A 57671-nucleotide genomic window follows, 5' to 3' on the forward strand; every position below is an offset into this window, starting at 1 on the left:
ATCTCGAACTTCGGCGCCTCGGGCGTGTTGTCCGCCTCCACCCCGCCGGCGAACCCGGCGCGCTGGACCGACTTCGAGCGCAGGTAATACAGCGACTTGATGCCCTTCTCCCAGGCCTGGAAGTGGAGCATCATCAGGTCCCACTTGTCGACATCTGCCGGGATGTAGAGGTTCAGCGACTGCGCCTGGTCGATATACGGCGTGCGGTCGGCGGCGAACTCGAGCAGCCAGCGCTGGTCGATCTCGAAGCTGGTCTTGTAGACCGCCTTTTCTTCCGGCGAGAGGAAGTCGAGGTGCTGCACCGAGCCGCCATGCTCCAGGATCGAGTTCCACACGTTGGTGGAGTCCTTGGACTTGGAGGCGAGCAGCTTCTCCAGGTACGGATTCTTCACCACGAAGCTGCCCGAGAGCGTCTTGTGGGTGTAGATGTTCGCCGGGATCGGCTCGATGCACGCGGACGTGCCGCCGCAGATGATGCTGATCGACGCGGTCGGCGCGATCGCCATCTTGCAGCTGAAGCGCTCCATCACGCCCACGTCCGCCGCGTCGGGGCAGGGGCCGCGCTCGTTCGCCAGCAGCATCGAGGCCTCGTTGGCCTTCTGGTTGATGTATTGGAACATCTGCAGGTTCAGCGCCTTGGCCATCGCACTTTCGAAGCCGATGCCGCGCTTCTGCAGGTACGAGTGGAAGCCCATCACGCCCATGCCGACAGACCGCTCGCGCGCGGCCGAGTACTTGGCGCGCGCCATCTCGTCAGGCGCGCGGTCGATGTAGTCCTGCAGCACGTTGTCGAGGAAACGCAGCACGTCCTCGATCACGTGCTTCTCGCCCTTCCACTCGTCCCAGGTTTCCAGATTAAGCGAGGAGAGGCAGCACACCGCGGTGCGATCGTTGCCGAGGTGATCGCGCCCCGTGGGCAGCGTGATTTCCGAGCACAAGTTCGAGGTGCTGACCTTGAGGCCAAGCTCGCGATGGTGGCGCGGCATCATGCGGTTCACGGTGTCGTTGAACACGATGTAGGGCTCGCCGGTGGCAAGCCGCGTCTCGACCAGCTTCTGGAACAGCGCGCGAGCATCGACCTTGCCGCGCACCGAGCCATCCTTGGGGCTGCGTAGCGCGAACTCGGCGCCATCGCGCACGGCGGCCATGAACTCGTCGGTCAGCAGCACGCCGTGGTGCAGGTTCAGCGCCTTGCGGTTGAAGTCGCCCGAGGGTTTGCGGATCTCGAGGAACTCCTCGATCTCGGGGTGCGAGACGTCGAGGTAGCAAGCGGCCGAACCACGGCGCAGCGAACCCTGGCTGATCGCCAGCGTCAGCGAATCCATCACGCGCACGAAGGGGATGATGCCGCTGGTCTTGCCGTTGAGGCCGACCGGCTCGCCGATGCCGCGCACCGCGCCCCAGTATGTGCCGATGCCGCCGCCGCGGCTGGCGAGCCAGACGTTCTCGTTCCAGGTGGCGACGATGCCTTCGAGGCTGTCGTCCACTGAGTTCAGGTAGCACGAGATCGGCAGGCCGCGCCCCGTGCCGCCGTTCGACAGCACCGGCGTCGCCGGCATGAACCACAGCTTCGAGATGTAGTCGTAGAGCCGCTGGGCATGGCCCTCGTCATCGGCATAGGCGTCGGCAACGCGGGCGAAGAGGTCCTGGTACTTCTCGCCCGGCAGCAGGTAGCGGTCGTCCAGCGTGTCCTTGCCGAACTCGGTCAGCAGCGCATCGCGCGACGCGTCGGTCACCACGTTGAAGCGGCGGGCGTGGATGGTCTTGGAGTCGTCCGGCTTCTTCGCCGGCGCCTCGGCTACGAGCGCAGCCGTCGCCTCATCGCTCTTGTCCATGGCAATCACCTTCGTGACCTTGGGCTCGGCAGCCTTGGCAGCCGGCTTCTCGGCAAATGTCAGCTCGGTCTGATCGGCATCCACGGTGTCTATCAGCCCTTCGTTGCCCGTCCTGAAGTCCACGTCGCGTACCCCTTGCTGGCGATCTCGCCATTATCTGCAGTTCGAATCGCGAGGAGCCCAGCGTAGCACCGGCACAAAACAGGAACAACGCTCCTGCCGTGCTGATGCAAAGGCTGCTGCGCCCCTGTTCACGCCAATGTTCTCGCCCAGCAAGTTGCCGTTCCCAGCCGCTTGCTTGAATCTAGGTGTTGAGCCCCCCGGATCAACTGCCCACAACCCATAGTGCCCGATTGAATCTTCGGTGCAAGTGGCGGGCCGCCGAACGGATCGGAGGCGCGGCTGTGCACTCTCGCACCGCGACGCGCCGGAAGTCCTTGGCTGGATTGATACGCAAGAGGGAAATGCCCCGCTCAGCGTGATTCTTTTTCCACATTCCTGAGCGCCAAAACGAATCAGGCTTGCGGCGAGTTGAATCATCCCGTGCGGTTGCAGGCTGCTGTCCTCCCCGTCCCCCGGGGGACAAGTGAGCCATACGTCATCAAGCCCGCGTCCGCGGCAGGCCCAACGCCCGCTCGGCGATCATGGAGCGGTGGATTTCGCTGGTGCCGGCGTAGATCGTGGTGCCATGCGCGTGGCGGTAGGCGGTGTTGACGTAATCCGCTGCACCGTCGCGCTTCGACAGCGACAAGGGCGCGGTGAGGTCGAGCAGGTCGGAGCCGTCCTCCAGGAACTTCTCGGAGGTGAAGACCTTGGCCATCGGGCCGCAGGCGGGCAGGTCCTGCTTCTCCTCGGCGCTCCACAGCGAGCGCAAGACCAGCATCTCGCCGACCATGTGGTGCGCGTGCGCCTTGGCGAGGCGGACTTGCGCAGGGGCATCCTCGATCAGCGGCTTGCCGGCCAGCCGGATTTCACGCGCGAGGTCCTCGGCCATGCGGATCAGCATGCCATGGGCCTTGGTGAAGCCGCCGCCGCCGTGCTCCAGCTCCAGCGCGGCGCTCATCGCGCGCACGCCGCCGTCGACGGGGCCGATGCGCCAGGTGTCCGGTACCTTCACATTATCGTAGAAGGTCACGTTGGTGCGCTCGTCCTGAAAGGTGTGAACCGGTTGCACCTCGATGCCCTCGGCCTTCAAGGGCAGGATGAACATGGTGAGGCCCTTGTGCTTGGCCGCGTCCGGGTTGGTGCGGCACAGCATCAGCACGTAGTCGGCCAAGTTGGCGCCGCTGGTGAACATCTTGGTGCCGTCGATCCGCCAGCCGTTGCCCTCCGGTGTCGCCTTGGTCTGCGCCGAGAACACGTCCGAGCCCGAGCCCGGCTCGGAATAGCCGAGCGAGCAGACTGCCTCGCCGGCGAGGATCTTCGCCAGCACCTCGGCCTTGAGCTCGTCCGTCCCGAACTTGTCGATCATGGCGGCGGCCAGCATCGTCGTGCCCTTGGCATGGCCCGACCAGCCATGCTCCTCCCACACCTCCGACACGGCGTGGCGCGCGTAGGGGCTGGCGCTGCGTCCGCCTTGTTCTGGCGGCAGCTCGGGGAACAGCAGGCCAGCCTCGGCGAGCTTCTTGTGCACCACTGGATGGTGCCCGTCCCACGAGTAATGCGCATGCGCCTTCAGCTCGGGCGTCAGGGTCTCCTGGAAGAACCGGTCGACTTCGGCGGCGAGCGCGCGGGCATCCTCGCCCAGGTCGAAGTCGATCGAGACCGGGCCGACATCGGGCAGCACCGCCGCCTCACCCGCGTAGAGGCGACGTCCCGCTTCCTCCAGCAGGCGCGCGGGATCGCCCCAGATCAACGCCGTGGCCTTGGCGCGCAAGTTGTAGAGGTGGATGTCGTACTCGGTCGTCAGGCCATAGCCGCCGAAGGTGCGCAAGCTCTGGATCGCCGCGGTGCTGGCGGTGCGGGCCGCCCACCATAGCGCCAGCGGCATCACGGCGCTCGCGCGCGGGTCGCCTGTCGCGACCATGTGGATCGCCTTCCAGGCGAAGGCGCGGCCACCCTCGATCTCGGTGATGAAGTTGGCGAGCGGGTGGCTCATCGCCTGGAAGGTGCCGATCGGCACGCCGAACGCCTTGCGCTCGCAGGCATAAGCGGCGGCGAGCCGCACCGCCTCGCGCGCCAAGCCGAGCAGATGGCAGGCGGTGAGCAGCTTCCACTCCTCCAGCGCGGCGGCGAACAGCGCCAGCGCCTCGGGACCGGAGGCGAGCACGGTCTGGGTGGCGCGGCCGAGGTCGACCTCGGCGATGCCGTTGGCGGCCAGCGACTCGTCGACGCGGCGGTGAGCATCGGCAGGCGTGATCAGCACCAGGTCGTCGCCGCGCCGCGCGATCACCAGGTCGGCGCGGTCGCCGCCGTTCAGCCACTGCACCGGCTCTTGCGCGATGTCGCGGAAGGCCAGCGTCGCCACCTGCTCGCCCGCGATCACCGCGTCGATGCCCTCGCCGCTGGTAAGCGCGATCAGGCGGGCGGCTAGGATCGATTCGGCGATCGGGCCGAGAGCCAGCGTGCGGCCGGCTTCCTCCATCACCAGCGCGGCGTCGAGCGTGCCCATGCCCAGCCCGCCAGCCTCCTCGGGCACGCGCATGGCGAAGGTGCCCAGCTCGGCCAAGCCGGTCCACAGCTCCCCGTCGAAGCCCTCGCCCGCCATACTCTGACGTACCCGCGCGATGCTGCTCTCGCTGTCGAGGAAACGCGCGAAGCTATCGCGCAGCATCTGTTGGTCTTCGTTCAACCCGAAGTTCATGGCCCGCCTCTTCCCGCATCGCGGCCTTGCCGACCGCACTTTGTGATACGCAGTGTGTCATGTGCGGCGGCGCACCGTCAATTCGTGGCAACGCGCTCAGGCACGCAACCCGGCCGGGTTGGCCAAGCACCCCGCGCGTGCCACTATGACGGCAACCGCCACGCCGATGCTGCGTTGCGGAAGGATACGGTCTTGCGAACGGCGACGGGGAAGAACTTCAGCCATGATCAACATCATCAGTGCCATCATCAGCGGCCTGATCATCGGCGTGCTCGCGCGCTTCTTCTATCCCGGCTCGGTCAACATGGGCTGGATCGCGACCATCCTGCTCGGCATCGGCGGTTCGCTGGTGGCTGGGCTGGTGACGAGTCGTGGCTCGGGCGACTTCAATCGGGCGGGCTGCCTGGCCTCGATCGTGGGCGCGATCGTGCTGATCTTCCTGGGACGGGTGCTTGGGGTCGGCTGAGCTTCAAGAGGCGTACCCCTCTGCCGTAAGGGCGATTTCGCGCTAGGGCCTAGAGCATCGCTCCGCCATCGACCGGTATCACCGCACCCGTGATCCAGCGCGCGCGATCCGAGCAGAGCATGGCGATGGCGTCGCCGATGTCCTCGGGCTGCGCAACGCGCTTGAGCGCCTGGACTGAAATGGTCGCCTCCCGCCCTTGCTCGGTCTCGGTCCAGGCCGCGACCGGGCCGGTCGCCGTGGTCGCCGGCGCGACGGCGTTGACGCGGATCCAGCGGGGGCCGAGTTCGGCGGCGGCGCGGCGCACCAAGTGCTCGATCGCCGCCTTCATCGCACCATAGGCGGCAACCGCGCCGGTCGCCCGGCTCGCCGTCAGCGAGGAGAGGAACACCACGCTCGCGCCTTCCGCCAGCGTGGGAGTGAGGCTCTGCAGCAGGAAGAACGGAGCGCGCAGGTTCACGGCGGTCAGCTGATCGAACACGTCGGGCGTGCAAGCCGCGATGTCGGAGTTGCCCGGCATGATCGCAGCATTGAGCACCAGCGCGTGAAGGCCCTCGGGGCAGAGCTGGGCGACTTCAGCCGCAAGAGCTGCCGGCGTGGCAGGATCGGCCAGGTCGCCACCCACGACCTGCGCCTCGCCACCGCGCTCTCGGATCGTCCGAGCGACGTCGTCGGCCAGCGCGCGGTTGGCGCCGTAGTGGACGATGACGCGATAGCCATCGGCGGCGAGCGCCTTGGCAGTGGCAGCGCCGATGCCCTGCGAGGAACCGGTGATGAAGGCCGTCTTGGTCATCGCGTCTCTCCCTTTTACATTCCTCCCCTGCAAGAGGAGGTAGCAGTCCAGAGGACTGACGGAGGGGTGTAACCCTCACGGTCGAGCACTCCGCTAGCGGGGACATTCCACCCGCGCCTCCGGCGGCAGTCCCCTCCCCTTACAGGGGAGGATCTTGTCACTCCGATTTCATGGCACCAACACCGTATCCACCGCCTCGGCCGCCGTCTCGGGATAGTCGAGCGTGTAGTGCAGGCCCCGGCTCTCATGCCGCTTCAGCGCCGAGTGCACGATCAGCTCGGCGCTCTGCAGCAGGTTGCGCAGTTCGACGAGGTCGGTCGAGACACGGAAGTGGCGGTAATACTCCTCGATCTCGTGGTTCAGCAGCTTGATACGGTGCTGGGCCCGCTCCAACCGCTTGGTGGTGCGAACGATGCCGACGTAGTTCCACATGAAACGCCGGATCTCGGTCCAGTTCTGCTTGATGACCACTTCCTCGTCGGGCTCCGTGACACGGCTCTCGTCCCAGCCCTTGACCGGTGGGGGCGCATCGAACGCGTCCCAATGATCGAGGATGTGCGCCGCCGCCGCCTCGCCGAAGACGAAGCATTCGAGCAGCGAGTTGGACGCCAGGCGATTGGCGCCGTGCAGCCCGCTCTCGGTGCACTCGCCGGCCGCGTAGAGGCCGGGCAGGTCGGTGCGGCCGTCGAGATCGATGAGGATGCCCCCACAAGTGTAGTGCTGCGCGGGCACCACCGGGATCGGCTGCCTGGTCATGTCGATGCCGAGCCCCAGCAGCTTCTCGTAGATGTTGGGGAAGTGCTCGCGCACGAATTCGGCCGGCTGATGGCTGATATCAAGGTGCACGTAGTCGAGGCCGAAGCGCTTGATCTCGGCATCGATTGCCCGGGCGACGATATCGCGGGGCGCCAGCTCCAGGCGCTCGGGATCGTAGTAGGTCATGAAGCGCTTGCCGGTGCGCGGGTTGATCAAGTGCCCGCCTTCGCCGCGCACCGCCTCGGTGATGAGGAAGCTCTTGACCTCCAGGTTGTAGAGGCAGGTCGGGTGGAACTGCATCATCTCCATGTTGGAGACGCGTGCGCCAGCCCGCCAGGCCATGGCGATGCCATCGCCGGTGGCGCCGCGTGGCGCGGTGCTGAACTGGTAGACGCGGCCCGCGCCTCCCGTCGCCAGGATCGTCGCGCGCGCGGTGTGCGCTTCGACGGTGCCGCTCTCCTGATCGAGCGCATAGACGCCCCAGACCCGGCCCGAGCCTGAGTAGCGCTGCTCATGCTTACCGGTGATCAGGTCGATACAGGCGCGCCCCGGCAGTAGCGTGATGTTCGGGTTGTCCTGCGCCGCCTTGAGCAGCGCTGCCTGTACCGCCCAGCCGGTCGCATCGGCGACATGAACGATGCGCCGGTGCGAGTGCCCGCCCTCGCGCGTCAGGTGCAGCGCATTACCCTCGGTATTGAACGGCACGCCAAGCTCCACCAGCCGCTCGATCGCATGAGGCGCGCGTTCGATCACGAATTCGACAGTTTCCAGCCGGTTGAGCCCGGCGCCTGCGACCATGGTGTCGCGGATATGGTCCTCGAACGTGTCGCCGGCATCGAGCACGGCGGCGATCCCGCCTTGCGCCCAAGCCGTCGAGCCGCCGGTCAGCTCGCCCTTGGCCAGCACCAGCACCTTGAGGGTCTGTGCGAGCGCGAGTGCGGCGGTGAGTCCTGCTGCGCCCGATCCCACGATGATCACGTCGTAAGTCGGCGCTGCGCCCGTGTTCAAGTCATCCATGATGCGTCCATGCCGCCAACATTAAATTCTAGCAATGTTTGGCGGTTAACCATGCATCTTCGTTGCAGAGCTCAGGGCATAAACATATAAGGGCGAAACCGTAGTAAACGGCGTTCCGGGGGGCACGCTTTACGGCTTGCAGACAAGACGTGCCGAACTTGAGGGCCGCCGTTTGGCGGAAGGGATGGTATCATGGTGCTGAAGAGAATTCTGTGCCTTTTCAACAAGCACACACCCAAACGCTCCACGACTCAGTGGGACGGGGTGAATTACGTCGGCGATTGTCGGCACTGCCGGCGCCGCATACGTCGTTTTTCGCGCGGCAACTGGAAAACCGACCAGAGAATCGCTTCGGCGGCGGCACCCATTCAATCGGTGGCGCCGACATCGTCCGTCACGTCTTCTGGGCCTCACTCGTCAAGCTGACGAACACGTCCTCCAGGTCGGCCTCTCGAGTGGTGACGTCCACGATCGAAAATCCCTGCGCCTGAACCGCGGCGAGGACCTGCCCCGCATTGTTGACGTCCTTGTTGTAGGTGATCGCGATCGTGCGCTCGCCGGTCTTCTCGCTCTTGATGAAGGCGGCATCGACCGGCAGCTGGCCCAGATCGCGGTCGAGCGTCAGTTCCACCACCTTCTCGCGCGCCATGCCGACCAGCTCGCGCGTGGGCTTGTTGGCGATGCAGGTGCCGTGGTTGATAATGGCGATGCGGTCGCACAGCTCCTCGGCTTCCTCGAGGTAGTGGGTGGTGAGGACGACGGTGACGCCCTCTTGGTTCATCCGCGTGACCAGATCCCACAACTGGCGGCGCAATTCGACGTCGACGCCCGCGGTCGGCTCGTCGAGCACCAGGACGGGGGGCTGGTGGACCAGCGCCTTGGCGATCAGCAGCCGCCGCTTCATGCCGCCCGAGAGCGCGCGCGCATAGGCGTCGCGCTTGTCGATTAGGTGGACCGCGCGCAGCAGCTCTTCCGAGCGGCGCAGATGCTGGGCGATGCCATAGAGGCCGGCCTGGTTCTCCAGCACCTCGAACGGGGTGAAGAAGGGATCGAACACGATCTCCTGCGGCACGATCCCGATCGAGCGCTTGGCGTTGCGCTGGTTTTGATCGATGTCGAAGCCCCAGATCGAAACGGAGCCGGAGGTCTTGCGCACCATGCCCGACATGATGTTGATCATCGTCGACTTGCCCGCGCCGTTGGGACCGAGCAGGCCGAAGATCTTGCCGGCGGGAATGTCGAGGCTGACGCCCTTGAGCGCCAGCTTGCCCTCACCGCCGCCGGCCGGGGCGTAGCGCTTGACGAGGTCGCGGATCTGGATGGCGGGTTGATCGGTCATGGCTTGCGCATTTGGGCCATGTGGTGGGCGGGGTAAAGGGCCGCGCGCCAAGATCCTCCGCTGCAAGGTAAGGATCTTGAGGCACCCACCATTCCCTCTGGCAAACCCCCGCGCCGCTTGGTATCCGGCCAGCCCATGATCAACCCGCCCGAAACCGTCATCACCGACAAGCGCCGCGTCTACTGCGATGGCGCCACCGATATCCGCGCCGGCGCCGCGTTGGGCCATCCGCGCGTGTACCTGGAGATCGACCAGAAGGGCTATGTCGAGTGCGGCTACTGCGACCGCCGCTTCGTGCTCAAGGGCGAGCATGAACGCGAGCGGATCGAGGTCGAGGTCGGAGACAACAACGAGTTCGGCGCGAGTTCGAGTACGAGTTCCAACCCGTAAGTTCGGCTCGGCTGTGCGCCATCGCTCTGCTGAATGGTTCGCGCAGAGACGCAGAGACGTAGAGAGCATGCATCAGCGGCGAAGTCGCTTTTCCTCTCGTCTGTAGCGGCTGCCGCAACGATTCCTGAACAAGGATAGCCTGCGGCAGCGCGCGACCTCCTCTGCGCCTCTGTGCGAACCCATTATCGGCGAAGCGCAGCGAGCCGATTGGCGCATTGCACGATGCTGCCTATATCCGTGGCATGGCATCCGCACCCGATCCCCGCTCGCTCCTCTACCGCCCCGGCCAGCTCACCCCCGATGAAGCGCAGCGGCTCGCCGCCGAGACGCTGAAGGCCTGTGACGATGGCGAGCTTTACCTGCAATTCATCGCATCCGAGGCGTTCGGCTTCGACGATGGGCGGCTGAAGACCTGCGACTATTCGCGCGACGCCGGGTTCGGTCTGCGCGGCGTATCGGGCGAGATGACCGGCTTCGCCCACGCCAACGACATCAGCGCCGCCGCGATCCGCCGCGCGGGCGAGACGCTCAAGCTGCTCGATCCCGCTAAGGGCGAGCGCCCGGCGCCGCCGCAAGCGACCAACCGCCACCTCTACACCGACGCCTCGCCGCTCGACCTGGTGCCGTTCGCCGAAAAGGTGAAGTTGCTGGAGACGGTAGACGCCGCCGCCCGCGCGCGCGATCCGCGCGTGGCGCAAGTCTCTTGCTCGCTGACCGGCAGCTGGTCGGTGGTGGAGATCGTGCGGCCCGATGGTTTCGTCGCCACCGACATACGCCCGCTGGTGCGCTTCAACGTCTCGATCGTCGCGGAGAGCAACGGCCGGCGGGAAACCGGATCGTTCGGGATCGGCGGACGCTGGCTCTACGACGACTTGTTCGATCCCGCCAACTGGAACCGCGGGATCGACATCGCGCTGAACCAGGCTTTAGTGAACCTCGAAAGCGTCGACGCACCCGCCGGCGAGATGACGGTGCTGTGCGGCCCGGGCTGGCCCGGCGTGCTGCTGCATGAAGCCGTCGGCCATGGGCTCGAGGGCGACTTCAACCGCAAGGGCACCAGCGCGTTCTCGGGCCGGATCGGCGAGCGCGTGGCGGCTTCGGGCGTCACTGTGGTCGACGATGGCTCTATCGCCAATCGCCGCGGCTCGCTCTCGATCGATGACGAGGGCACGCCGACGCAGGAGAACGTCCTGATCGAGGACGGGATCCTCAAGGGATACATGCAGGACCGCCTCAACGCCCGCCTGATGGGCGTGCCCGCCACCGGCAACGGCCGGCGCGAGAGCTATGCCCACGTGCCGATGCCGCGCATGACCAACACCTTCATGCGCGGCGGCGAGGACGATCCGGCCGAGCTGCTCAGCCGCATCAAGAACGGCATCTATGCCAAGAGCTTCGGCGGCGGCCAGGTCGACATCGTTTCGGGCAAGTTCGTGTTCTCGTGCACAGAGGCCTACAAGGTCGAGAACGGCAAGCTGGGCGCCCCGATCAAGGGCGCGACGCTGATCGGCGACGGCCCTTCGGTGCTGACCCGCGTGACCGGCATCGGCAACGACATGGCGCTCGATGAAGGCGTGGGTGTCTGCGGCAAGGGTGGCCAGAGCGTGCCGGCCGGAGTCGGCCAGCCGACCTTGCTGATTGAAGGTCTGACTGTCGGCGGAACTGCTTGATCAGAACCGCTTGATCTGAAGCAACTTGCGGATCCATGCCGGGTGACGAGGCGTTACTTCGTCAAGCACAGGTTCAGCACCTTTGTGGCATGAACATCGCAAGAATGCAGGAAGAGGTCACCATGAAGAACAGGATCACCGCTGCGGTCGCGCTGGCCGCCGCTGTTACAGGAATGCTCGCAACCCCCGTCATGGCCGCCAAACCCAAGCTGACGGGTGAGGCCAAGCTGGCGCAGATGCTCGAAGGCCGCCAGCCGGGCAAGCCGGTCAATTGCCTGCCGCTCGGCTCGGCGCAGGAGTCGCGGATCATCGACAAGACCGCGATCGTCTACCGCTTCGGCAATACGCTCTACGTCAACCGCCCGACCAATGCCGACGCGCTCGACGACGATGACATCATGGTCACGAAGACGTCGCAGAGTTCTCTGTGCCGCCTGGACACCGTGCAACTGCACGATCGCACCAGCCACTTCTACAGCGGCTTCGTCGGCTTGCAGGACTTCGTGCCTTACAAGAAGGTCGCCACCCGGTAACACTGCCGGCGGTGATACAGCCGCCGCCGGGACACCGGCGGCGCACCTGCATGCTTTGCAATCCAGCAATGTAACGGTAGGATCGTCGCCGTTGGTGCGGCGACGTTCTCTTGCGTAGGTCCAAGATCCACGTGGAGAATGCGATGGTTGCGAACCGTGGGTTTCAGTCGACCGGCACCAAGACCCGCCTGCGCCTGATCGAAGCGGCCGCCGAAATCCTGGCTGACGAGGGCTATGTCGCCTTCACCGCCCGCCGCATCGCGGCGCGTGCGGAGCTCAAGCCCCAGCTGGTGCACTACTATTTCCGCTCCATGGAAGAGCTGGTGGTGACGGTGTTCCATCGCTCGTCCGCCATCTACTTCCGCCTCCACGACGAAGCGCTGAGCACGCCGCGCCCGCTTCATGCCTTGTGGGATCTCAACGCGAACCTCCCCGAGGCGAGCCGCATGCTCGAATTCGTCGCGTTGGGTAAGCAGTACCCCCAGCTTCGCGAAGAAATGCGCAAGAGCGGCGAGAGCTTCCGCGACTTGCAGATCGAGGCGATCGAGCGGGTCTATGCGCAGCACGGCATCACCGATCCTGCGATCAGCGCACCAGCGCTGGCGATGCTGATGTCGGCGACGGCGCGCGCAATGGTGTTCGAGAGCCAGGTCGGCATGAACAAGGCGCACGCCGACACCGTTCAGCTGATCAAGACCTTCCTCTCGAGCCTGGAGGGCTGAAACGCCAACGTGGCAGGCAAGCCACATTGCACCGTGGGTTGATCCGCCCGAGACTGGAGGCTTGACCCACTCCGCCTTCTGACTAAGAGAGTGTCAAAATAAGTCGGCGAATGTATACGCCGGCAGGTCGCACATTAAGCGGCTGGACACGCACATCCTCGATCGGGGGAGTGCTTAGGAGGGGAGGAATACATGTTGTCTTCGACAGTGAAGGTGCGCGTCGCCGCTTTGGCAAGTGCCGGCGTGATGGCGTTGGCCGTGCCCGCAGCAGCGTGGGCACAGCAGGATCCCACGTCACAAGCTTCCACGCCGCAGGCGAGCACGGGTGACACCCAGGGCCTCGATGCCATCGTCGTGACTGCACAGCGCCGCCAGGAAGACGTGCGCGACGTGCCGATCGCCGTCTCGGCCGTCAGTGCCGCCACCCTCGACGAGGCCGGCATCGATGTCAGCCGCGACCTGCCGCAGGTGATCCCCAGCGTCCAGTTCTCACGTTCGGGCGCGAGCGGCCTGTTCTTCGTGCGCGGCGTCGGCACGACCAACGCAGCTGTCGGCGAAGAGGGCGCGAACGCATTCTACATCGACGGCGTATACCTGGGTGACCTTGCCCAGACGATCAACAACTTCAACAACGTGGAGCGGATCGAAGTCCTGAAGGGCCCGCAAGGCACCCTGTTCGGCCGAAACGCCACGGGCGGCCTGATCCACGTCATCACTCGCGATCCGGGCGACGAGCTGGAGATGCACGGCCAGTTCGGCTATGCCAACTACCAGACGGTAGACGGCAAGCTCTACCTCGCCACCCCGCTGGTCGAGGACAAGCTGGGGATCGACCTGGCGCTCACCTACCACAACCAGGACAAGGGCTGGGGCCGCAACCTCACGCTCAACCGTGAGATCCACACCGAGAACTACTGGGGCGCACGCTCCAAGCTGGTCGCCAAGCCGACCGACACGATCAAGCTGACGCTGGCGGGCGACTACTACAAGAACCGCGACAACCTAGGCCTCGCCTGGAAGATCAAGCCGGGCACTGTCGGCACCGGCGGCGTCCCCGGCGTCGAAGGCCAGGACTCGACCGCGAACATCATCCCGCTGACTCGCCAGAAGGTCTACGGCACCAGCCTAACCGGTGAGTTCGACCTGGGCTTCGCCACGCTGACCAACGTCGCGGCCTATCGCAAGGCGCGCAATGCCAGCGACTTCGATGTCGATGGTGGGCCGCGCAACCTGATCCGCATCACCTTTGTCTCGTCCTCCCAGACGATCCAGGAGGAACTGCGGCTCGCCTCGAACGGGACCGGACCGCTTCAATGGCAGGCTGGCTTCTTCTACCTGAACTCCAAGGCCAGCAACGATTCCGACTTCACCGGACTGGCCTTCAGCGGCAGCGGCGTGGCCCGGCAGGAGATCCGCGCAGACCTAAAGACCAACTCCTACGCGGGCTTCGGAGAGCTCACCTGGAAGGTCACCGACACCACGCAGCTGACCGGCGGCCTGCGCTACACCGCAGATCGGCGTGAGTTCGACGGCACCAGCACCAACGTGCTGTTGAGCGGCACTCGCCTTCCTCCATCGGTCCAGCCGATCCCGCGCCTGAAGTACAACGAGTGGACCTACCGGGTCGCGCTGCGCCAGGACCTGACCGACGGCGTGAACGTCTATGCCTCGATCAACCGCGGCTTCAAGGCAGGCAGCTACAGCCTGCAGAGCCCGGCCAACAAGCCGTTCCTGCCGCAAACGATCATGGCCTACGAGCTGGGCCTCAAGTCCGAGCTGTTCAACCGCAAGCTGCGCGTCAACCTGGCGGGCTTCCACTACGACATCGACGACTTCCAGGTCCGCTCGGCCGCGGTGGCGAGCCCGGGCGCCAACTTGATCCTCAACGCCGCGACGGTGAAGGTCGACGGCGTCGAGATGGAGTTCGAGGCGGCTCCGACCGACGGTCTGCGCCTGTTCGGCGGCGCGACGTACCTCAAGTCGCGCTTCGACAAGTTCGGCGGCCCCGGCGCGGACTTCCAGGCGCCGATCGTATATCCCAACCCGGCGACGTGCCCTGCCTCTCAGTTCGGAACCGACAACCCCGGCCTGCTCGGACCCGGTCCGCGTACGGGTGGATACCTGACGTGCTTCGGCGATGTCTCGGGCAACCGCACGCCCAACTCGCCCAAGTTCGCCGCGAGCTTCGGCGCGAGCTACTCGGTTCCGGTGGGCGACACCGGCAAGCTGCAGTTCACCGGGCTCTACAGCTATAACGACGGCTACTACTTCGAGCCCGACAACGTGCATCGCCAGGGCAGCTACAGCCTGGTCAACGGCTCAATCGAATACCGGCCCACGGAGACCTTCGGGATCGCGCTCTGGGGCAAGAATCTGTTCGATAAGGAATACGCCATCCAGGACCTCACCACCGCGACCGGCGTGACCGAAGCGCTGGGTACGCCGCGGACCTACGGCGTGGATTTCAAGCTCGACTTCTGACCGCGCACGCGAGGGCAAGGCACGCGCCCTGCCCTCGCGCGTTTGCTTCGAGGCGTCCGACCCTTGCCGGCCGGGCGCCTTTTTGCTGGCAGGAGCGTGGTGCATGGCGGAAGTGGGCGAAAGCCGAGGGCGGCGGATCGGGCGGGTGGCGTTGGCGCTGGTCTATGGCGCGGCGGGCGTGATCCACCTCGCCAAGCCGGGTCCATTCGCGGTGATCACGCCCGAGTGGGTGCCACATCCTGAGACCGTGGTTGCGCTCACCGGAGTGGCAGAGCTGCTGGGCGCGGCGGGGTTGCTGCAACCCGTCTCGCTACCGCTCCGCCGAGCAGCGGGCTGGGGCCTGGCGCTCTATGCGCTGTGCGTCTGGCCGGCGAACTACAATCACATGCAGCTCGACATGGCGCGGCCGGATCATGGCCTGGGCTTGGGCTATCACGTGCCACGCTTGTTGGCGCAGCCGCTGATCATCTGGTGGGCGCTGTGGGCAAGTGGGGCCGTGAGGCGCCGTTCTGCTAAGGAGTGAGAACCACAGGCGGTGGCCCACGGTGCGTTTTGATCGACCTGGGGCACTAACCGCGCTCACACGCCACCACCGCCCCATGCACCTCGTACCCCATGATCGGCGCGCACCAACCGATCGTCGGCTGGGTGGCAAGGTGCACGCCCGGCACCCGCAGCAGCGCATCGAGGAACACCCGCGTCTCGTGCAGCGCCACTTGCGCGCCGGGGCAGCGGTGCGGGCCGTCGCCAAAGCTCATCCAGTTGCCCTGGACCTTCTGGCGCTTGGCGCGGCCCGGCTCGAGCGCGAAGGGGCATTCGCCCGCAACCGCCTCGTCGGTGTTCACCTGCCGCATCGACACGCCATAGAGTTCGCCCGCGCGCACCGTCTCGCCACTTGGGCTGGTGAAATCCGCCGCGGCCTTGCGGTAGACCATCGCCGCGACCGGCTCCAGCCGCAGGATCTCGTCTAGGATCGCCAGCTGCTCCTCCTCGCCGCCGTCGAGGAAGCGCGCGCGCAACGGGTCGTTGTCGAACAAGTGCCAGGCCACCATCACAATGAACTCGCGCGTCGTCAGCATGCCGGCGGTGGCATACGTCAGGCCCTCAATCAGGATCGCCTTGTTCGAGAAGCCTTCCTGCACGCAGTACGAGATCACGTCCTCGCGCGGCGCCTTGCGCCGCGCCTTGACCGCCGGCATCACGTCCAGCTGCATGAAGGTCAGCGTGCGCCAGACCATGCGCAGCTTGTCGAGCGGGCCGGGCTTTTTCACGCCCATCGAGTCGAAGGTCTTGCGGATGCGGTCGGCCAGCTTTTGCGGGTTGCTGGCGGTCAGCCCGACGATCTCGGCAGCCACATCGCAGGCCAGCCGCATGCTGAGCAGGTCCAGCTGGGCGCGTCCGTCGCGGTGCAGTTCGGCGATCAGCGCGTCGGTGGTGCGGCGCATGACCACTTCATGCCGCTCCCGGATCGCCTTGGGCGTGAAGTAGCGCGCCAGCTGGCTGCGGCGCTTCTTGTGCAGCTCGCCGTCGAGGAAAAACACCGAGACATGCTCGGGATTGTCGAGCTTGATGTGCTCCGCCCCGGCGCCGGCTTGACGCACCTCGCTGCTGCGCAGGATCTCGCGCGCGAACGGGAACGAGGCGATCACCCTGGCGCCAGGCTCGACACGCAAGTTCTCCGCCGCGATCGCCGCGGACTTGCGGTCGTCGCGCGATGGCGTCGGGCCATGCATAATGGGACACCCGGTGAGCTGGTTCATGGGTCACACCCTCAATGATCTATTCTATATCATAAGCCCTATCTACGAATGGTGAATTGCTCCAGACGCAGTTGGCCTTGCCTGTGCCAGCCGATAAGAGGCCCGATGCTTCACCCCTCCTGCCCTCGAACGCATCGGCGTGCCGCGGCACTGCTGTCTTCCGCGATGCTGGTCGGGACGGCGGTGCCCGCCCTAGCTCAGTCGGCTCCCGAGCCCGCTGATCCGATCATCGTCATCGGCCGCGGCTTGCCCGATAGCCCGGCGACGCCCGCATACGACGTAGTGACGTTGAGCCGCGACCAGATCGCCTCCAGCGCCTCGGGCCGGATCGAGGACGTGCTGACCTCGGTTGCGGGCTTCTCGCAGTTCCGCCGCTCGGACAGCCGCTCGTCCAACCCTTCCAACCAGGGCGCCACCTTGCGCGCGCTGGGCGGCAATGCATCGAGCCGAGCGCTGGTGCTGCTGGACGGCGTGCCGGTGGCGAACCCGTTCTTCGGCTACATCCCGTTCAGCGCGCTGGCACCCGATCGGCTCGGCCGCGTGCGGGTGACACGTGGCGGCGGCTCGGGCGCGTTCGGATCGGGCGCCGTCTCGGGCACGATCGAACTGGAAAGCGGCGGCCCCGATTCGCTCGGGCTGATCTCGGGAGAGGCGCTGGTGGACCAGCGCGGCGAGACGCAGGGCTCGCTCACGGCCGTGCCGAGGCTGGGGCAAGGCTTCGCCGTCGCATCGGTGCAGTGGGACCGTGGCCAGGGGTTCTGGACGACGCCGAAGGACCAGCGCGTTCCGGCAAGCGCGCGCGCCAAGTACGAAAGCTGGTCGGCCGCCGTGCGCGCGGTGGCGCCGCTGACCGACGATGTCGAAGTCCAGGCCTCGGCCCTCGCCTACAACGACGCGCGCACGCTGCGCTTCGATGGCGCCGACTCCACCTCCAGCGGCCAGCAGGCGAGCCTGCGCTTGATCGGCCGCGGTGACTGGGCGTTCGACGTGCTGGGCTATGTCCAAGTGCAGGACTTCTCCAACGTGGTCATCAGCGCGACCAGCTTCAGGAAGACGCTGGACCAGGCCAAGACGCCCTCGACCGGCTACGGCGGCAAGATCGAGCTGCGCCCGCCAGTCGGCGAGAACCACGTGCTGCGGCTCGGCGCTGACCTGCGGATTGCGGAGGGCGCGCTCTATGAAGAGCCGTACAACGCGACCACCGGCCTGCGCACGGCGGTGCGACGCGCAGGCGGGCGCAACACGGATGTTGGCTTCTACGCAGAGGACGACTGGACCCTCGGCGATCTGATCCTGACTGCCGGCGCGCGCGCCGATCGCTGGCGCGTGACCCAGGGCTTCTTCCGCGAGGCGAATGCCGCCGGCCGGACCACCACCGACACGCGCTTTGCCGATCGCTCGGGCTGGGAAGGGAATTTTCGCGGTGGCGCAGTGTGGCGTGCGACCGGCGCCGTGGCGCTGCGCGCGGCCGCCTACACCGGCTTTCGCCAGCCGACCTTGAACGAGCTGTACCGCCCCTTCGTGGTGTTCCCGATCACCACGCAGGCCAATGCCACGCTCAAGAACGAGCGGCTCGAAGGCTACGAGGCCGGAGTGGAACTGACGCCCTCGCCGGGACTGATGTTCACTGCGACGGTGTTCGACAACCGCCTCAAGGACGCGATCGCCAATGTGACGCTAACGCCCACGACGCGCAAGCGCCAGAACGTCGACGCCGTCCATGCGCGCGGGCTCGAGCTGGGGGCTCGTGCGGCGCTGGGCACCGTCTCCTTCGACGGCAGCCTGTCGTGGACCAATGCCGAGGTGGATGCGAGCGGCGCCTCCTTGGCGCTCGACGGCAAGCGCCCGGCCCAGGTGCCGAAGCTCGCCGCCACCGGCACGCTCGCGTGGACGCCGCGCGAGGGCTGGCGCCTCGCGGCCACGCTGCGCCATACGGGCGCGCAGTTCGAGGATGACCTCGAAACTGATGTGCTGCCCGCCGCCACCACGCTGGACGGGGTCGTGCAGGTTCCGCTCGGCCGCGTGGTGAGCGTGTTGCTGCGAGGGGAGAACCTGTTCGACGAGCGGATCGTCACCCGCAACCAGGCCGGCTCGATCGACCTCGGCATCCCGCGCACGCTGTGGGCGGGGATCCGGGTGGGGTTGAAGTAGCGCGTCGTCCCGGGCTCGACCTGGGACCGGTTTCGACAGCGACGAACCTTGCCGGCCAGCGCCTCGACGCAAGCTCGTGACATGCCGAAACCGGTCCCGGATCCAGTCCGCAATGACGGCTGTTTTCATGCTCCTGCTCACAAGCTAGAACCCCAGCCATGCCCCGCATGACCGTCAACGATCACGCCGTCGAGTTCGACATGGACCCGATGACGCCCCTGCTCTGGGGCCTGCGCGATGCGGCGAACCTGACCGGCACCAAGTACGGCTGCGGCGTCGGCGATTGCGGCGCGTGCATGGTGATGATTGACGGCGAGGCGCTGCGCTCCTGCCTGGTCAGCCTGGCCGAGTGCGAGGGCCGCTCGGTCACCACGATCGAAGGCTTGTCCCACGATCGCTCGCACCCGGTTCAGCAAGCGATGGTGGCTGAGCAGGCCATCCAGTGCGGCTTCTGTACGCCCGGCATCGTCATCGCCGCCGCCGCGCTGCTGGCGCGCAACGCCAATCCCGGTGAGGCCGAGGTCAAGGCCGCGATCCCCAACTTGTGCCGCTGCGGCGTCTACCCGCGCCTGCTGCGCACGGTGCAGCGTGCGGGACGCATCATGCGCCGCGAGGAAATCTTGAGCGCCGCGCCGGAGCCAGGCATCGACATCGAGGATGCGGCCCGCACGGTGCCCGCGCTCGGCAACCAACCCTGAGGAGCATTCACGCATGAAAGCCACCATCTGGCACAACCCGAACTGCGGCACTTCGCGCAAGACCCTGGCGATCCTGCAGCAAACCCCTGACCTCGACGTGGAAGTGGTTGAATACCTCAAGACGGCCCCGTCCGCGGAAAAACTGGCCCAGCTCTACCGCGATGCCGGCATCACTCCGCAGGCAGGCCTGCGGATTCGCGGCACCGATGCGCTCGAGCGCCGGCTTCCGGACGCGGACGACGCCACGGTGCTGGCGGCCATGGCTGCCGAGCCTAGCCTGATCGAGCGCCCGCTGGTCGAAACAGACAAGGGCGCCCGCCTGTGCCGGCCGCAGGACAAGGTCCACGAGATCCTTTAGTCGCCGGGCCTGCGGGCAAGCCCTTCGCCTCGCTTGCAAAGGCAGGATCAATCTGCCACCGCCGTCGTTCGACACAATAGTGCCATGACAGTCCGAGAGCCGCCTCCAGCATGACCAGTACAGAGCTTGCCCGCGAGGCGCTTCCCCGGAAGATCGTGCGCAAGATCAAGCACTCGCTCGGGCCCTGGGGCGTGTTCGTCGAGGGTTTCATCCGCCACCCGGTGATGGTCGGCTCGATCATCCCGTCCTCGCGTTTCACCATCGCCAAGATGCTGAGCCGGGTTAAGTGGAACGAGTGCAAGCTGTTCGTCGAGTACGGGCCTGGCGTCGGCACCTTCTGCCGCCCGGTGCTCGACCGCTTGTCGCGGGACGGCGCGCTGATCGTGATCGACACCAACCCGCTCTACATCGACTATCTGCGCCGCACGATCACCGACAGCCGCTTCACCGCGGTGCTCGGCTCGGCCGCCGACGTCGAGGAGATCGTGCGCGCGCATGGGCACGAGAAGGCCGACTACGTCCTCTCCGGCCTGCCGTTCTCGACGCTGCCCGCAGGTGTCGGCCCGGCGATCGCCGACGCCACCCATCGTGTCATCCGCCCGGGCGGCGCGTTCCTCGTTTACCAGTTCACCTCACGCGCCCGCGACTTCATGGGCCGCCACTTCACCCGCATCGAGAGCGACTTCGAACTGCTCAACGTGATGCCCTGCTTCCTGTTCTGGGGCTGGAAGGACGAAGAGGCGGCGTAGTCCCTACAGCGGCAGCGGCACTTTGGTCGCATCGACGATCGCGCCGAAGCCTTCGTCCACGCTACGGCGGTCGACCAGATCGACCTTGTACGGCAGCAGGCTCTCGTCAAACGCATCGGCCAGCGTGCCCAGTTGCGACAGGGATAGGGGCGCGGGTCCTTCCAGCAACAGGTCGATATCCGAGAACGGCTTCACCCGCCCACCGGCCCGGCTGCCAAAGACGCAGACTGTCACGTCTTCCGGCAGGTGCGCGCGCAGAATCGAGCGGACCAGATCGAGATCCGCCTGCTCCAGCGCGATCGGGATCACGGCGTTGTGCGTTCCTGCAGACGCCGCAACAGCTCACGCGCTTCCGCAAGGAAGTCCGGAATCGCGTCAGCGACTTTCTGCGCCTTGGCCTCGTCGTACGTGTGCGAGGTGATGTTCCGCATGTCACGATAGCCGTGCCAATCAGGCCATGTGCCGCGCAGCAGGTCCTGCTCGTTAGCCGTGCGGATCAGGGTCGGGAAGCTCATCTGCTTGACCACCTCCGGAGTGGCAGCCGAAGCTTCGAGATAGCGCCGCAGCATCTTGGCGCACAAGTCATAGGTGAATTCGAAGCGCTGGATCAGCCCGTCACGGATCTGCGCGTCCGAGGTGTCCTGCCGGTAGCGTGCCAGACCTTCGTCGAGACGGGCGACCGCCCGGTCCAGCGGGCCGAAGTCGAGCTCCATCACTCGAACGTCCGGCGCTCTGCCTCGACCGGGTCGCCGGCGAGTTGGCGGTGGACCGCTTCGATCACCGCCACGAGGTACATCGCGAACAGCGCGCTCAGCACGGCCGAGACCAGCGCTGCGCCCAGTTCCGCGACCCAGCCGCTGGCGACCAGTGCCAGCGGGATGTTCACGACCAGGCTGGCGATCATCAGGATGACCAGGAACGCGACGATGAACAGCGCGTAGAAGGCCAGCAGGCGCCAGGCGTTGCCCGCCGTCAGCAGCCACGAGCGGCGCAGCGCACGCACCGGGTTGCGCTCGCCTTCGATGGCAACGACCGCGGCCGAGAGCGAGACGCGCAAGGTCACGGCGATTGCCAGCAGTGCCACCAGCAGCAGCCCGGCGACCGCGACAGCCATGACGCCGCTGAGCGCCAGCACGCTGATGATCAGCGTTCCGACCACCGCCAGGCCGAGCCCGAGCAGGATCTGCGCGCCCAGGTACGTCGGCAAGGCGGAGAGGCCGAGCCGCAGCGCGCCGCCGACTGTGGGCCGGGTCGCGTGGCTCAACAGGCTGAGCAATCCGAGCGTGCCAAGCGCCTGGCAGATCACCAGCGGGATCATCGCCGGAAGCGTCGAGAGGTAGTAGCTCTGCGCCAGTTCCATGATCTGCCGCTCGCTCATGCCCACCGCCGGCTCGGGCTGCGGGTAGAACAGGGCGAGCGCCAGCTGGGGCAGCAGGAAGAACACGCCGGCAACCGCCAGCAGCGCGTCGCGATTGCGCCCGACATTGCGCGAGGCATCCTTCCAGGCGCGGTTGGTGTCCAGCTTCATGCTTTTCAAAACTCCGGCCACCAGCGGACCCGATCACTGGGCCTATCACGGGCGTTGATACGTCCCACGCTCTAGGCCGGGCGGGCGGCGGAAGAAAGACCCCCTTGATTGGCACGGCGATTGGGGCCACGTGCCCACCCATGACGTGTGTTCCCGACAGCCTCGGAGACCAGATCGAGCTGCGGGTTTCGGCCGAGCGCGTGCCCTACCGCGAGGCGCTGTCGGAGATGACCGCGCGCAATGCCGCGATCGCCACGGGCGAGGCGCGCGAGCTGGTGTGGTTGCTGGAGCATCCACCGGTCTACACCGCGGGCACCAGCGCAGCCGCGGCCGAGCTGCTCGACCCGCGCTTCGAAGTGGTCGAGGCGGGGCGCGGCGGGCGCTATACCTATCATGGGCCGGGGCAGCGCATCGGCTATGTCCTCATCGATTTGCGCAAGCGCGCCCGCGACGCACGCGGCTTCGTCCATGCGCTGGAGGGCTGGGTCATCGCCACGCTGGCCGACTTCGGCGTCGAGGGGTTCCGCGCGGAGGGCCGCATCGGCATCTGGACGCGCGACGTGGACGGGCGCGAGGCCAAGATCGGCGCCATCGGCGTGCGCATCCGCAAATGGGTGACGATGCACGGCTTCTCGGTCAATCTCACTCCCGATCTCTCGCACTTCGGCGGCATCGTGCCCTGCGGCATCGAGGAGTTCGGCGTCACCAGCTTGGAGCGGCTCGGCAAGTCGATCACTGCCGAGGAGTGGGACGAGGCGCTACTGGCCCATGCGCCGGCGTTCCTCACCGCGCTGGACCGCGCGTGTCCGCCGGCGGGCGGCGGTCAGCTGGGGCAATCGGAGGCAGCGGAATGAAGCGGGTGATTGCGGTGCTGGTGCTCAGCGCGCTGGCAGCGTGCGGCAGCAAGGTGACGGAGCAGACAAAGGGCTCGTCGTTCGGCGAGGTGCTGCCGGGATCGGCCAGCGATGCGATGCTGCCTTACGACACGGTCACCTCCGCACCGCCGCTGGAGGCGCCGACCTATGATGCCCCGGAGGGGTCCGCACGGCGCGCGCCGCGAGAAGCGGATGAGGGCGAGACTGTGCCGGAGGCTTCGGCGACTTAGCTTCTCGCAGCTTATTGCGGTTTGGCCGGGGGGCGGCTGGCTGGCTTCGACAAGCTCAGCCCTGGCGGTGTGGGGGTGAACCCGCAGGTCTTGGGTGCGAGTGCCCCGCTAACGACCCCTGCTGCGACCTCACTCAACACCGCCAAGGCTGAGCTTGTCGAAGCCTGCCAACCGCGGCCCTCTTTCAAACCGTCCTCACAGCGCCTTTTCGTAAACCCGGTATTCGCGGTTAACCTTGCTGTCGATCGAGTTGGCGATCGCGACCATGCCCTGGTTGTCTTCCAGCACCCAGCCGATCTCCGCACGCTCGCCGGCATAGTTGGCGATGGCTGCGCGGCGGATGTACTCGATCATCATGAAGGCCAGCTGGCTGGCGAGGCGCGAGCTTTGCAGGCGCTTGCGCACGCCCATCAAAGGCACGCGCATGTCGGCCGGCTTGGGCTTGCGCAGCCACAACGCCAGCTTGATCCAGCCCAGCAGCGAGGGCTTGCCGGTGCGCCCATTGATCCGCAGCTGCGGGCCGTTCAGGTCCGGCAGCGTCATCATGAACGCCACCGGCTCGCCCTCGTACTCGGCGATGCGGATCAGGTCGGGATGGACCAACGGCTTCAGCTTCTTGCCGGTATGCGCGATCTCCTTCTCGGTGAACGGCACGAAGCCCCAGTTGTCCGACCACGCATCGTTGAGGATATCGCAGATGATCGCGGCTTCCTTGTCGAAGTCCTTCAGCACCACCTCGCGCACGCGGATCTTGGGGTTCTTCTCACCCGATGCGATCACGCGCTGGATCAGCGGCGGGTAGGTCTTGCGGATGTCGAGATCGTAGGTGTGGAGCGTCTTGGCGAGACCATAGCCCGCACCCTCGATCCAAGCCTGGTAGGCCGGCTGATGGTGCGCCATCATCACCATCGGCGGATGATCGAAGCCCAGGACCTGCAGGCCGGGCTCTTCCCAGACCGACAGGTTCATCGGCGCCAGCACGCGGGTCATGCCCTGCTCGCGCAGCCACTCCTCGGCGCGGGCGATCAGCGCGCGGGCGGCCGCCTCATCGTCCGCCTCGATCGCGCCCCAGTTGCCGGTGCCCGGGCCCATGCCCTGCTCCGGCGGCTGGGTCAGCGCCAGTTCGTCGATGTGCGCAGAGATGCGCCCGACGATCTTGCCGGCGCGCTTCGCCAGGAACAGCTGGACCTTGGCATGGTCGAAGAACGGGTTCTTGCCGGGGGTGAACTTCTCCACCTCCTCCATGCGCAAGTTGGCCACCCAGTTCGGATCCGACGCGTTTCGCCGATAAGCGTAATCGACAAAGGCGGCGCGGCCGGCCTTGTCCGAGACGGGCTCGATAATTAGGTCGCCGCTGTTATGCTGGGCTTCGGCCACGATGCTGCCTTTGTTTCGGGTTAGTTCAGTGTGCCTGCGCGAAGTGCGTTCGACGCGCTCGGCTTGTCAAGCAAGTGTGGCGAAGCCAAGGCCAAGGTGGCTTAATCCAGCTTCGGGTGCGGGCGAGAAATACGGATCGGGTCATGAGCGTCTATCAGTCGGTTTCCTCCTCGAGCATGGCCCCGCCCGCCGCGGCGGCGATCAAGGCGCGCCGCGAGGCGATCGCCGACGACAAGGAGATGTTGCGCGCCGCGGTCGAGCTGACGCGCGACATCGCAACTGCGCGTCCGGCGATCTACTGGACGGACATGCTCGTCTCCGCCGGCCTGGGCTATGCGGCGCTGGCCGCCACGATCCTAATCTCCAGCCCTGCACTGGCGGTGGCCTGCGGGCTGGTGGCGGCGCTGGCGCTCTACCGCGCGATGCTGTTCATCCACGAGCTGACGCATATCCACCGCGATGCGCTGCCCGGCTTTCGCACCGCCTGGAACCTGCTCGTCGGCATTCCGCTGCTGACCCCCAGCCTGATGTACGAGGGCGTGCACCAGTTGCACCATGCCCGCACGCGCTATGGCACGTCCGACGATCCGGAATATCTGCCGCTGGCGCTGATGAAGCCTTGGTCGCTGCCGGTGTTCATCGTCACTGCGCTGCTGCTGCCGTTCGCCCTGCTCGTCCGCTCGGCCGTGCTGGTCCCGCTTGGCGCAGTGATCCCGCCCTTGCGCAAGCTGGTGTGGGAGCGACTGTCCGCGCTCGCGATCAACCCGGGCTTCCGCCGGCGCGCGCCGGAAGGCGAGCTCAAGCGCATGGTGTTCTGGCAGGAACTGGGCGCGAGCGTTTGGGCTCTTTCGCTTCTGGCCGCCAGCGCTGCTTGGGGCTGGCGCCCGCTGCTGATCGCGCTGTGCGTGGTGAGCGTTGCTGCCCTCCTCAACCAGCTGCGCACGCTGGTGGCGCATTTGTGGGAAAACGAGGGCGACGCCATGACGGTGACCGCGCAGTTCCTCGATTCGGTCAACGTGCCGCCGCCTGGCCCCGTGCCGGCGCTGTGGGCTCCGGTGGGCTTGCGCTACCATGCGCTGCACCACTTGCTGCCGAGCATGCCGTACCACTCGCTGGCGGAGGCGCACCGGCGCCTGCACGCGCATCTCGGAACCGAGGGGACTTATGTGCGCGCGAACCATGCTGGGCTGCTGCCGCTGATCGGGCGGATTGCGCGGAGTACGATGGCGGCGCGTTGAGGTCCGAAAAGGCCTCCTTCCCCCCCGTTCGTGGACATGAAACGAAGCAGTGACGCGCGCTCTGTGCCCTGCCCTTACTCCTCCGTCCGGATCAGCACCGTCTCGCCGATCAACAGGAACAGCAGGAACGGCGCCCAAGCCGCCACGAACGGCGGATAGCCGCCGAAATTGCCCATTGCCAAAGCCGCGTTGTCGAACACGAAGTAGGCGAAGCCCAACGCCATGCCGATCACCGCGCGGATCAGCAGCTGGCCCGAGCGCGCCAGGCCGAACGCGGCGATGGCGCCCAGCAGCGGCATCAGCGCGGCGGACAGCGGCCCCGACAGCTTGTGCCACCAGGCAGCCTTCAGGTCCGTCGTGCGCCGTCCCGCCACCGCCATGGCGTCGATCGAGTTGGTCAGCGTGAACAGGCCCTCAGCATCGGCATCGACCCCCGAGATGGCGATACGCCCCGGGGTGACGCCCTTCGCCACCACGGCCGAGTCCAGCTTGCTCGCCTTCACTGCCTGCGCATCGAAGCGCACGGGCTGCTCCAGCCGCCAGCCAGGGTTGGCGTAAGTGGCCCGCGGCGCGCGCAGCTGCTCGACGATCATTCCGGCGGCGTCGCGGCGATAATAGGTGACCTGCGTCATCACCATGGCATCGCCCTCGCCCGAGAGCGTGCCCGCCAGCAGGATGTCCCGCCCCTCGGCGATGTAGAGGTTGTTGCGCGCGCTGGCGCTCCTGGGCACAGGGCCGTAGTCGACCGCCTCCCAGGCATTGAGCGAGGCGGTGGCATGGGTCACAATGCGCTCGTTGAACAGGAAGCTGAGCCCTGAGATCACCAGCGCTGTTGCCACTAGCGGGGCGAGCACCTGATGCGCGGAGAGCCCAGCCGCCTTCATCGAGATGACCTCGCTGTTCTGGTTCAGCGTGGCGAGCGTGATGATCGTCGCCAGCAGCACCGAGTACGGCAGGAAGCGGGCGATCAGTTGCGGAATGCGCAAGCCCACGTAGTGCAGCAGCTGCGCCTGGCCATTGCCGGGATAGGCGAGGATGTCGCCGCTCTGACCCAGCAGGTCGAGCATCTGCAACACCAGCACCAGCATGAACAGCACGGCCAGGATGCGCGTGGTGAACAGGCGCGCGAGGTAGAACGTCAGCGTGCGTGACGGGAAGAATTCCAGGTTCACCTCAGAGGCTCCCCGCCGGTTGCCGCGCTTGCTCGGGTCCGGGATCGGGCAGCATGATCGGCCCGCGGCGATTGCGGCGCAGCAGGCTCTTAAGCTTCTTCATGCCGTTCTCGGCCGCCTTCTCCAGCCAGCCAATCGCCTGGCCGCCGGGCACGTAAGCGACGCGGTAGTACATCCACATGATCAGCGCAGCGAGCAGCAGGAACGGCCCCCAAAGCCCGATCAGCGGACTGACTTTGCCCAGCGAAGCGACATCGGCGGCGTACTGGTTCACCTTGTGATAGGCGACCACCATCACGATCGACACGAACAGGCCGAGCGAGGATGTCGATCGCTTGGGTGGGATCGCCAGCGCGACCGACAGCAGCGGCAGCAGCAGCATCATCATGACTTCCACCATGCGGAAGTTGAAGTCCGCCTGACTGGACACGCGCTCGGCCTTGGGCAGGTTCTTGTTCCAGCCGATCTGCAAGAGCTGGGGCAGCAGGTACTCTCGCCGTTCGCCGTCGGCGCCGCGATTGCGGAAGCGCTCGATCGCGGGCAAGTCGATCGGCAGGTCATGCCGGGTGAAGCTGAGCACGCGGGGCATCTCGCCCGGCATGTCCTGGATGATCTGACCTTGCGACAGGCGCAGCACGATGGTGTTGGGATTGTCGCGCAGCGCCAGGAAGCTGCCCTCGCGCGCCGAGATCGACAGCACCTGGCCCTTCTGGTTGGCAACCCGGGCGAAGATGCCGATCAGGCGACGGCCATCGTCCTCGCTGTGCTCGATCCGCAGCGCGACGCGGTCCTTCAGCGTGGTGAACTCACCCACCTTGATGGCGGCCCCCAGCGCTCCCGATTTCAGCTCATAATCCAGCTGCTCGTAGTAGTAACGCGACAGCGGCTGGAGGAAGCCGACGATGGCGAAGTTCAGCAGCGCCAGCGCGATCGCGAACATGTAGGGCACGCGCAGAAGGCGGGTGTAGCTGAGGCCAACTGCACGCATCACGTCGAGCTCGCTGGAGGTCGCCAGCTTGCGGAAGGCGAGCAGGATGCCGAGCATGAGGCCCAGCGGAATGGCGAGGCTCGCATACTCGGGCAGCAGGTTCGCCAGCATCTTGAACACGACGCCGACCGGGCCGCCCTCGGTCGCTACGAAGTCGAACAAGCGCAGCATCTTGTCGAGCATCAGCAGCGAGGCCGCCAGGATGAACACTCCCAGCATCGGCATCAGCACGAGGCGAAAGATGTAACGGTCGATGGCGCTGAAGAATTTCACGGGAGAGATGTCACCGGATGGCTGGCCACCTGCCTTAACCGCAAGTTCGCGCGGGCGGAAGTGGCACAATCGCGCATAGGGCGCGGCTGGGCGGGTTGGACAACGGCCGGGGTGGGGGTGGGTTCCGCGAGTGCTGTCCTCACCGTGCCGGAAAGGACAGCGATGGCAGATCCTCCCCTGCAAGGGGAGGTGGCAGTCCGCAGGACTGACGGAGGGGTGTCACCGCTGAAGGAACGCGCGACCGAGAGGGTTACAACCCTCCACCACCTTCGGTGGTCCCCCTCCCCTTGCAGGGGAGGATCTTCACGCCCCCTTGAAGCCCTTGGCGATCACGTACCACTCGGACGAATCCTTGCGGCTCGCCGGCGGCTTGGCATGCTTCACACTGGTGAAGTGCCGCTTCAGCAGCGCCAACAACGCCGTGTCCGTGCCGCCTGCCAAGACTTTCGCTACGAAGGTCCCGCCCGGCGCCAAGGTCGATATGGCGAAGTCCGCCGCAGTCTCCACCAGGCCCATCGTGCGCAAGTGGTCGGTCTGCTTGTGTCCCACGGTGTTCGCCGCCATGTCCGAGAGCACCAGGTCGGGGGCGCCTTCCAGCGCCTCCTCCAGCGCTGCCGGCGCAGCGTCGGCCATGAAATCCATCTGGAAGATCGTCACGCCTTCGATCGGATCGGTGGGCAGCAGGTCGATGCCGACGACGCGCGCCTTGGGGCTGCGCTGCCGCACGACCTGGCTCCAGCCGCCAGGCGCGATGCCCAAGTCCACCGCGCGAGTCACGCCCTTCAGCAGCTCGAACTTCTCATCCAGTTCCAGCAGCTTGTAGGCCGCGCGGCTGCGATAACCGTCCGCCTTGGCCTTCTTCACGTAAGGGTCGTTCAGCTGGCGGGTCAGCCAGCGGGCCGAGCTGGTGGTTCGCTTCTTGGCGGTCTTCAACCGCTCGCCGGGGTCGCGTCCAGAGCGGCTCATGCGCGTCCCATTCCGGCCTGGCCCGCATTCGCACGCGCGCCCGTCCCTTGCCCGCCGGCCGAGATCAGGCTGCGCAGGATGCCCTCGCGAATGCCGCGATCGGCGACGCCGAGCCTTCCGGCCGGCCATAAGTCGAGGATCGCCTCCAGGATCGCGCAGCCCGCGACGACCAGGTCGGCGCGCTCGCGCCCGATGCAGGCCAGTTCGCGCCGTTCCTCGATCGGCATGCCCGAGAGCCGCGCGCTGATCGCCCGCATCGATTCGGCCGGCACGATCAGCCCGTCGACGGCGCTGCGGTCATACTGCGGCAGCTCCAGGTGCAGGCTGGCAAGCGTCGTCACGGTGCCGCTGGTGCCCAGCAGCCGCAGCGGGCCGCCGACCGAAGCCGACTCGCGCGCAGGCTGCGTCCGCCGCGCAAAGGCGGCGAAGCTTTCGGCGACGAGGCCATGCATGTGCCGGTAGCGATCCAGCCGCTCCTCACGCGTGGCGCCTTCGGTCCCGCAACTCTCGCTGAGCGACACCACGCCCCAAGGCACGCTCTGCCAGTCGAGGATGCGCGGCACCGTGTCCGTGCTCTCGATCAGCACCAGCTCGGTCGAGCCGCCGCCGATATCGAAGATCATCGCCGGGCCCATGCCGGCCTCGAGCAGGACATGGCAGCCCAGCACGGCCAGCCGCGCCTCCTCGCGCGCACTGATGATGTCGAGCGCGATGCCGGTTTCCTCGCGCACGCGCTCGATGAAGTCGGTGCCGTTGACCGCCCGCCGGCATGCCTCGGTGGCGACCGAGCGGGCGAGGTGGACGTTGCGGCGCATCAGCTTGTCGGCACAGACGCGCAGTGCCGAAAGCGTGCGGTCCATCGCCTCGTCGGACAAGCGGCCGGTCTGTGCCAATCCCTCGCCCAGGCGCACGACGCGGCTGAAGGCGTCGATCACCGTGAAGTTCTCACCCGAAGGCCGCGCGATCAGCAGCCGGCAATTGTTGGTGCCCAGGTCGATCGCGGCATAGGACTGGCGGTAGGAGCCGTGCCGGATCGGCCCCGAACGGATCGCGCCTGCGGCCTCGCTCGGCGCGCCACCATCGCCCTCGGCCTGCGGACTGGCAGGCGAGGCACGCGGCGCCTCGGCGACGACGGGGGATACGCGGGTTGGGCTTGCCGCCCTGTCATTCTCGCGCGGCGTGGCGCTTGTCGGATGCGGCCGGCTGCCCGGAACACGGGCGTCCGGCGTATCGGCTGCGGCGGGGCGAGCCTTGCCCTTGCGCGCATGGCGCCGTCTGGCCCGGCGCCCCGACACTTCGACCTTCGCTGCCGGCGGAGAGGAATCCGCCATGGGAAGCAACTTCTTTCAAAAACAATCCGCTCAGGCGGAGCGGAAACCTGACGCCGATGCTAACGCCGCTGGACGCCCGCGGCAAGGCCGCTGCCACCTCCCCCCCGGCGCAAGCGCCGCCAAGCTGGGCGCACAAGCCACTCCGCCCATCGCGAAAGGGGGTTGACCACCACAAAACCCTCGCTAAACGGACCGCCTCGCTGCCCGATCCTCTAACGGTAAGAGAGCGGACTCTGACTCCGTCAATCAAGGTTCGAATCCTTGTCGGGCATCCACTTCCCCAGCTGAATTGTTGGACTTCGTGAGGTCTGAATCAGATTTCACATGAGCGGCTCTGCGTAATGGCGCGGGCGGTTATCGCGTTATCGCCTTGAACATGCTTCCTCGAACGATGATCAGCTAGGCCGCTGCCGAGATGTCATGCCTGAGCTTGGCGCCGAAGGACGGCGATCTCGCCTCGACGATCCACTCCGCTTGAACTCTGCAGGCGTCTGATGTTCGAGTGGTGGCGCCTCAACCTCGCGCAGTCGGGATCCGGCGCAGCGTTCTGGTCATACGCGCCGAACGCAGCGAAAACCGATGTGAGTTGTCGATGTGTCGATCATTTCCGGATGGCGCGCGGCGGGCCGATAGCGTTGGCAATAGTTCGCGGCGCACAAATGCGAGCCGCCCTTGAGCACCTTGCGGCCGATCCTGACTTTCGGCTGGGATGCGTCGAAGCTGTCCTTCAGCTTGGCGCCGCGCGGGTTGACGAGGGCGCAGCACGAGTCCGCTGTCTTCTTGCGCGGTGTCTCGGGCTTCTCACTCCACCAATCCTGGGTCCACTCCCAGGTATTGCCGACCATGTCGTATAGCCCGTAGCCGTTGGCCGGAAAGCTACCGACGGGGGAGGTGCGCTCATAGCCGTCCAGCACCTGGTTGGCGAAGGGGAATAGGCCCTGCCAGTAGTTCGCCATCATCGCACCGGCCGGAGCCAGTTCGCTGCCCCACGCATAGTCGAGCCCCTCGGCGCCGCCCCAAGCAGCGTACTCCCACTCGGCTTCCGTGGGCAGGTCCTTGCCCGCCCATCGTGCGAAGGCGAGCGCATCGGCGTAGGCGACGTGCACCACTGGGTGCTCCCATAGATCGAGCGCGTCGATGTCGCTTTCGGGACCGAGCGGGTGACGCCAGTCCGCTCCGAATGCGAAGCGCCACCAGTTCGCAGGGTTGGAGGTGTCCACCGGACCCGAGGTCTTGTGGAAGACGAGCGATCCCGCGCGCGCCATGTCGGGATGCATGCCAGGGTAATCACGAGGATCGGGCGCGATCTGCGCCACCGTCGTGTAATCCGTCTCCGCCACGAAGGCGGCGAATTGGCGGTTGGTGACGGGCGCCGTGTCGATCCAGAAGCCATCGACCTTGACCCGGCGGAGCGGCGCTTCCTCGGGGTAGAACCGCTCGGAACCCATGGTGAAGGTTCCACCCGGTAGCCAGGTCATTCCTGTTTGCGTTTTGGCGGCAGTGGCTTGCGAGTCTGACATCGTATGCACGTCGTGCATCCTTTCGCGGCGAACAAGGGCCTATGGCACTTGCTCGTTCCCGCATGATCGAAGCCCGTGCCCGGTTCGCCGGCTACCTATGCTCTGCTCAGAACCGCGTTCTGAGCGTCACACCATAGGTCTGCGGATCGCCCAGCGTACCGGTGACCGATCCCGTCGTGCCTGCCGACAGGCTCGCGTAGTAGAGCTTGTCCGTGATGTTACGCGCCCAAACCTGGACATCGACCAGGCCATCGAGCGTGCGTACGCCCACGCGCGCGTTGATCAGCGAGTAGCTCGGGATCAGCGAATAACGCGACAGATTGGCGGTGGTGTAGAAGTTGGAGCGGTAGCTGTAATCGGCGCCGAAGTAGAGCTCGCTGTCATGCCCTAGCACCGCTCCGACCCCGGCGCGCGCCTCGCCACCGGCCGAGGCCGCCCACTTGGACACGCCAGGCAAGCGTTGGCCACTCAGGTCGCAGGTCGCCTGCCCGGCAGTCTCGATCGGACAAGGCGAGTTGCGATAGCTGGTGTACTTCGCATCGGTATAGGCGCCTGAAGCATAGAGCGAGAGCCACGGCGCCGGATCGGCGTGCAGGTCCGCTTCGAAGCCGCGGGTGCGCACGGCGCCGACGTTGGTGAAGTACGAGATGTTGTTGCGGTCCACGTCCACTACCGTGGTCTGGTAATCCCGGTCGTCGGTCCAGAACGCGGCGAGGTTCGCGGTCAGCTTACGGTCGAGCCAGGCGGTCTTCACGCCCAGTTCGTAGCTGTCGATGGTCTCGGGCTTGATCACCGGGTCGGCGGCAAAGGCGCCGGTCGTGGTGATGTTCGCGAGATTGAGCCCGCCGAACTTGTGCCCGCGTCCGTACGTTGCATAGAGCAGCGTGTCGGGCGTCACCTTCCACGATAACGTGGCAGAACCGGAGAGCCGTCCCTCGCGCGTGTGGGCGGTGTAGAAGTTCGCGATGCCGTATCGCGCGCGGATGGTGTTGGCAGCGGCCAGCTGTGCCGCGTTCAACCCGGAGAGGCTTGCTCCTGTCGCGGTCTGGTCGAAGTAGCCCGACTTCGTCTCGTACGTGTATCGCAAGCCGCCCGTGAAATCGACGGTCGGGGTGATGTGCCAGATCGCCTGGCCGAACGCGGCATAGCTGTTCGTCACCGGCTTGGAGAGGCCGATGATCGTATAGCCGTTGAGGGCGGCCGCGGCGGCGGTCTGGTCGACGTTCGGCGCGACGAACCAGGATGCGGCCCGGCTGCCGTAGGCGTTCACCGCCTCCGCATCGATCGATTGCCACAAGTAGTAGAGCCCCGCCACGTAGTCGATCTTGCGCGGGCCTTCGGAGGCGATCCGCAGTTCCTGGCTGAACTGGCGCTGCTCGTTGCTCTGATGGAAGTCGGTTCCGGCGTCGAGGCTGGTCGCATCGCCATCGTTGTGCGGGTACCAGTTCCAAGCGCGATAGGCCGTGACCGAGGTCAGCGTGTTGCCGGGGATGGTGAGGTCGGCAATGGCAGCTACGCCCCACTGGTTCATTTTGTAGCGGGGGTTCGCGTCGACATCGACGAGGCGCGCGTTGGGATCGATCGGCGTCGGCTGATAACCCAGCCGGGCAGAGCGGTCGTTGTAGTTGTTGGCGAAGGTGGTGCCGTTGTCATACTGCCGGATGACACCGGTGAGCACCGCCGCGGCCGTCTTCGAGCTTTGCCGGCCATAGTCGCCAATGACGCGGAGCTTGAAGTTGGCGCTGGGGGTGAACAGCAACTGCCCCCGCACGCCGAAGTCGTGATAATCCTGCGTGTCGTCGCCATCGTAGCGGTTCGTCATGTAGCCATCGCGGTCCGTCTTGGAGACATAGAGGCGAGCAGCGAGTACATCGTCGACCAGCGCACCGCTCGCATAGGCGTGAAGCTGGCGAAAGCCGTAGTTGCCGAAGGTGATGTCGCCGCCGGCTTCGGGATCGAACGTGGGCGACTTGGTGGTCACGACCACGGCGCCGGCGGACGTGTTCTTGCCGAACAGGGTTCCTTGCGGACCGCGCAGCACTTCGATGCGCTCGACATCCGACAGATCGAACACCGCCTGGCCTGGACGGGCGAGGTAGACCTGATCGACATAGACGCCGACAGCCGGCTCGAGACCGTCGTTGTAGACCGACACGTTGTTGCCCAGCCCGCGGATGTTGATGCTGGTGTTGCGCGGGTTGGTGTTGGTGACGACCAGGCTTGGCGTCAGCTGCTGCAGATCGCGCAAGTTGTACGTACGGGTGGCGGCAAGCTGCTCGCCGCCGAATGCGTTGGCCGCGACCGGCACATCCTGGATGCGTTCGTTGCGGCGGCGCGCGGTGACGATGATGTCGCCGCCGCTTGCGCCGTCGTCCGCAGCTGCAAAGGTCGTGTCCGCTTCCGCCGCCTTGGCCGGGATCGCGCTCAGGGCTGTGGTGGAGAACAGCGCGATCGTTGCCGCGTGCAGAAGCTTGCTCATGCCTTTTTTCCCTGTCGAACAGCGGAGTAGCGCTGCAAGTGCGCGCTCCGGTAAATGTCGACGCGCTGGGTAGAGTAGAAGCACGGACCAGCAACAAAGATTGTCTACATGGGTCGTAGAGAAAACTTTGTGGGAGCCGGGAAGGCGGCTCGTTAGCCTTGCCTCTCCCGCAACCGACGAACGGAACGATCACCCGTGACCCGCAAGGCCGCCCTCCTCGCCGCTGCTCTGGTGAGCACGCTCCTGACCTCGCCTGCCATCGCGCAACAACCCGCTGCCCCGGCCCCCCTCCCCGCCGCGACCGTGCAGCAGGCATCTCGGCCCAACTTCCTGGTGATCGTGGCGGACGACCTCGGCTGGTCGGACCTGGGAGCCTTCGGCGGCGAGATCGCCACTCCGAACCTGGATAGCCTGGCCAACAAGGGCGTGCGGTTCACCGGCTTCCACACGGCCCCGACATGCTCGCCGACGCGCTCGATCCTGCTGAGCGGGGTCGATAACCACGAAGCGGGCATCGGCACGATGGTGGAACAGCGCCCGGCCTCGCTGGCGCAAAGGCCTGGTTACGAGGGTTATCTCAACGACCGTGTGGCGTCGATTGCCGAACTGCTGCAGCAAGGCGGATATCGCACGCTGATGGCGGGTAAGTGGCACCTGGGACTGACGCCGGAGCGGGGCCCTGCCGCACGCGGGTTCGAGCGCTCCTATGCCCTGGTGCAGGGCTTGGGCAACCACTTCGGCGCCGATCAGGGTGGTGCTTGGAAGAAGGCGAACGCCAATCCGACATACCGCGAGAACGGCAAGCTCGTGCAGTATCCCAAGGGGCGCTACTCGGCCGACTACTTTGCCGACCGCCTGATCGGCTTCCTCGACGAGGCACCCAACGACAGGCCGTTCTTCGCCTACCTGCCCTTCACTACGCCGCATTGGCCCATGCAAGCGCCTCCCGAAACGAGCGCGAAGTACAAGGGCCGCTACGACGCCGGCTATGAAGTGCTGCGTGCCGAGCGCCTCGAGCGACAGAAGCGCTTGGGCCTCGCACCGCTCGACCAGACGCCGCATCCGCTCGAAAAGGTGAAGCCTTGGGCCAGCCTATCGGCCGAAGAGAAAGCCATCGAGTCCCGCAAGATGGAAGTCTACGCCGCGATGGTCGACCAGATGGACCAGAACGTCGGCCGGGTGATTGCGGAACTCAAGCGCCGCGGCACGTACGACAACACGGTGATCATCTTTCTCGCCGACAATGGCCCCGAAGGAAACGAGATCGATGCTCCGTTCCAGGTTCGCAACGTCCCGGGCGGCGCCAAGCGCTTGGGCATCGACAACAGCTTAAACAACATCGGCAATGCCACGTCGTATGTAGGCTATGGCGCTGGCTGGGCGCAGGCGAACAGCTCGCCCTCCTGGTTGGTGAAGGGCTACCCTACCGAGGGCGGCACGCGCGTAACGGCGTTCGCTGCAGGCAAGGGCGTTGTCGGCGACCGCATCTCGCGCGGCTACATCAGCGTGGCGGACGTTGCTCCGACGCTGCTCTCACTCGCCGGCATCGGTCAGCCCGAGACGTTCAAGGGCCGGCCAATCCTGCCGTTCGAAGGCAAGAGCCTCGTGCCGGTCCTGGAAGGCAAGGCTACCGAGATCCACGGGCCTGCCGAGCCGATCGGCACGGAGCTGTTCTACCGGCGCGCGCTCCGCAAGGGGGACTGGAAGGCCGTCTACCTGCCCAAGAGCCAGGACGCTTACCCGCGCGACGCCGTGGGAGAGGGCAAGTGGCAGCTGTTCAACCTGGCAACCGACCCGGCCGAGTCCAAGGACCTGGCCCAGGCCTTGCCGGACAAGCTGGCCGAACTCGTCGCCGATTGGGATCGCTATGCCGCGACGAAGGGCGTTGCACTTCCTGAGAGCAAACCAGCAAAATAGGTGCGCGCGCCTCGAGTTCGCTCGAGCGTATCGCGCTGGCGAGCAAGGTCCATAGGCAGGGGCCATCCTCTTCCACGCCCCTTGTTCGAGCGGCTCCGGGCAACGATCTGCGCACTCGGCAACCGCTGCTTAAATCGCGCGGGCTCTCCCCTCGCGACTTTCCTGCGGTCAGTCAGAGCAGCCGTTCGGTTCCCTACCTGTTGGCATTCACTCAGGTGCCCTCCGAAGGCACGCACAGCCGGTAACCGATTCCGAGCTCGTTGTTGATGATGCGCGGGCGCTGGGGGTCGGTCTCGATCTTCTGACGCAAGCTTCGCACTAGGGCGCGCAAGTACTCGACGTGGTGTTCATGCTCTTTGGGCCACACATGTGCCATGATCTGGCGATGAGTAATCACCCGGCTAGGAAAGCGCGCGAGCTGCTCCAGCACGGCAAGCTCCTTGGGGGTAAGATGCACCGGCTTGCCGCCCTTGACGACGGTACGGGCAAGCAGGTCGATGGTCACGTCCTCGACCGTCAATGCCAGCTCGCCGCCATCGCGCGTGATCCGGTTGCGCAAGGCGACGCGGACGCGGGCCAGCAGTTCATCGGTGTCGAAGGGCTTGGTGAGGTAGTCGTCGGCGCCGAGGTCGAGCGCGGCGACTTTCTCATCCGTGGCATCGCGAGCGGACACGACGATGAGCGTGGTACCCGATTGCTGCTTGATCAATGGCACGAGTTCCAAGCCATCGCGGTCGGGCAGGCCGAGGTCGAGCAGGGCCACGTCGGGCCGCTCGGTGCGCAACCTGTCCAGCGCCTCTCGTGCGTTCGCGGCTTCCACCGCGTTGTAATCGGCGCGCGTCAGAGTAGCCACGATCAGCCGGCGGATATGCGGTTCGTCGTCGATGACCAAGACGGTGTGGCGGGCCTTCATGTCATCGTCCTGGCGTCGATGTCGCGGATGAGCAACGTTTCTGGAATGCGGATGGTGAAGCAGGCGCCGCGTGGGGCGGCGTTATTGGCGGCTTCGACCGACAGCCCCATCGCTTCGGCAAAGGCCTTGACGATGGCGAGACCGAGGCCAGTGCCGTGCTGCACTCGGTCCGAGCCTTCCAGGCGGGTGAACGTGTCGAACACGCGGCGCTCCTGGCCCTCGGCGATCCCGGGGCCTTGGTCGATTACGGAGAGCAGCAGGGCGTCGGGCAATCGGCGGGCGCGGATGGCGATCGGCGTTCCGGGATCGGCATAGCGACCCGCGTTGTCCAGCAGGTTGATCAGGCAGTGGTGCAGCAGAACCGGGTCGAGCCGGACAAGTGGGATATCCGGCGGAATGTCGACGACGATCTCGTGCCCCTGCAGCGAAGCGCGACTGTCGTGGACGGCACCGGCCACAGCGTCGAGCAGTTCGGTAGCCTCTGCCTTCATCGGCAGTGCGCCTGCCTCCACTCGTGCCATGTCGAGCAGGTTGGCCACGAAGCGGTTGAGGCGTTGCGCCTCGGTGCCGATCGTTTCGGCGAGCGCCGGGCTTGGATCGCGCTGCATTTCCTGCGCCGCCGACATGATGGTGGTGAGCGGCGTACGCAGATCGTGTCCGACGGACGACAGCAGCGCCGAACGCAGCCGGTCGCGCTCGCCGATCGCCTGTGCCTGCAGGTTCTCTTCCTCCAGCGCCAGGCGGTCGAGGGCAACCGAGGCTTGAACCAGCAGGCTCATCAGCAGTGGCAACTGGTCGGAGCGCACTGGATCGCCGGCGTCGGCACGGGCGACACCGAGCACGCCGAGCACCCCGCGTGAGGTGTGCAAGGGGTGGAACAGCCAGTCGGATGCCGTCAACGTCGCAGACCCCCTGCCTGCGGGCTGCGCGTTGGCGATCGCCCACTGCGCGGCGGCAAGCTCGATCTGGTCGAGGCGATCCTCGGGTGGATAGGCCGCGCGCAGCTCGGGTCCGGTCTCTGACGGCAGCAGCAGCACCGCACGTGCATCCAGCAGCCGGGCGACTTCCGCGCAGATCGCCTGCATCAGCGCGTCGCGGGTGACGGCCTGGGTGAGCTGGCGCGAGAAACTGGCCAGCGCGGCGTTCTGCCGGGCGCTGTGGGCGGCGATGTCGGCCTGCGCCCTCACCCGCGCGGCGAACTGGCTGGTGACCACGGCGACGCCGAGCAGGACAATGATGCTGACCACGTTCTCGGGGTTGCTGACCGTCAGCGTGCCGGTGGGCGGCAGGAAGAAAAAGTTGTAGGCCAGGCTAGCGGCGATCCCGGAGAACAGGCCGGCGCGAAGGCCATAGCTTGCCGCCGCGATCATCACCGGCACCAGGAACAGCAGCGCGACGTTCCCGAGGTCGAGCACTGCAAGCAGCAGGCGGCCGACGATCGCCACCGCGCCCACCAGCAATAGCGACCAGAGGTAATGGAGCGGGTTGCCCCAGCGCCCCGGCGGCTTGGCTTGCCGTGCCGGCGCGCGGACGGTGGCGGTCTCACCGGGCAGGACGTGGATGGCAACATCGCCGAGCGTGCGCACCAGGCGATCGACGACTGAGCCGTTGCGCAGCTCGAACCACCAGGATCGCGCCGACTTGCCGAGCACGATCTGTGTCGCCCGCGCCTCGCCCGCAAACCGGCTGATCCCTTCGACCACGCCCACTGCAGGCACGCTGGCCGTCGCAGCGCCGAGCCGCGAGGCCAGCGCCAGCGTGTCGGCGAGCTGGCGGCGGTCTTCGGCGGAGAAATGCTGGTCGCGCCGCGTCTCGATGTGGATCGCCGTCCACGGCGCCCGGAGCGCGTCGGCGAGGCGCTTGCCGGCGCGGACCAGACCGGCGGCGTGGGGGTGCTCGCTGACCGCGACGACGATCCTCTCGCCGACCGCGAAGCTGCCGGCCAGCGCATGGGCGCGCACGTGCTCCAGCATCTGCGCGTCGACCGCTTGCGCCGCGCGGCGCAGCGCCAGTTCGCGTAGCGCGGTGAGATTCGATTTGGAGAAGAAGTGGCCGAGCGCCCGCGTGGCCTCATGCGGCACGTAGACCTTGCCGTCCTTCAACCGCCCGATCAGTTCGTCGGGCGGGATGTCGACGACCTCGATCTCGGCCTGCTCGAGCACCGAGTCCGGCACGGTCTCCCGCACCCGCACGCGCGTGAACGAAGCGACCACGTCGTTGAGGCTCTCGACGTGCTGGATGTTGAGGGTGGAGTAGACGTCGATCCCGGCCGCCAGCAGCTCCTCGATATCCTGGTAGCGCTTGGGATGGCGGCTGCCGAGCGCGTTGGTGTGCGCCAGTTCGTCGACGAGCACCAGCTGCGGGCGCCGTTCGAGCACGGCGTCGAGGTCCATCTCGCCCAGGCTGTGCCCGGCATGGTCGACGGCGCGGCGGGGTACGATCTCATGGCCCTCGACCAGCGCCTCGGTCTCACACCGACCATGCGTCTCGACCACCCCGATCACCACGTCGACACCGGCATCGCGGCGCTGGCGGCCTTCCGTCAGCATCTCCCAGGTCTTGCCGACGCCCGGCGCCGCGCCCAGGAAGACCTTCAAACGGCCACGGCCCTCCTGCGCGGCGGCACGCAGGAGGGCTTCGGGAGAGGGACGATCGTCGGCGTTCACCGCGACGGCTTAGCGGATGCACCATCCAGGCGTCGATTCAACTCGAACACGTTGACCCGTGGCTCGCCGATGAAGCCGAAGATCGGGCGCTCGATGTTGCGTTCGACCAGCCGCTGGACGGCGGTGGGATCGAGGCCGCGCGTCCGTGCCACCCGGTTCACCTGGAACAAGGCCGCCTCGGGGCTGATATGGGGGTCCAGCCCCGAGGCAGAAGTCGTCACCAGGTCGGGCGGAACAGGTCGACCGGGTGCATCGGCTTGGTTGGCGGCCACGTCGGCCTTCACCCGGTCGGCCAGCGCTTGCGAGGTGGGGCCAAGGTTCGAACCCGACGAGGCCAGGCCGTCGTAGCCCTTGCCTGCGGCCGAGGGCCGGGTGTGGAAATAGCGCGCCGAGGTGAAGGCCTGCCCGACCACGGTCGAGCCCACGACCTTGCCGCCATCCGTGACCAGGCTGCCGTTGGCCTGGCTCGGGAACGCCGCTTGCGCGACGCCGGTGATCGCCAGCGGGTACGCCACGCCGAGCAGCAGCGCTAACAGCAGCGTCATGATGAGCGCGGGGCGGAGGGATGAGAGGATGTCGTTGTTCATGGTTCGCCCTCCTCAGGCGAGACCTAGGCCGTTGACGGCCAGGTCGATGAGCTTGATGCCGATGAATGGCGCGAACAGACCGCCCAGACCGTAGACCGCAAGGTTGCGGGCGAGCAGTGGCCCCGCTCCCATCGGCTTGTACGTCACGCCCCGCAGTGCGAGCGGCACCAGCAGCGGGATGATCAGCGCGTTGAAGATGATCGCGGACAGGATGGCGCTTTGCGGCGTGCCGAGCCCCATCACGTTGAGCACGCCCAGCCCTGGATAGAGCACCACAAACATGGCCGGAATGATCGCGAAGTACTTGGCGACGTCGTTCGCCACCGAGAACGTCGTCAGCGCGCCGCGGGTCATCAGCAGCTGCTTTCCCAAGCCCACGACCTCGATCAGCTTGGTCGGATCACTGTCGAGATCGACCATGTTGCCTGCTTCGCGCGCGGCCTGGGTGCCGGTGTTCATGGCGACGCCGACATCGGCTTGAGCAAGCGCGGGCGCGTCGTTGGTGCCGTCACCGCACATCGCTACCAGGCGCCCGCCGGCCTGCTCCTTGCGGATCAGCGCCAGCTTGTCCTCGGGCGTCGCTTCGGCGAGAAAGTCGTCGACCCCTGCTTCGGCCGCGATGGATGAGGCGGTGAGCGGGTTGTCGCCGGTGATCATGACCGTGCGGATGCCCATCTGGCGCAGCTCGCCGAAGCGCTCGCGGATACCGGCCTTGACGATGTCCTTAAGGAAGATCGCGCCGAGCAGCCGGCCGTCCACCGCCACCGCCAGCGGGGTACCGCCGGCGCGGGCGATCTCGTCCGTGACGCGGCGCAGCTCGGTCGCCGCGGCCGTGCTGTCCGCGCCGGGATTGGCCTTGAGCACGGCTTGCACCGCGCCTTTCTGGATCACTCGGCCTCCCGTGTTCACCCCGGAGATGCGCGTTTGCGCGGTGAACGGGATCACCTCGGCGCCATCGGGCAAAGCCGCGAGATCGAGGCCGAACGTCTCACGCGCCAGCACCACGATCGATCGGCCTTCGGGCGTCTCGTCCGCGAGGCTGGCAAGCAAGGCCGCTTCCGCCAGTGCACTCACTTCGGTGCCGTCGACAGGACGGAACTCGGTCGCCTGGCGGTCGCCGATGGTGATCGTTCCGGTCTTGTCGAGCAGCAGCACGTCGATATCGCCAGCGGCCTCCACCGCACGCCCGGACTTCGCCAGCACGTTGAAGCGCACCAGGCGGTCCATGCCGGCAATGCCGATGGCCGAGAGCAGCGCAGCGATGGTCGTGGGGATCAGCGTGATCAGCAGCGCCGCCAGGATCGCGACCGGCACGCTGCCGCCGGCATAGCTGGCGAAGGCGGGAATGGTGCCCACCGCGATCAGGAAGATGATCGTGAGGCCGACCAGCAGCAGCGTCAGCGCGATCTCGTTGGGCGTCTTCTGCCGCTCGGCCCCTTCGACCAGCGCGATCATGCGATCGAGGAAGCCTTGGCCCGGATCAACCGTAACGCGCACGCGGATCTCGTCGGAGATGACGCGGGTGCCGGCAGTCACCGCCGAACGGTCGCCGCCGGCTTCGCGGATCACCGGAGCGCTCTCCCCGGTGATCGCGGCCTCGTTGACCGAGGCGACACCAGAGACGACTTCACCATCCGAGGGGATGAGATCGCCGGTCCCCACCAGCACCACGTCGCCCTTGCGCAGCGCGCTGGCGGGCACGTCCTCGATGCCGGCGCCCTTGACGCGCTTGGCAGTGAGTTCCGCCTTGGTGGCGCGCAGCGAAGCGGCCTGCGCCTTGCCGCGCCCTTCAGCCAGCGCCTCGGCAAAGGTGCCGAACAGTACCGTCAGCCACAGCCAAACCACCAGCTGCAGCTTGAAGCCGAGCGCGAGGCCGTCGTTACCGACGACCAGCAGCACTGTCAGCAGCAGTGCGACGATGGCGGTGGTGAACATCACCGGATTGCGGATCAGCTCGCGCGGATCGAGCTTGCGAAAGGCATCGCCGATCGCCGGAACGATCAGCTTGGCCGTGAACATCGATTGGTTTTCGGATCTGGCCATGGTGCAAGTCCTCAGAAGAGCTGGCCGCGGACCATCGCGAGATGATCGGCGATCGGTCCAAGTGCGAGGCTGGGCAGGAACGTGAGGCCGCCCACGATCAGCACGATGCCGATCAACAGCGCGGTCCACAGTGGGCCGGTCGTTGGGAAGCTGCCGGTGGTCTCGGGCGTGTGCTTCTTCGCCGCAAGACTGCCGGCGACCGCCAGCACCGGCACGATGACAAAGAACCGCCCGATCCACATCGCCACGCCCAGCAGCCCGTCGTAGAACGGCGTGCTGGCGGTCAGCCCGGCAAATGCGGACCCGTTGTTCCCCACGGCCGACGTGAAGGCGTAAAGGATCTCTGAAAAGCCGTGCGGCCCCTTGTTGAGCGGTCCGGCGAGGCCTGCTTGGGTCACCGAGGCGGTGGCCGTGAAGCTCAGGATCACCAGCGGCAGCACCGCGATTGCCAGCACCGCCAGCTTGACCTCGCGGCTCTCGATCTTCTTGCCGACGTATTCGGGCGTGCGGCCGACCATCAGGCCGGCGACGAACACCGCGAGTATGGCGAACAGCAGGAAGCCGTAGATGCCGGCGCCGACGCCGCCGATCACGACTTCGCCCAGTTGCATGTTGAACAGCGGGATCATGCCGCCCAGCGCCGTGAAGCTGTCGTGCATGGCGTTCACCGCACCGCACGAGGCAGCGGTGGTGACCGCCGAGAACAGTGCGGAGGCGGCGACGCCGAAGCGCACCTCCTTGCCCTCCAGATTACCGCCAGAGACACCCAGGCTATGCAGCACCGGGTTACCGGCGGCCTCCTGCCAGTAGACGACGGTCACGCCGGCCAGGAAGATCGTCACCATCGCAGCGAGGATCGCCCAGCCCTGGCGCGTGTTGCCGACCGCTTTGCCGAAAGTGTGGGTCAGGCCAAAGCCAATCAGGAAGATCGACAGCATCTGCACGAAGTTGGTCAGCGCCGTCGGGTTCTCGAACGGGTGCGCCGAGTTGGCGTTGAAGAAGCCGCCGCCATTGGTGCCCAGCATCTTGATCGCCTCCTGAGAAGCGACCGGCCCGAGCGCGAGAGTCTGCCTGGCGCCCTCCAGCGTGCTGACCTCGACCGAGCCTGCCAGCGTCTGCGGCACCCCGCTCGCCACAAGGTACAGCGCATAGACCACGCTCAAGGGCAGCAGCAGGTAGAGCGTCAGCCGCGTCATGTCGGCCCAGAAATTTCCGAGCCCGCTCGCGCTGCGCCGCGCGAACCCGCGAAACAGCGCAAAGGCGAGCGCAATACCGGTCGCGGCCGAGAGGAAGTTATGGATTGTCAGCGCCAGCATCTGGCTGAGGTTCGACATGGTCGATTCCCCCGCATAGCTCTGCCAGTTGGTGTTGGTGGCAAAGCTGACGGCGGTGTTGAACGCCAGGTGCTCGCTCACTGCGCCGAGCCCTTGCGGGTTCAGCGGCAGCAGCGCCTGCGCCCTCAGCAGAGCGTAAGTCAGCAGCAGCAACGCCGCGTTGAACACCAGCATGTGCACCGCATAGCGGCGCCACGACTGATCCTCCTGCGGGTCGATGCCGGACAGGCGGTAGAACCCGCGCTCCACCGGTCCTAAAACGGCATGCAGCGGGGTTCGCCGCCCTTCGTACAAGGCGAAGAGCCACAGCCCGACCGGCTTGGTGAGTGCCAGCAGCACACCTATGAACAGGGCGATGAGGAGCCATCCCTGAAGGGTCATGGTCGTACCCTCGCTAGAACCGCTCGGGCCGCGCGAGCACGGCGACGAGGTAGACGAGAAGGCCCAGCGCGGTCAGCCCGCCCAGCCACAGATCGATGGTCATGACGCCCGCCCCTCACGCACGGTCGCACAAGGCGGCATAGCCAAGGCTCGCCGCCAGCAAGGTGAGGATCAGGCCGACCCAGAGGATGTCCTGCATTGTGATGCTCCTGCAGGTCGTCGCCGCGGAGAGCGGCGGCCAGAACCTGCAGTCGATCTATTGAGCCGTTTCACCATAGGAAATCGAGACGAGGAAACCCCGCACCGCGTAGGAATGTCGTATGATTTCGACAGCCGCGCGCCGACCACAACGGTAAGGCGCCTGACGGTACCTCCGCCGGAGCCATGAGCAGCAAGCCGATCGCGACACACGAACGCTGCTGCCGCGACTCAATCGCCCTGCCCGGTCCGGAGTTCATGCTGCCTTGGGTAGGAACCCAGGGTGATGGTCATCCCCAAGGCAAGCAGCATCATGACGACAGAAAGCTGGATCAAGAGATCGTAGCTGCCCCAGGCGTCATGCAATGCACCATAGGCCGCTGGCGCACCGCCGGCTCCCACCCCGAACGCCGCATACTGGATGCCGTAGAGCTCGCTGAAGTGCCTCTGCCCGAAGTAGCGCGCCGTCATGTACGCGACGAGGTCGAACTCGGCGCCCGCGACGAGGCCCAGCGTCACGACCACGCCCACGACGGCCGCGGCGCCCACGTGCGGAATTCCAAGCAGGAGCAGCGCGAGGACAGCGGGGACCACCAGCACGGCGCAGACCAGAGGCGCCCAGAAACGATCGAGGAGATAGCCGGAAAGCACGCGACCGCCGGTGATGCTGAACGCCATGGCCGCCAGCGTGCTCGTTGCCCGCTGCTCGGAGATGCCCCGCTCCAGCAGCAGCTGGAACATATTGGGCACCAGACCGCTGACGCCGAACGCAAGCAGCACCGCCGCTCCTTGTCGTACTCGTACATGTCGATGGCGATGAGGATTGACGCTCCGCTTGCAAGCCTACGAAGAAATACATGGGGCTCAGCATGCTAGCCTGGCCATCGTCCTGAATTCTTGCCCTGGGCGAGCCGTTGCGCCTGCCCTGGAAAGCTGAGCGTCGCGCGAACCGCATCGTGGCCTGGGCGTTGACCCTGCTCAACCGCAGCAGGATTTCCGCATGGCCCGGCTCACAAGTGACTTCTTCGTCGAACGCCTCAAGGCCTGGGGCGTCACTCGCATCTATGGCTATCCGGGCGACGGGATCAATGGCGTGCTGGGCGCACTGCAGCGGGTAGAGGGCACTGCGGATGGCATCGAGTTCATCCAGGTTCGCCATGAGGAGATGGCCGCCTTCATGGCAGTCGCGCATGCCAAGTTCACCGGCGAATTGGGCGTCTGCCTCTCCACCGGTGGTCCCGGCGCCACGCATCTCATCACCGGACTCTACGATGCCAAGAGCGACCATGTCCCGGTGCTGGCGATCGCCGGCCAGGCCGAGTCGACGGTGCGCGGCGCCAGCTACCAGCAGGAACTGAACCTCGACCGCATGTTCGCCGATGTCGCGGACTTCGTGCAGGAGGCCGCCTCGCCTCCGCAGCTTCGCCACCTGGTCGATCGCGGCCTACGCGTGGCGAAGGCGCGCAACGGGGTCACCGTGCTGATCCTGCCCAAGGACGTGCAGGACATGGCGTGGGAAGAGCCCAAGCGCGCGCATGGCTTCACCCGCTCCGGCCCGGGATACTCCACGCCGCGGGTATTGCCGCACGATGCCGACTTGCGGCGCGCGGCCGAAGTCCTGAACGCAGGCAACAAAGTGGGGATCGTCATCGGCGCGGGCGCGCGCGGCGCGGCGGACGAGGTCGTCGCGGTGGCCGAGCAACTGGGTGCCGGCGTCGCCAAGGCGCTGCTGGGCAAGGACGTGCTGCCCGACGACCTGCCCTTCGTCACCGGCGCGATCGGCCTGCTCGGCACCAAACCTTCGTCCGACATGATGGAAGGCTGCGACACGCTGCTGATGATCGGCACCGGCTTTCCCTGGGCCGAGTTCCTGCCGCCCGATGGCCAGGCGCGCGGCGTGCAGATCGACATCGCGCCCGAGATGCTGGGGCTGCGCTATCCGGTCGAAGTGAACCTGCACGGCGATGCCGCAGAGACCTTGCGCGCGTTGCTGCCCTTGCTGAACCAGCAAGCGGACCGCAGCTGGCAGGAGCGCATCATCGCGGGGATGGAGGAATGGCGCGAGACGCTGAAGGGTCGCGCGATGGCACCCGCCTCGCCGGTGAACCCGCAGCGCGTGGTCTACGAGATGTCGCCGCGCCTGCCCGCCGACGCGATCGTCACCTCGGACTCGGGTTCGTGCGCCAACTGGTACGCGCGGGATTGGCAGGTCAAACACGGCCAGCGCGGCTCGCTGTCCGGCGGCCTGGCATCGATGGGCGCGGCGGTGCCTTATGCCATCGGCGCCAAGTTCGCGCACCCCGATCGGCCCGTCGTGGCGCTGGTCGGCGATGGGGCCATGCAGATGAACAACATGGCGGAACTCATTACCATTCAGAAGTACTGGCAGCGCTGGACCGATCCGCGCCTGATCGTCTGCGTCTTCAACAACGAGGACCTGAACGAAGTCACGTGGGAGCAGCGCATCATGGAGGGCAATCCGCGCTTCGAGAGCACGCAGTCGCTGCCCGACGTGCCCTATGCCCGCTTTGCCGAGATGCTGGGGCTGACCGGTATCTTCGTCGATGATCCCGAGGCGCTGGGCGCGGCATGGGATTGCGCGCTTGCGGCGGATCGCCCGGTGGTGATCGAGGTGAAGACCGACCCCGCGGTCGCGCCGCTGCCTCCGCACGTCACGCTGGAGCAGGCAAAGGGCTTCCTATCGTCCATGGCAAAGGGCGATCGCGGCGCGGCGCAAGTCGTGGCGGATACGGCGCGCCAGATCGTCGGAGGGCTTCGCGAGCGGCTTTGAGACGGCCTTGCTTATGCGAGACCCCTCAGGTCACAAGGACTCGCTCTCCACGATGGCTGCCTCGATCATCGCGGACCAGACACCTGCATCACCGGCGCGGGCCATCGCTTCTGAAGGCTCGCGCATCGTGCGCAGCACGGCGTCCGCCTGCTCCAGGTAAGCGCGCCAGGTCTCGTCGACACTGAGCGACGCCGAGGCTTCCACGCCGTCCGCGTTGGCGCTGTGATCGAGCCCGGCCAAAGCGCGTGCGACCCGTTCCGCGAGTGCCGTCGTTGCTACGTCCATGTGCGTCTCCTTACGCGGTGGGAACGGTGCGATGGCGCGGCTTGTTCCCGCTCGGAACGTGCCGGGATCTGCAAGGACCGCTCGTTCGTTCCATGCGCTGACACGCAAGGCAGGAGGGCAGCATGTGGACAGCCACGGACAAGTTCAACGCGGTCGCCACCGGCGGCAAGGAATATGTCATCGTCGAGATGACCGATGTTCCGGAGGGTGCCTCGGCCGATCGGCTCGATCCTGATGGCGTGCTTCCGCGCAAGCACACACTCGAAGATGGGCGCGAGCTCAGCACCGAAAAGGATGGGACGTTCATCCTGCTGGAGACCGATGAGGTGTTGAAAGCGGTCAGCCCGTCGGCGCCTGCGGGATCGTGATACCGCTGCGAGGCGAGCCGACCTCGCTTTGACCATCGGCGGTCGGACAAAATGCCAACCCCGCACGGCCGGGAAATCGGTGTTGCCCAGCTCTGGCTAGGGAACTGCAAAGGCCCTGGCGCTCTTCGCCTGCAAATCTGTGAGGGGTCTTTCATGCGCAAGCTGTTCATCGCCTTCGGGTGCCTCGTCCTGTCGCCATCGGCGGCGTGGGCGCAGGAACGCGAGTATTGTCCCGATCGGCCTGGCATCGGCACGCCCGCCTGCACGATGGCGCCGGGCAAGGCCTCGCTCGAGGTCGGGTTGGGCGATTGGTCGGTCGATGCAGACAGCGCCGAGCGACAGGACGTGTTCCTCACCGGCGACACGCTGCTGCGTTATGGCATCGCCGACCATGCCGAAGTGCAGCTGGGCTGGACCGCGCTGGGCTTTGCCCGCACCCGCGACCGCCTGACCGGCACGGTGGACCACCGCAGCGGCACCGGCGACGTGACCGTGGCGCTTCGCCGTAACCTGGCCAATCCCGACGGCTCCGGCCTCTCGCTGGCGGTGATGCCTTATGTCACGCTGCCCGTCGGCCGCGAGCCGTTCGGCCAGGGCGACTTGGGTGCGGGGCTGAAGGTGCCGCTCTCCTACGAGCTGTCGCAGTCCTGGAGCCTGGCGACGACCACCAGCTTCGATGCGGCGGTGAACGAGGACGGGTCCGGCCGGCACTTCGCCTTTGACGAAGTGGTGGGCGCGCAGCTCGAGCTGTCGAAGGCGGTCAGTGTGACTGCGGAGTACGAGTTCACGCTCGACCGCGATCCTGCCAGCCACCACACCGAGCAGGTCGGCGGACTCTCGCTTGCGTGGCAGCCGGCGGACGACCTGCAGCTGGACCTCGGCGCCAACTTGGGCCTGGACCACGATGCGCAGGATGCGGAAGTCTACTTCGGCGTGTCGCGCCGCTTCTAATCGGCCGTCAGGCGACTACAGGTTCCAGCAGGCGCACGGTCCCGGCGTCGGCATCGATCTCGGCCATGACGCCTTCGGGCATGCAGGCCTGCGCGGCGATGTGCCCGAACGGCATGCCCTGGAACGCCGGCACGCCGAGCGATCCGAAGGCGCGGTCCATCACTTCGTAGACGGTGAAGTTGCCATAGCCCGCCTCGCGCTCGACGCAGTTGCTGCACTGGCCGAACACCACGCCGGCGACCTTGCCGAGGGTGCCGGCGAGTGCGAGCTGCGTGAGCATGCGGTCGATGCGGTATTCGGACTCGTTGGTGTCCTCCAGGAACAGGATCGCGCCGGTGAAGTCGGGGAGGTAGGGCGTGCCGACCAGCGCGGCGAGCACCGTCAGGTTGCCGCCGAGCAGCCGCCCGCGTGCCTTTCCGCCATGGAACGTGCGCAGCCGATTACTGCCGCGCTCCAACGAGAGCAGCGGGTCGGCCGGTACGGTGATCGTCGGCGTCGCGCCTTCGAACGCCAGCGCGTGGAACGCCTGCCACGACTGCGTGTGCCAGGCGCCCGAGGCGTTCGGGCCATGGATGGTGGGAAAGCCGCAGCGTGCCGCCAACGCCATGTGCAGCGCGGTGTTGTCGCTGAAGCCGCTGAACAGCTTGGGATTGCGGGCGATCCGCGCAAAGTCGAGGTAGGGCAGGATGCGCGCCCCGCCCCAGCCGCCGCGCACGCTCATCACCGCGGCTACGGCTGGATCCTCGAACATCGCCTGGAACTCGGCCGCGCGCGTCTGGTCGTCGCCGGCGAGATAGCCCTCGCGCGCCGCGAGGTGGGCGGCGGGCTTGGGAACCAGGCCCACGGCGCGAATGGACTCCAGGATCGCCTCGACGCCGAAGCGGTCGGCAATGAAGCCCGCGGGCGCGACAAGCCCCACGGTGTCGCCTTCACGCAGGCGCTTCGGTCTAGCCGGAGGCTGAGCTTCGGTCCGCGCGGCAGTGCGCGCAGTGAGCTCGGGAGAGAGCGCCCCAGCGGCGAGCGCGCCGAGGACAGCAGTGACGGAACGACGGGTCAGCATGGCGGTATGCTTATCGAGGTGGCGCGCGGGGTCGAGTGCTTATGACGGAGAGAACGCTCTGGGTGCGTTCTCGTCCACTTCGTGCGGCTTCTCGACGGTGCTGCACGGGCTCAGGAGCGTGGGCGGTCGCGACACCCGGTGGTGGGTGGGACAGAGATCAAGCAAGCGGGAGCGCGCCAACCCCTCCCGTTTACACCCGCTCCGCCCAGCCTGAGCTTGTCGAAGGCCGCCCGCATCATCTCGGCCTGCGCGGATTACACGCGTCCTAGGCTGCTTCGACAAGCTCAGCATAGGCGGATTGGAATAAGGACGAGTTGTCACCTCCGCGTTCATATGCTCGTCGCGCGCGCATGGGCCTCAATCACCAGCGGTTTACGCCCATTACCGCCGGACTGAGCTCGTCGCCGCTCCACCGCGACGTGGGAGGTCTACCCGGATCGCGGAGCCACCCGCACCCTCGGCTGGCATGCTTCGACAAGCTCAGCATAGACGGTGTCGAGTCAGGACACGCCGGGTAAAGACGCATGACGTGAGGTGAGGACACGCGGGGTGGGTTAAGGACGCGATATCCGACGCGGCTAGCGGGTCTAGCCGCTCGCTCTCGCATGCGCTTCAGCTACCAGCGGTTTACACCCACGCCGCCCAGGCTGAGCTTGCCGAAGCCCTACCGCGACCCCGAGCCCTCCCAGGATCAAGCCATTGCCTTCCTCAGCATGCGCGATAGCGGCGTCAGCTTCACCGCTTGCTTGATCGGGGCGAGCTGGCTCTTGGGACGGTTGCCGAAGATGGCGAGGCGGCTCAGCTTGCGGCCTTGGCGTATCAAGTCGACCAGCGGCGCATCGGAGGGCAAGTTGGGGCTGACAGTTCGCCTCGGCGCTCCCTCCGCTGCCGCGATGCGTGCGTTAAGGTGGTTGGCGATGTCGAGATAGCCGGTGCGGGTGTAGTGCCGGTCGTCGATCAGACGGCTTGGCGCAACTACTTCGTCGATCGAGACGAACTCCCAGCCCGGCCGGGCCGCGCACAAGGCCGCGGCGGCTTCGTTGTACTGTCGCGCCAGGGAACGGTCAGCCTCATTCATGGGCTTGGCGGCATCGCGAGTGTTTGCGCCCAGGAGGAACAGGTGGCTGGCGTTCACTGCGCAGCGGTCGATCAGGTCGACGGCACGCTCCAGCAAGTTCAGCTTCTGCGCCAAGGACAGGTCGTAGAACGCCGCGCCGTTCAACCACGGTGAGGCCGGGTCATGGTCGATGGCGTGCCCCAGGCCCTCGGGATGGATGCGCACCACCACGCCGTCGCCGGTCACCAGGTGGTGGCCCTTCAGTGCGGCGGAGAGCGAGAGGACCAGGATCTCGCTCTCGGCAAGCTCGTGGTGGAAGGTCGCGTAATCGCGCGGCTCCCAGGCCGGCAGAGCAGGGAGCGCGCGCGAAGCCGCGACCGCGTTCGCATCGTCGAGGATGAAGCCGAAATCGTCGTAGCGGGTCATCACGCCGTGCTTGACGCCGTTGACGAACTCCGCACGGTTGGCGCTGCAGTAGCTGGCGACCGCGGTGAGATCGCAGCTGCCCAGCAGCAGCAGGCGCGGTGCCACGGTCGGTTCCGCCTCATCCTCGCCGACCTGATCGTTGATCCAGTCGACCCGGTCGAACACGATGATGGGGTTAGACACTGGCCCAACCACGTCGATCGCCGGGCTGCCCAGGCGCTCGTATACGTACTGCTCCAACCCGGCGTTCATCATCCGGCACGACCACACGTAGTGCAGCAGGCGGTTCTCGCGCTCGGTGCGCTGCTGCATATAAAAGCCGATCAGCCCGTGCGACCCGTACTTGTCGCTGGCGAAGATGGCGGCGGCGAACACGTCGTGCCGCTGCAGCTGCTCGCGGAATGTGGCGAGTGCGGCATCGCTTTCCAGCCTGACCTTCGTGTAGTTCAGCTGGTTGGAGCGGTTGATCAGTTCGACGATGCGATCGAGATGGCGCTCCACATCGAAGTCGAAGCGCAGGCGGATCTCGGACTGGCGCAGGAAATCGACGTTGCTGAGGTCGCTTTCGGCCTGTTCGACGACCTTGCGTTCGAGCTGCTTGTACTGCTTCAGCCGGGTGTGCTCGGGATCGCTCTTGCCGCGCGCCTCGGGGAGCGTGAGCAGCACTGGCAGCACATCCTGCGGGTAGGCGACCATCATGGTGGGGAAGCGAAAGCGCGCTTCCTCGATGTTGATCGAATTGTCGTCGATGAACAGCACGTTGTCGGGCCGCAGGTTCGCCTGATCGATGATCTGGGCGATCTGGCTGCCCTTGGCGTTCCAGGACACCTTCGGGAAGATGAAGCTGTCCCAGATGCCCGCTTCTTCCAGGACGCGGCGCACGGGTTCGGCATCGTTCTTCGACACGATGGAGGAGACCACCCCGCGATCCGCCAATGCGCGAACGATCGCCAGGTTCTCCTCGATCAGGGTGATCGGCCCTTCGGAGAGCGTGCCGTGCCAGAAAGTATCGTCGAGATCCCAGATGACGAGCTTGATCGTCGCTGTCGGCACGAAGGTCATGTCGCGGCTCCTTCCTGTGCGGCGGGGGTCGGCTCGGTGCTGCGGCGATTGGCCCAGAGCCGGGCCGCGTCGGCGAGCAGCTTGCGGTCGGTGACCAGAACCGCCGCGCAGTAGGTCACAGCCCCTAGACACACCAGCAGCACCAGCCGCCAGATCGGTGCCAGATCGTGCGGGAGCGCGTGGCGCAGCGCATAAGTCGCCGCCAGCATCGCGCCTGCGGAGATCGCGGCCGCCACGGCAGCTTTGGCGCTGCGCAGCGCGGAGATCCCAGCCACCCGCTCCAGGTAAACAAAGCCGAGCGGAGTCGCGATGGCGGCGCGCACAATGTAGCCGACGGTGGCGCTCACCAGCCCGAACGGCGCGAAGGCCGCGGCGCAGAGCAGTGACAGCGCGCACTCCAACGCATTAAGGTAGAGCACGTGGCGGTAGGCACCGCGCGCGATCAGCACGCTGCTCTTGAAGTTGGTCAGCGGGATGAACAGACCGACGAAGCACAGCATCGACAGCAGCCCGGCGCTGGTGGCCCATTGCTGGCCGAACACCATCGGCACCACGTCCGGCGCGACGGCGGAAAGGCCGACGAACATCGGTACCACGAAAATGGAGGAATACCGCAGCAGCGCAATGTACTCGTCCTCAAGGCTGCGCCCGGCGTGAATTGCCTTGGGCAGCGTGGTCATTGCCACGTTGGCGATCGGGCGCACCACCAGTTCGTAAAGCAAGTCGAGCATGCGCCAGGCGATCCGCAGATAGCCGAGCGCGACGGGGCCGAGGAAGAACCCGACAACGAGGTCCACGAGCCGCTGGTTGCCCGCGCCCAGCACGGAGGAGATCGCGATCGCCGAGCCTTGGCGCAGCTGCACCGCCATGTCGCGCGGGTCGATGTCGAGCGTCGGTCGCCAGCGGGTCGCCACCATCATCGCCGCCAGGCTCCACACGGTGGCGACCAGACGCTGCGCAACCAGGGCATAGACGCCCCACCCGGTCAGCGCCATGCCCAGCGCGACCAAGCCGCTGACCACGGTGGCGGTGGTGTTGCGCAGGGCCAGTTGCTTGAACTGGAAGCTGTGGCGCAGGATCCCCTCGTAAACGGCTCCGATGGCGTAGAGCAGGCAGATCGGCGCCAGCAGCAGCATGACCTCGCGCAGATCGGGCGTCTCGAATGCGCGCGCCATCAGCGGTGCGGAGAGCGCCAGGATCGCCGTGAGCCCCGCGCCCGAGATCAGGCTGGCGAAGAAGCCGGCATTCATCGTGCGCTGGTCGAGTTCGCGGCGCTGCACCAGGACTTCGGTAATGCCGCCACGGCCGATGAAGTTCAGCAGGTCGATCACGGCGGTGGCGATCGCGACCACACCAAACGCCGCCGGGCTCAGCGTACCGGCGAGGACGACGAAGACTAGCAACTGGAACAGCGCCTGACCGGCGGCGCCGCCCATACCCCAGATCACGCTGCCCAGGACCTTGTTCCCGCTGGCGCGAGTCACGCCGGGCGCCCTGAGATGGCGTGCAGGGGCTGGCGACGGGGCGCGGTGTTCATGGGCCGTGTTGTACGGGAGCCCGTCTCGACCACGTAGCGAGGTTAGATCGACTGCGGACCATTTCTCGCGAGTGCAGCATGGCAGCGCGGCATCGTCGTGGATGGCTTCTGATCGAATGCACCGCAACCGATTTGACCTCGACGAGCCTCGCAGCAATCCCCATCTGGCGGCGATGACTGAACCTGAAGACAAAGAACTCACCCACCGCCGTTTCTACAAGGCCGAACAGGAGGCCAGCTTCGCCGGAGCGCAGGGCACCGGCACTCCGCAGACGCAGGATCCGGCCTACAAGCTGGCATTCCTCGACTCCGAATTCCTGCTGCGCGATGAGCTGCGCCCGGTCCGCTTTCAGCTTGAGCTGCTGAAGCCTGAGATGCTGCTTGAGGAGGCCAATATCGGCTCCACCCTGGTGATCTACGGATCGGCGCGCATTCCCTCGCCCGAGCACGTCGATGCCGTGCGCGCGACTGCCACCACGCCCGAGCGCGAGAAGGTGGTCGAGCGGCTGATCGAGAAGTCGAAGTACTACGAGGAAGCACGAAAGCTGGCCCATACCGCGAGCGCCTGCGCGATCGTCGAGAAGGGTATGCGCCAGTTCGTGGTGTGCTCCGGCGGCGGCCCCTCAATCATGGAGGCGGCCAACCGCGGCGCGACGGAGGCCGGTGCCGAGTCGCTCGGCCTCAACATCGTCCTACCGCATGAACAGGCGCCCAACCCCTATGTGACGCCACACCTGTCGTTCCAGTTCCACTACTTCGCGCTGCGCAAGATGCACTTCCTGCTACGTGCCCGCGCGGTGGCAGTGTTCCCGGGCGGCTTCGGCACGTTCGACGAGTTCTTCGAGCTGTTGACGCTGATCCAGACCGGCAAGATGAAGCCGATTCCGATCCTGCTGTTCGGCAAGGACTACTGGAACCGGGTGGTGAACTTCGAGGCGCTGGCCGAGGAAGGGGTGATCAACCCGAACGACACCGACCTGTTCCGCTGGTGCGAAACCGCCGAGGAAGGCTGGCAGCACATCGTCGACTTCTACGGACTCGAATGCGGGTGACGCGCCTCCCTTCCCCCAGCTCGGGGAAGGATCAGCGCGGCAACCGTTCGTAAAGGTCGATAGCCCGGCCCTCGGCATCGGGGATGGCTGCGTATGTCGAGAAGCCGAGTTTCGCGGCGACCCGGTGAGACGCGGCATTTTCGTGTTCAATCATGGCGACGATGCGCGCGGCGCCGTGCGTCACATCGAACCACGCCAGCGCCGCCTGCATCACCTCGCCAGCGACCCCCTTGCCGCCCCAGTCGGAGCGCACGATCCAGCCAGCTTCGGGCTGATCGTCCATGCGCGGATCGAGCCCGCGCCAGGAGTGGAACACGCCCATGCTGCCGATCAGTTCGTCGCTGCCATGCGCGCGAACATAGAAGACTCCGTAGCCATAGAGGCTCCACGAACCGGCATTGCGCATCAGCCGCTCCCACTGCGACTGCGGCTCGGCACGGGCAGGGCCGAGGAAGCGGCGAGTCTCGTCGTCGGCGATCAGGCGGCACAGCGGCTCGACGTCCTGCGGCCCGCGCGGGCACCACAGCTCGAAGCGCTCTGTGGTAAGGAGCGGCGCGGTGAGGAGGGGTTGGCTCATAGCCAGCGTTCTACCGCATGGATAGCGAGGCCGAACAGCCCGCCGACAAGCGTGCCGTTGATGCGGATGAACTGCAGGTCGCGGCCGACCGCACCCTCCAGCCGTTCGGTGACTGTGCGCGCGTCCCAGCGCTTCACCGTTTCGGACACGATCCGCACGATCTCGTCACCATAGCGCGAAACGACACCGACCAGCGTGCGGCGGGCGAAGCGGTTCAGCTGCAGCTGCAGCGCCGGGTCCTTGCGCAGCGCCTCGCCCAGTTCGCCCAGCATGCCTGAGATGCGCGAGCCGAGCGCCGTATCGGGGTTGCGCGCGGCGTCGATCATGGCGTGGCGTAGGCGCTCCCAGACGCTCTGCCACCAGGCGCCGATTGCCGGGTTGGACAGCAGGTCGAGCTTGGCGCGCTCTACCTTCAAGCGGGTGGCGGGATCGTGGGCCAGCTTGTCGGCGAGCTCCTCCAGCATCGATTCGACCTTCAGCTTGAGCGGATGGTCAGGCTGGACGATCATCTCCGCCATCAGCTTGTAGAGCCCGTCGAGCACGGCATTGGCCAGCCGCGTGTCGAGACCGGCGAAGCGCATCAGCGAGTTGGCACGTTCGCTGATCATGGCGCGCACCATCTCCTCGTTGGCCTCCAGCGCGTGGCCGGCCCAGCGGATCGCGCCTTCGAGCATCGGCAGGTGGCGGCGGTCGGCGATGGCGGCGCTGAGCATCTGACCGAGTAGCGGGGCGAGCTCGATCTTCTCCAGCTGGTGCACCAGCCCGGTCCGGACCTGGGTGCCGAGGCGCTCGGGATCGAGCGATTCGAGCACGTCGGCAAGCAGGTTAGCAGCGCCCGCCCTCAGGCGAGATTGGCCGCCCCGATCGGGATCGGCAAGGAACGTACCGGCACTCGCGGCAAGGTTGAAGGCGGAAACGCGGCGAGCGACCACCTGAGGCGTGAGGAAGTTGTCACGCAGGAACACCGCCATGGTGTCGGCGATGCGGTCCTTGTTGGTGGGGATGATCGCGGTGTGCGGGATCGGCAGGCCGAGCGGGCGGCGGAACAGCGCGGTCACGGCGAACCAGTCGGCGAGGCCGCCCACCATCGCGGCTTCGGTGAAGGCAATGGCATAGCCCCAGGCCGGGTGCGCGCCGCGTGTGAGTTGCAGCGCCACGAAGGCAGCGGCCATGAGCAGCAGCAGCCCGGTGGCGGTGCGCCGCATCGTGCGCGCGCGGTCCGGGGTGGGTGTGGCTAGAGGGTTCAAACGGCTGAAGCCTGTAAAGAGAAACACGCGACGTGTCCCGCACTCACTCCGTCACCCTGAACTTGTTTCAGGGTCCATCTCGCCGCACGCGCGGTGCTTTGCCGCGGTGAACCGACGCAGATGCTGGTGGCACGAACCTCCGGGCACGGGCGCACGATGGATCCTGAGACAAGTTCAGGACGACAGGTCTTGGCCACGTCGTCCCGGCCTTGACCCGGGACCGATTCCGGCAGCGATGAACCTCTCGTGCCGCGTTCCATCACCGCGCGAATTCGCGACATGCCGGAACCGGTCGCGGGTCGAGCCCGGGACGACGCCGGTGGGAACGATCTTGCGCGGCTCGTCATCCTCATCCGCCGCTTAACGCCTACTCGGCGGGAAGGGTCCCTTCGCCGTGATGGCGAGGTGCGGGTCCGTGCGAGTGCGTAGGGTCGTAGGTCAGGAACGTGCGGCGCAGCTTGGGCCCGATTCGCTTCTCGAAGCCATCCGCCAGGCTGAAGGCGGCCGGCACGATCACCAGCGTCAGCATGGTCGAGAGCAGCAGCCCGCCGATCACCGTCAGGCCCATCGGCTGGCGGAATGCGCCGTCGCCCGAGAGCGAGAACGCCGTCGGGATCATGCCCGCGGTCATCGCCACGGTGGTCATCACGATCGGCTGCGCGCGCTTGCGGCCAGCATCGATGATCGCCTCAACCTTCTCGACCCCGCTCTCCATCTCCTCCAG

The 57671-nt window shown here is 66.5% G+C and carries 49 protein-coding genes and 1 tRNA gene (2 of these 50 running past the window's edge); 20 read left to right on the plus strand and 30 right to left on the minus strand.

Features of this window, described 5'->3' with window-relative positions; translation table 11 throughout:
* Positions 1-1898, minus strand: the 5' portion of a protein-coding gene (locus GV044_RS08850) for a ribonucleoside-diphosphate reductase subunit alpha (RefSeq protein ID WP_371741610.1). The gene continues 43 nt to the left of window position 1, outside the view; only the first 1898 of its 1941 coding nucleotides appear in the window; the start codon lies at positions 1896-1898; its stop codon lies beyond the left edge, outside the window.
* A gap of 538 nt (positions 1899-2436) precedes the next feature.
* Entirely contained in the window at positions 2437-4638 is a 2202-nt protein-coding gene (locus tag GV044_RS08855) for an acyl-CoA dehydrogenase family protein (protein ID WP_159868312.1), read from the minus strand.
* Positions 4639-4861: 223 nt separating this feature from the next.
* Between GV044_RS08855 and GV044_RS08860 the strand changes: the two genes are divergently transcribed.
* Positions 4862-5104 carry a GlsB/YeaQ/YmgE family stress response membrane protein gene (locus GV044_RS08860; protein WP_159868315.1) on the plus strand — a complete coding sequence of 81 codons (243 nt, stop codon included), beginning with the start codon at positions 4862-4864 and terminating at the stop codon, positions 5102-5104.
* A 49-nt stretch (positions 5105-5153) separates the two neighbouring features.
* Here the strand turns inward: GV044_RS08860 and GV044_RS08865 are convergent, their stop codons facing one another.
* The 3 genes from GV044_RS08865 to GV044_RS08875 all read right to left on the minus strand — a co-directional run bounded on the left by GV044_RS08865 (position 5154) and on the right by GV044_RS08875 (position 9006).
* Positions 5154-5894 carry an SDR family NAD(P)-dependent oxidoreductase gene (locus tag GV044_RS08865; protein ID WP_159868318.1) on the minus strand — a complete coding sequence of 247 codons (741 nt, stop codon included), beginning with the start codon at positions 5892-5894 and terminating at the stop codon, positions 5154-5156.
* Between the two features lie 168 nt (positions 5895-6062).
* The gene (gene nadB, locus GV044_RS08870) at positions 6063-7667 is read right to left on the minus strand and encodes an L-aspartate oxidase (protein ID WP_159868321.1); all 1605 of its coding nucleotides are present in this window, start codon (positions 7665-7667) and stop codon (positions 6063-6065) included.
* A gap of 394 nt (positions 7668-8061) precedes the next feature.
* Positions 8062-9006, minus strand: a complete 945-nt coding sequence (locus GV044_RS08875; protein ID WP_159868324.1) for an ABC transporter ATP-binding protein — start codon at positions 9004-9006, stop codon at positions 8062-8064.
* A gap of 135 nt (positions 9007-9141) precedes the next feature.
* Here GV044_RS08875 and GV044_RS08880 point away from each other — a divergent pair, with 135 nt between their 5' ends.
* From GV044_RS08880 to GV044_RS08905, 6 genes are all read left to right on the plus strand, one after another.
* Positions 9142-9396, plus strand: coding sequence for a zinc-finger domain-containing protein (locus GV044_RS08880; RefSeq protein WP_159868327.1), 255 nt, complete (start codon positions 9142-9144; stop codon positions 9394-9396).
* Positions 9397-9638: 242 nt separating this feature from the next.
* Entirely contained in the window at positions 9639-11066 is a 1428-nt protein-coding gene (tldD, locus tag GV044_RS08885; protein ID WP_159868330.1) for a metalloprotease TldD, read from the plus strand.
* Positions 11067-11188: 122 nt separating this feature from the next.
* Positions 11189-11599, plus strand: coding sequence for a hypothetical protein (locus GV044_RS08890; RefSeq protein ID WP_159871137.1), 411 nt, complete (start codon positions 11189-11191; stop codon positions 11597-11599).
* A gap of 143 nt (positions 11600-11742) precedes the next feature.
* Positions 11743-12321 carry a TetR/AcrR family transcriptional regulator gene (locus GV044_RS08895; RefSeq protein WP_159868333.1) on the plus strand — a complete coding sequence of 193 codons (579 nt, stop codon included), beginning with the start codon at positions 11743-11745 and terminating at the stop codon, positions 12319-12321.
* A gap of 192 nt (positions 12322-12513) precedes the next feature.
* Entirely contained in the window at positions 12514-14802 is a 2289-nt protein-coding gene (locus GV044_RS08900) for a TonB-dependent receptor (RefSeq protein ID WP_159868336.1), read from the plus strand.
* A 103-nt stretch (positions 14803-14905) separates the two neighbouring features.
* Complete coding sequence (locus GV044_RS08905) at positions 14906-15325, plus strand: DoxX family protein (protein WP_159868339.1); 420 nt, start codon at positions 14906-14908, stop codon at positions 15323-15325.
* Positions 15326-15371: 46 nt separating this feature from the next.
* Here the strand turns inward: GV044_RS08905 and GV044_RS08910 are convergent, their stop codons facing one another.
* Positions 15372-16562: a cytochrome P450 gene (locus tag GV044_RS08910; protein WP_201299039.1), complete on the minus strand. Its 1191-nt coding sequence runs from the start codon at positions 16560-16562 to the stop codon at positions 15372-15374.
* A gap of 165 nt (positions 16563-16727) precedes the next feature.
* On the opposite strand from GV044_RS08910, the gene GV044_RS08915 reads away from it, so the two are divergent.
* The 4 genes from GV044_RS08915 (at position 16728) to GV044_RS08930 (ending at position 20518) form a co-directional block, all read left to right on the plus strand.
* Entirely contained in the window at positions 16728-18713 is a 1986-nt protein-coding gene (locus tag GV044_RS08915) for a TonB-dependent receptor (protein WP_159868342.1), read from the plus strand.
* Between the two features lie 158 nt (positions 18714-18871).
* Positions 18872-19411: a (2Fe-2S)-binding protein gene (locus GV044_RS08920; RefSeq protein WP_159868345.1), complete on the plus strand. Its 540-nt coding sequence runs from the start codon at positions 18872-18874 to the stop codon at positions 19409-19411.
* A gap of 13 nt (positions 19412-19424) precedes the next feature.
* Positions 19425-19769 carry an arsenate reductase family protein gene (locus tag GV044_RS08925; RefSeq protein ID WP_159868348.1) on the plus strand — a complete coding sequence of 115 codons (345 nt, stop codon included), beginning with the start codon at positions 19425-19427 and terminating at the stop codon, positions 19767-19769.
* Positions 19770-19879: 110 nt separating this feature from the next.
* Positions 19880-20518 carry a class I SAM-dependent methyltransferase gene (locus tag GV044_RS08930; protein ID WP_159868351.1) on the plus strand — a complete coding sequence of 213 codons (639 nt, stop codon included), beginning with the start codon at positions 19880-19882 and terminating at the stop codon, positions 20516-20518.
* Positions 20519-20521: 3 nt separating this feature from the next.
* On the opposite strand, the gene GV044_RS08935 is transcribed toward GV044_RS08930, so the two are convergent.
* The 3 genes from GV044_RS08935 to GV044_RS08945 are packed head-to-tail and all read right to left on the minus strand — an operon-like array spanning position 20522 to position 22046.
* Complete coding sequence (locus GV044_RS08935; RefSeq protein WP_159868354.1) at positions 20522-20827, minus strand: nucleotidyltransferase family protein; 306 nt, start codon at positions 20825-20827, stop codon at positions 20522-20524.
* Positions 20824-21231, minus strand: a complete 408-nt coding sequence (locus tag GV044_RS08940; RefSeq protein WP_159868357.1) for a nucleotidyltransferase substrate binding protein — start codon at positions 21229-21231, stop codon at positions 20824-20826. Before GV044_RS08940 ends, GV044_RS08935 begins: the two co-directional genes overlap by 4 nt.
* A complete protein-coding gene (locus GV044_RS08945; protein ID WP_159868360.1) occupies positions 21231-22046 on the minus strand; it encodes a hypothetical protein in 816 nt (271 codons plus the stop codon). The genes GV044_RS08940 and GV044_RS08945 overlap by 1 nt, the downstream gene beginning before the upstream one ends.
* Before the next feature lie 140 nt (positions 22047-22186).
* Here GV044_RS08945 and lipB point away from each other — a divergent pair, with 140 nt between their 5' ends.
* Entirely contained in the window at positions 22187-22900 is a 714-nt protein-coding gene (gene lipB / locus GV044_RS08950) for a lipoyl(octanoyl) transferase LipB (RefSeq protein WP_159868363.1), read from the plus strand.
* The gene (locus GV044_RS08955) at positions 22897-23151 is read left to right on the plus strand and encodes a hypothetical protein (protein ID WP_159868366.1); all 255 of its coding nucleotides are present in this window, start codon (positions 22897-22899) and stop codon (positions 23149-23151) included. The genes lipB and GV044_RS08955 overlap by 4 nt, the downstream gene beginning before the upstream one ends.
* 195 nt (positions 23152-23346) lie before the next feature.
* On the opposite strand, the gene GV044_RS08960 is transcribed toward GV044_RS08955, so the two are convergent.
* A complete protein-coding gene (locus GV044_RS08960) occupies positions 23347-24531 on the minus strand; it encodes an N-acetyltransferase (RefSeq protein WP_159871143.1) in 1185 nt (394 codons plus the stop codon).
* 140 nt (positions 24532-24671) lie between these two features.
* Between GV044_RS08960 and GV044_RS08965 the strand changes: the two genes are divergently transcribed.
* A complete protein-coding gene (locus tag GV044_RS08965) occupies positions 24672-25766 on the plus strand; it encodes a fatty acid desaturase (protein WP_159868369.1) in 1095 nt (364 codons plus the stop codon).
* Between the two features lie 74 nt (positions 25767-25840).
* Here GV044_RS08965 and lptG read toward each other — a convergent pair whose 3' ends face one another.
* The 4 genes from lptG to GV044_RS08985 all read right to left on the minus strand — a co-directional run bounded on the left by lptG (position 25841) and on the right by GV044_RS08985 (position 30496).
* Positions 25841-26938, minus strand: coding sequence for an LPS export ABC transporter permease LptG (gene lptG, locus GV044_RS08970; RefSeq protein WP_159868372.1), 1098 nt, complete (start codon positions 26936-26938; stop codon positions 25841-25843).
* A 1-nt stretch (position 26939) separates the two neighbouring features.
* Entirely contained in the window at positions 26940-28199 is a 1260-nt protein-coding gene (gene lptF, locus GV044_RS08975) for an LPS export ABC transporter permease LptF (RefSeq protein WP_159868375.1), read from the minus strand.
* A 303-nt stretch (positions 28200-28502) separates the two neighbouring features.
* Positions 28503-29165, minus strand: coding sequence for an RlmE family RNA methyltransferase (locus tag GV044_RS08980; RefSeq protein ID WP_159868378.1), 663 nt, complete (start codon positions 29163-29165; stop codon positions 28503-28505).
* On the minus strand, positions 29162-30496 hold the full coding sequence (locus GV044_RS08985; protein WP_159868381.1) for a Ppx/GppA phosphatase family protein: 1335 nt from the start codon (positions 30494-30496) through the stop codon (positions 29162-29164). The genes GV044_RS08980 and GV044_RS08985 overlap by 4 nt, the downstream gene beginning before the upstream one ends.
* Positions 30497-30697: 201 nt before the next feature.
* Here GV044_RS08985 and GV044_RS08990 point away from each other — a divergent pair.
* Positions 30698-30771: transfer RNA gene (locus tag GV044_RS08990), tRNA-Gln, on the plus strand.
* Positions 30772-31047: 276 nt separating this feature from the next.
* Here GV044_RS08990 and GV044_RS08995 read toward each other — a convergent pair.
* Positions 31048-31974: a formylglycine-generating enzyme family protein gene (locus GV044_RS08995; protein WP_159868384.1), complete on the minus strand. Its 927-nt coding sequence runs from the start codon at positions 31972-31974 to the stop codon at positions 31048-31050.
* A gap of 148 nt (positions 31975-32122) precedes the next feature.
* Positions 32123-34495, minus strand: coding sequence for a TonB-dependent receptor (locus GV044_RS09000; protein WP_159868387.1), 2373 nt, complete (start codon positions 34493-34495; stop codon positions 32123-32125).
* A 195-nt stretch (positions 34496-34690) separates the two neighbouring features.
* On the opposite strand from GV044_RS09000, the gene GV044_RS09005 reads away from it, so the two are divergent.
* Complete coding sequence (locus GV044_RS09005) at positions 34691-36412, plus strand: arylsulfatase (RefSeq protein WP_159868390.1); 1722 nt, start codon at positions 34691-34693, stop codon at positions 36410-36412.
* Between the two features lie 211 nt (positions 36413-36623).
* Here GV044_RS09005 and GV044_RS09010 read toward each other — a convergent pair whose 3' ends face one another.
* From GV044_RS09010 to GV044_RS09040, 7 genes are all read right to left on the minus strand, one after another.
* The gene (locus GV044_RS09010; RefSeq protein ID WP_159868393.1) at positions 36624-37325 is read right to left on the minus strand and encodes a response regulator; all 702 of its coding nucleotides are present in this window, start codon (positions 37323-37325) and stop codon (positions 36624-36626) included.
* Complete coding sequence (locus GV044_RS09015; protein ID WP_159868396.1) at positions 37322-39991, minus strand: sensor histidine kinase KdpD; 2670 nt, start codon at positions 39989-39991, stop codon at positions 37322-37324. The genes GV044_RS09010 and GV044_RS09015 overlap by 4 nt, the downstream gene beginning before the upstream one ends.
* A complete protein-coding gene (kdpC, locus tag GV044_RS09020) occupies positions 39988-40578 on the minus strand; it encodes a potassium-transporting ATPase subunit KdpC (RefSeq protein ID WP_159868399.1) in 591 nt (196 codons plus the stop codon). The genes GV044_RS09015 and kdpC overlap by 4 nt, the downstream gene beginning before the upstream one ends.
* Before the next feature lie 12 nt (positions 40579-40590).
* On the minus strand, positions 40591-42621 hold the full coding sequence (kdpB, locus tag GV044_RS09025; protein WP_159868402.1) for a potassium-transporting ATPase subunit KdpB: 2031 nt from the start codon (positions 42619-42621) through the stop codon (positions 40591-40593).
* A gap of 11 nt (positions 42622-42632) precedes the next feature.
* A complete protein-coding gene (gene kdpA, locus GV044_RS09030; RefSeq protein WP_159868405.1) occupies positions 42633-44336 on the minus strand; it encodes a potassium-transporting ATPase subunit KdpA in 1704 nt (567 codons plus the stop codon).
* Positions 44337-44349: 13 nt separating this feature from the next.
* On the minus strand, positions 44350-44439 hold the full coding sequence (kdpF, locus tag GV044_RS09035; protein WP_159868408.1) for a K(+)-transporting ATPase subunit F: 90 nt from the start codon (positions 44437-44439) through the stop codon (positions 44350-44352).
* A gap of 326 nt (positions 44440-44765) precedes the next feature.
* The gene (locus tag GV044_RS09040; protein WP_159868411.1) at positions 44766-45314 is read right to left on the minus strand and encodes an MFS transporter; all 549 of its coding nucleotides are present in this window, start codon (positions 45312-45314) and stop codon (positions 44766-44768) included.
* Positions 45315-45534: 220 nt separating this feature from the next.
* Here GV044_RS09040 and GV044_RS09045 point away from each other — a divergent pair, with 220 nt between their 5' ends.
* On the plus strand, positions 45535-47325 hold the full coding sequence (locus GV044_RS09045; RefSeq protein ID WP_159868414.1) for a thiamine pyrophosphate-requiring protein: 1791 nt from the start codon (positions 45535-45537) through the stop codon (positions 47323-47325).
* Between the two features lie 30 nt (positions 47326-47355).
* On the opposite strand, the gene GV044_RS09050 is transcribed toward GV044_RS09045, so the two are convergent.
* A complete protein-coding gene (locus GV044_RS09050) occupies positions 47356-47610 on the minus strand; it encodes a hypothetical protein (RefSeq protein ID WP_159868417.1) in 255 nt (84 codons plus the stop codon).
* Between the two features lie 122 nt (positions 47611-47732).
* On the opposite strand from GV044_RS09050, the gene GV044_RS09055 reads away from it, so the two are divergent.
* The gene (locus GV044_RS09055) at positions 47733-47978 is read left to right on the plus strand and encodes a hypothetical protein (protein WP_159868420.1); all 246 of its coding nucleotides are present in this window, start codon (positions 47733-47735) and stop codon (positions 47976-47978) included.
* A gap of 153 nt (positions 47979-48131) precedes the next feature.
* On the plus strand, positions 48132-48929 hold the full coding sequence (locus GV044_RS09060; protein ID WP_159868423.1) for a transporter: 798 nt from the start codon (positions 48132-48134) through the stop codon (positions 48927-48929).
* 7 nt (positions 48930-48936) lie between these two features.
* On the opposite strand, the gene GV044_RS09065 is transcribed toward GV044_RS09060, so the two are convergent.
* From GV044_RS09065 to GV044_RS09075, 3 genes are all read right to left on the minus strand, one after another.
* On the minus strand, positions 48937-49989 hold the full coding sequence (locus GV044_RS09065; protein WP_159868426.1) for an LD-carboxypeptidase: 1053 nt from the start codon (positions 49987-49989) through the stop codon (positions 48937-48939).
* Positions 49990-50680: 691 nt separating this feature from the next.
* A complete protein-coding gene (locus GV044_RS09070; protein ID WP_159868429.1) occupies positions 50681-52534 on the minus strand; it encodes an HAD-IIIC family phosphatase in 1854 nt (617 codons plus the stop codon).
* Positions 52531-54018 carry a lipopolysaccharide biosynthesis protein gene (locus GV044_RS09075; RefSeq protein WP_159868432.1) on the minus strand — a complete coding sequence of 496 codons (1488 nt, stop codon included), beginning with the start codon at positions 54016-54018 and terminating at the stop codon, positions 52531-52533. The genes GV044_RS09070 and GV044_RS09075 overlap by 4 nt, the downstream gene beginning before the upstream one ends.
* 226 nt (positions 54019-54244) lie before the next feature.
* Between GV044_RS09075 and GV044_RS09080 the strand changes: the two genes are divergently transcribed.
* A complete protein-coding gene (locus tag GV044_RS09080) occupies positions 54245-55123 on the plus strand; it encodes an LOG family protein (RefSeq protein WP_159868435.1) in 879 nt (292 codons plus the stop codon).
* Between the two features lie 31 nt (positions 55124-55154).
* Here the strand turns inward: GV044_RS09080 and GV044_RS09085 are convergent, their stop codons facing one another.
* The 3 genes from GV044_RS09085 to GV044_RS09095 form a co-directional block, all read right to left on the minus strand.
* Positions 55155-55700, minus strand: a complete 546-nt coding sequence (locus GV044_RS09085) for a GNAT family N-acetyltransferase (RefSeq protein ID WP_159868438.1) — start codon at positions 55698-55700, stop codon at positions 55155-55157.
* On the minus strand, positions 55697-56905 hold the full coding sequence (locus GV044_RS09090) for a DUF445 domain-containing protein (RefSeq protein WP_159868441.1): 1209 nt from the start codon (positions 56903-56905) through the stop codon (positions 55697-55699). The genes GV044_RS09085 and GV044_RS09090 overlap by 4 nt, the downstream gene beginning before the upstream one ends.
* A 409-nt stretch (positions 56906-57314) precedes the next feature.
* On the minus strand, positions 57315-57671 hold the final stretch of the coding sequence (locus GV044_RS09095) for an efflux RND transporter permease subunit (protein WP_159868444.1). The gene runs 3081 nt beyond the window's last position; only the last 357 of its 3438 coding nucleotides appear in the window; its start codon lies beyond the right edge, outside the window — the gene reads right to left on this strand; the stop codon is at positions 57315-57317.

The organism is Novosphingobium sp. 9U (assembly GCF_902506425.1).
Taxonomy (GTDB): domain Bacteria; phylum Pseudomonadota; class Alphaproteobacteria; order Sphingomonadales; family Sphingomonadaceae; genus Novosphingobium.

Bases quoted from the DNA above. Each gene is read 5' to 3' on its own strand.
- GV044_RS08855 (WP_159868312.1), bottom strand. From the start codon at position 4,638: ATGAACTTCGGGTTGAACGAAGACCAACAGATGCTGCGCGATAGCTTC.
- GV044_RS08860 (WP_159868315.1), top strand. From the start codon at position 4,862: ATGATCAACATCATCAGTGCCATCATCAGCGGCCTGATCATCGGCGTG.
- GV044_RS08865 (WP_159868318.1), bottom strand. From the start codon at position 5,894: ATGACCAAGACGGCCTTCATCACCGGTTCCTCGCAGGGCATCGGCGCT.
- nadB (WP_159868321.1), bottom strand. From the start codon at position 7,667: ATGGATGACTTGAACACGGGCGCAGCGCCGACTTACGACGTGATCATC.
- GV044_RS08875 (WP_159868324.1), bottom strand. From the start codon at position 9,006: ATGACCGATCAACCCGCCATCCAGATCCGCGACCTCGTCAAGCGCTAC.
- GV044_RS08880 (WP_159868327.1), top strand. From the start codon at position 9,142: ATGATCAACCCGCCCGAAACCGTCATCACCGACAAGCGCCGCGTCTAC.
- tldD (WP_159868330.1), top strand. From the start codon at position 9,639: ATGGCATCCGCACCCGATCCCCGCTCGCTCCTCTACCGCCCCGGCCAG.
- GV044_RS08890 (WP_159871137.1), top strand. From the start codon at position 11,189: ATGAAGAACAGGATCACCGCTGCGGTCGCGCTGGCCGCCGCTGTTACA.
- GV044_RS08895 (WP_159868333.1), top strand. From the start codon at position 11,743: ATGGTTGCGAACCGTGGGTTTCAGTCGACCGGCACCAAGACCCGCCTG.
- GV044_RS08900 (WP_159868336.1), top strand. From the start codon at position 12,514: ATGTTGTCTTCGACAGTGAAGGTGCGCGTCGCCGCTTTGGCAAGTGCC.
- GV044_RS08905 (WP_159868339.1), top strand. From the start codon at position 14,906: ATGGCGGAAGTGGGCGAAAGCCGAGGGCGGCGGATCGGGCGGGTGGCG.
- GV044_RS08910 (WP_201299039.1), bottom strand. From the start codon at position 16,562: ATGAACCAGCTCACCGGGTGTCCCATTATGCATGGCCCGACGCCATCG.
- GV044_RS08915 (WP_159868342.1), top strand. From the start codon at position 16,728: ATGCTGGTCGGGACGGCGGTGCCCGCCCTAGCTCAGTCGGCTCCCGAG.
- GV044_RS08920 (WP_159868345.1), top strand. From the start codon at position 18,872: ATGCCCCGCATGACCGTCAACGATCACGCCGTCGAGTTCGACATGGAC.
- GV044_RS08925 (WP_159868348.1), top strand. From the start codon at position 19,425: ATGAAAGCCACCATCTGGCACAACCCGAACTGCGGCACTTCGCGCAAG.
- GV044_RS08930 (WP_159868351.1), top strand. From the start codon at position 19,880: ATGACCAGTACAGAGCTTGCCCGCGAGGCGCTTCCCCGGAAGATCGTG.
- GV044_RS08940 (WP_159868357.1), bottom strand. From the start codon at position 21,231: ATGGAGCTCGACTTCGGCCCGCTGGACCGGGCGGTCGCCCGTCTCGAC.
- GV044_RS08945 (WP_159868360.1), bottom strand. From the start codon at position 22,046: ATGAAGCTGGACACCAACCGCGCCTGGAAGGATGCCTCGCGCAATGTC.
- lipB (WP_159868363.1), top strand. From the start codon at position 22,187: ATGACGTGTGTTCCCGACAGCCTCGGAGACCAGATCGAGCTGCGGGTT.
- GV044_RS08955 (WP_159868366.1), top strand. From the start codon at position 22,897: ATGAAGCGGGTGATTGCGGTGCTGGTGCTCAGCGCGCTGGCAGCGTGC.
- GV044_RS08965 (WP_159868369.1), top strand. From the start codon at position 24,672: ATGAGCGTCTATCAGTCGGTTTCCTCCTCGAGCATGGCCCCGCCCGCC.
- GV044_RS08980 (WP_159868378.1), bottom strand. From the start codon at position 29,165: ATGAGCCGCTCTGGACGCGACCCCGGCGAGCGGTTGAAGACCGCCAAG.
- GV044_RS08985 (WP_159868381.1), bottom strand. From the start codon at position 30,496: ATGGCGGATTCCTCTCCGCCGGCAGCGAAGGTCGAAGTGTCGGGGCGC.
- GV044_RS08995 (WP_159868384.1), bottom strand. From the start codon at position 31,974: ATGACCTGGCTACCGGGTGGAACCTTCACCATGGGTTCCGAGCGGTTC.
- GV044_RS09000 (WP_159868387.1), bottom strand. From the start codon at position 34,495: ATGAGCAAGCTTCTGCACGCGGCAACGATCGCGCTGTTCTCCACCACA.
- GV044_RS09010 (WP_159868393.1), bottom strand. From the start codon at position 37,325: ATGAAGGCCCGCCACACCGTCTTGGTCATCGACGACGAACCGCATATC.
- kdpC (WP_159868399.1), bottom strand. From the start codon at position 40,578: ATGAACAACGACATCCTCTCATCCCTCCGCCCCGCGCTCATCATGACG.
- kdpB (WP_159868402.1), bottom strand. From the start codon at position 42,621: ATGGCCAGATCCGAAAACCAATCGATGTTCACGGCCAAGCTGATCGTT.
- kdpA (WP_159868405.1), bottom strand. From the start codon at position 44,336: ATGACCCTTCAGGGATGGCTCCTCATCGCCCTGTTCATAGGTGTGCTG.
- kdpF (WP_159868408.1), bottom strand. From the start codon at position 44,439: ATGACCATCGATCTGTGGCTGGGCGGGCTGACCGCGCTGGGCCTTCTC.
- GV044_RS09045 (WP_159868414.1), top strand. From the start codon at position 45,535: ATGGCCCGGCTCACAAGTGACTTCTTCGTCGAACGCCTCAAGGCCTGG.
- GV044_RS09050 (WP_159868417.1), bottom strand. From the start codon at position 47,610: ATGGACGTAGCAACGACGGCACTCGCGGAACGGGTCGCACGCGCTTTG.
- GV044_RS09055 (WP_159868420.1), top strand. From the start codon at position 47,733: ATGTGGACAGCCACGGACAAGTTCAACGCGGTCGCCACCGGCGGCAAG.
- GV044_RS09060 (WP_159868423.1), top strand. From the start codon at position 48,132: ATGCGCAAGCTGTTCATCGCCTTCGGGTGCCTCGTCCTGTCGCCATCG.
- GV044_RS09065 (WP_159868426.1), bottom strand. From the start codon at position 49,989: ATGCTGACCCGTCGTTCCGTCACTGCTGTCCTCGGCGCGCTCGCCGCT.
- GV044_RS09070 (WP_159868429.1), bottom strand. From the start codon at position 52,534: ATGACCTTCGTGCCGACAGCGACGATCAAGCTCGTCATCTGGGATCTC.
- GV044_RS09080 (WP_159868435.1), top strand. From the start codon at position 54,245: ATGACTGAACCTGAAGACAAAGAACTCACCCACCGCCGTTTCTACAAG.
- GV044_RS09085 (WP_159868438.1), bottom strand. From the start codon at position 55,700: ATGAGCCAACCCCTCCTCACCGCGCCGCTCCTTACCACAGAGCGCTTC.
- GV044_RS09090 (WP_159868441.1), bottom strand. From the start codon at position 56,905: ATGCGGCGCACCGCCACCGGGCTGCTGCTGCTCATGGCCGCTGCCTTC.